The organism is Paenibacillus sp. P4_A9 (genome assembly GCF_056402415.1).
In genome coordinates this window covers 1-55,803 of record NZ_JBFUHL010000037.1, presented here as the reverse complement: position 1 = coordinate 55,803, position 55,803 = coordinate 1, and the positions used below count along the sequence as shown (strand labels likewise).

Below are 55,803 nucleotides of genomic sequence, written 5' to 3'. Positions count from 1 at the left end.
TCCGCCACCTTTACCAAAAATGTAATCAACGCTACCGTCCTTACCCTCATAATAGGACATGTTCTCAACGATACCCAAAATTTCATGATTCGTTTGAATCGCCATTGCACCTGCTCTAGCAGCTACAAAGGCAGCTGTTGCATGCGGAGTCGTGACAATGACCTCTTTACTTTGCGGGATGAGCTGATGCACATCTAGCGCGACATCCCCCGTTCCTGGAGGAAGGTCTAGCAGGATGTATTCAACATCTCCCCAATTTACTTCGTTGAAGAAGTTGCGCAGCATTTTACCCAACATCGGTCCACGCCATACAACAGGTGCATTGTCTTGAACAAAGAACCCCATCGAAATAACTTTTACTCCGAATTTCTCAACAGGAATAATCACATTTTCAACGAGCTGAGGTTGTTCTTCAATCCCCATCATATCCGGAATACTAAAACCATAAATATCCGCATCGATGATCCCAACCTTTTTCCCCTTACGAGCTAGAGCAACTGCTAGATTAACAGTGACGGTCGATTTACCAACGCCACCCTTACCACTCGCAACGGCGATAAACTCAACGGTAGAGGATTGTCCAAGAATCGGCTTCTGGATTGGTGGTTGAACAGGCTTTGGCGGATTTAGTGGATCCGACTGCTGTGAAGTCCCTTCTAATCGACTACGTTCATGGTCCGTTATCAATCTAAAACGAATATGAACTTGTGGTACTCCTATATTTGCTAAAGATTGTTGAATGCATGCTTTGGCTTGCTCCTTGAATCCTTCATCTTCTGTTAAAACAATTAAGCTTAAGGATACGGCTTCTTCCTTCACCATTACATCACGAATCAAATTTAATTCTACTACGCTTTTATTGAACTGAGGTTCTATTAACGTGTTCAACGCTTCTAGGATTTGATCTTTATGTACCATAGCCACATCACACCTTTATTGGGACATTGTATTCGCGGCTTTAATTATAACACATTATGAAGCGGAACCCACTTTTTCTCCTGCAAAATATCTCAAAATCCCTTGATATACGGATGCAGCCAACATCTTCTGATAATTCTCATCTGCGAGTAATTTCGCTTCTTCCGGATTTGAAAGAAAGCCTACCTCAACGAGTGCGCTCGGGATTTTCAAAGTTTTTAACAAATACACCGTCTTATCCGCTAATTTCGCTTCACGATCCGTGTTCTCTAAATTCCGCTTTAATTCGGCCTGAATGAGAGCCGCAAGGTTAGGATTAGCCGGATTGTTCAAATAATAGAATGTTTGTGCTCCTCTCCATTTCTCAGAAGGTATGCTGTTCAAATGGATACTCAAAAACATATCGGCATTATTGTCTTGTATCAAGTCCGCGCGGTTGTGGAGATCCTGCGTTTTCCTTCTGCTATAGCCTTTAGTACCCGACTCAGCCAAATCTGTATCCGTTTCTCTAGTCAGAACTACGACTGCACCAGCTTGTTGTAAATAATCGCGCAGCCGCAAGGTGATCGCCAAATTAATATCCTTCTCAATGACACCATCCTTGCTCTCTGCTCCACCATCCGGCCCTCCGTGACCCGCATCTAGCGCTATTGTCTTACCTGATAGAGGGAGCGTCCAATCTGACCACGTCTTCGTTGTAGGGAGCTCGTACGCATAAATAAAAACAACCAATGCAACCAATAAGGCAGAGAGCATTAGTTTTAGACTACTGTGAAAGGTCAGCCATACCACCAACCTCTTCTTCCTTTTACGCATAAAAAATCCACCTCTGTTCCCCTATAGACTCTGTAACATCTATATGGGACAGGGTGGACAAATATACCAGACTACATCTTATATTCAGGGTCTCTTAAACCGATGAGCTTTGTCATGTGGACATATTTTGCTTGAAACCAAGTTACCACACTTCGAACAGAAGAAGCTGTGTTCAAAGAATAACGGCGATATTCCCATTTCTTCAGAACTCTTGTGCTTCATACGTGCCGTATTAGTTCCCAACGCCTGCGTGATCGCGTCCTACTATGAAATGCGTGTAACCATAGTTTCTACATACAACCGCATGTAGAATCGCCTCACGAGGGCCTGCATTACGCATAGCAGTTGGATAAACACCTCGGAAAGTGCGATCCTTCGGATAATAATTTTCTAATAGCACATGATAACTTTTCATACGTACATCAGCGGAAATATCATCGCATTTCGTTTCACCAACAAGCGAAATTAAGAATAGAGCATCCACGATTTCCATTGCTGATTTATAAATATATTCATGTGTTCTACTGGCACTAGGCGGCTAATAAGCTCTCCACCATGTTGTATGATTGTTGTCATCACAATATTCTAAGACTGAACCGTCCCCAACTTATTTATGGAGACCACATTCTGTTTTCTCGATACTTGCCCAACGACCAGCACGAGGGTCTTCACCATCAGCTACTTGGCGTGTGCAATGCGTGCAGCCGATACTAGGGTAGTTACGGTCATGAAGTGGGTTGTAGATCACATCGTTGTCGCGAATATATTGCCATACATCTTCAGATGTCCAACCTGCTAGTGGATTGAATTTGATTAGGCCAAATTTCACATCATACTCCACTTTTTTAGCATTAGCGCGAGTAGGCGCTTGATCGCGGCGAATGCCGGTAATCCATGCATCATAGTTTCTAAGAATGTCAGTCAACGGATCAACTTTACGAATGTTACAGCATTGGTTCGCATCACTCTTCCAAAGCTCATCGCCAAATTTCTCAGCTTGCTCTTCAAGCGTAAGCTTAGGCAATACTTGAACAAATTTCGTACCGTAATGTTTCTCTAGTCGTTCTTTCGTTTCATACGTTTCATCAAAGTGCACATTCGTATCCAGGTAGAAAATATCAACATTCGGGTTAATCTTCTGAAGCATGTCGACAAGCACCACATCTTCAGCACCAAAACTACAAGCTAGGGTTAAACTTCCGAACGTATCTACGGCTAATTTCAATATGGCTTCAGGCGATTGATTTTCAAATTCTTCTGCAGCTTTCGTAACAAATGCTTCTTTTTCAAATAGATTCATCGTAAGATTCCTCCAATAGTCACTAATCCCGACTGATATTGTATGATTTATATTTTCATTATATCCGACTTCTAGAAGGTGTCAATGACTTTTTATCATTTTGGTATTAACTTATTTTCTAAGGTCACAATTGGTCTATTTTAAAATAAAAAAAGAAAAACCTTCCCAGCCATAAGCCGAAAAGGTTTTTCTTGAGTGCCCAGAGGCACAAGATCTTAACGTTTGGAGAATTGAGGAGCACGACGTGCTGCTTTCAATCCGTATTTTTTACGCTCTTTCATACGGGAATCACGTGTTAGGAATCCAGCTTTTTTCAAGGATCCACGGTATTCCGGATCAGCTTTCAACAATGCACGGGAGATACCGTGTCGAATTGCTCCAGCTTGTCCGCTGATGCCGCCGCCATTTGCAAGAACTAGAACATCGTATTGACCGATAGTTTCAGTTAGAGCAAGTGGTTGTTTAACAATTAGCTTCAATGTTTCTAGACCGAAATACTCATCTAGATCACGTTTATTGATGATGATGCGTCCTTCACCCGGTATTAAGCGAACACGCGCTACCGAATGTTTACGACGACCCGTTCCATAATATTGAACTTGTGCCACGAAACGTTCCTCCTTATATTAACCGCGAAGATTCCAGACTTCTGGTAGTTGTGCTTGGTGCGGATGCTCTGCTCCACCGTAGACTTTAAGCTTAGTTTTCAAGCTGTCGCCTAGACGGTTCTTAGGAAGCATACCATGAACTGCAAATTCGATCATACGATCAGGCTTAGTGTTAAGTAGGTCCYGAGCGGAAGTCACTTTCAAACCACCTTGGTACAAAGAGTGACGGTAGTACATTTTGTTTTGCATTTTCTTACCAGTAAGCTTAATTTGGGAAGCATTGATAACAACAACGAAATCACCAGTATCTACGTGTGGAGTGAACTCCGGTTTGTGCTTACCGCGGATAATGCTAGCAACTTCACTTGCAAGACGGCCAAGTGTTTGGCCTGCAGCGTCAACAATGTACCATTTACGCTCTACTTCATTTGGCTTAGCCATATATGTGGTGCGCATGCTTAATCCTCCTAAAAATATATCTGAAATACATAAGTTATAGTTGTTAATTTAACATAAGCGATGGATAGTTATGGTCATTTGTGATCAGGGGCTGTGGGTTAGCCGATCACCAAACGCCAAGTTATATTTTACACGATAATGTCTTAAGAATCAAGTAGTGATGACAACTTTTTAATAATCGACTTTCCACAAGGTTAATCCCATGGCTTCAGCTGTAGGACCCGCTTGGGATCGATCTCTGGCCTCGAGAACACGCAGCATGTCACTAGGTGGCCTCTTACCCTCGCCGATCTGTATCAACGTCCCTACGATGATCCTCACCATGTTATAAAGAAAACCATTCCCTGTTATGATCAAACGGATGCGTTCTACTTTATCTGTCGCCAACAACTTATCGGTTTCCGTCTCCATACGAACCTCATACAAGGTTCTCACTTTGATCTCCTTATCCGTTCTCACTGTGCAAAACGAAGTAAAATCATGCTCACCTAGCAAACAAGGGAGCGCCTCTCTCATGGCTTCCACATTTAAATGTGTGGGGTGATGATACTCGAAGTTGCGGTGAAAGACATCAGGGAAGCGCGCCGAACGAATCGTATAACAGTATGTCTTACGTTTCGCGGCTTTGCGAGAGTGAAAAGTAGGAATGACTTCTTCCGCCGTATGTGCGACGATGTCCCTGGGTAGTCTAGCATTTAGAGCTAAACACCAACGTTCCACTGGAATCTTTGAACTCGTTGTAAAATTAATAACCTGCGCTTTCGCATGAACACCGGCATCTGTACGCCCTGATGAAATGACTTTCACCGTCTCACCTGTCAACAGAAACACAGCCTGCTCTAACCGATATTGTACCGTGTCAGATCTAGGTTGTATCTGAAAACCAGAATAAGATGTGCCATCATAGCTTATGGTAAAACGTAGATTTCTCAAGGCTTGTTCCTCCATGAGTCATCCTTTCTACCTAGTCTGAGTTGCTCATGCAGCTCTCATCACTAGAATGCGATCCAAGACTGCAAAAAAAGGGCTTCACCAGAATCTAGTGATTCCGTCCACCCTTTCCCAACCGTCTTCTATGCGCGATCTACTAGTTCTAGGTAAACCATTGGTGCTGCGTCACCGCGGCGTGGTCCCAGTTTAAGGATACGAGTGTATCCGCCTGGACGCTCGGAATAACGTGGTGCCAATTCAGAGAATAGTTTTTGAATCGCATCTTGATTTTCGTTAGCAGCTTCTCTACGAACAAAAGCAGCAACCTGACGGCGTGCATGAAGATCTCCGCGTTTCGCAAGAGTAATTAACTTCTCAGCGATAGAACGAATTTCTTTAGCTTTTGCTTCTGTAGTTTGAATGCGCTCATGTATGAACAGATCCGTTACCAGATCACGAAATAATGCTTTACGATTACTGGAATCGCGGTTCAATTTTCTGTAGTTCATTGAGTTAACCTCCTTCTGACAAGATTATTCCTCGGTGCGTAGGCCCAGACCCAGCTCTTCGAGCTTCTCTTGAACTTCTTCAAGGGATTTGCGACCTAAGTTCCGAACTTTCATCATGTCTTCTTCTGTTTTGGTAATCAGCTCTTGTACGGTATTAATCCCTGCACGTTTGAGACAGTTGTAAGAGCGAACGGAAAGGTCTAGTTCTTCGATCGTCATCTCAAGAACTTTTTCTTTCTTATCTTCTTCTTTTTCAACCATAATCTCAGCGTCTTTTGCTTCATCCGTCAAACCGACGAACAAGAGCAAATGTTCAGTTAAGATTTTAGCGCCCAAGCTTACTGCTTCTTCTGGTCGAATACTTCCATCGGTCCACACTTCGAGAGTCAACTTATCATAGTTAGTCACTTGGCCGACGCGAGTATTCTCAATAGCGTAGTTTACCCGAGTAATAGGCGTGTAGATCGAATCAATTGGAATTACACCAATTGGTTGTTCTTCATGCTTATTTTTGTCTGATTGGACGTAACCGCGCCCTCTGCCCGCATGAATCCTCATGTGAAGACGTGCATCTGGAGACAAGGTAGCGATATGCAAATCCGGGTTAAGGATCTCAACATCGCTATCACCACGGATATCAGCCGCGGTAATATTACCTTCTCCTTCTGCATCAATTTCTAGCACTTTCTCCTCATCGGAGTGAATCTTCAACGATAGACCTTTCAGATTGAGGATAATTTCCGTTACATCCTCAAGCACGCCAGGAATCGTTGAAAATTCGTGCAAAACGCCATCGATTTGGACAGAGGTTACAGCTGCCCCCGGTAAAGAGGACAGTAAGATACGACGTAGTGAGTTTCCTAAGGTTGTTCCGTAGCCACGCTCCAACGGCTCAATGATAAATCTACCATAAGCGCCATCTTCACTTAATGCTACAGTTTCTATTTTTGGCTTTTCGATTTCGATCATGAAATGTACCCTCCATTCAATACGTCGGTTCCCTCTGGATACTTCGTTGAAAATTTCATAGTATGCCTATCCTTCAAACCATTATTCACGATTTTAGAATAATTATACTACAAAGTGATCCTGAATTATACGCGACGACGTTTTGGAGGACGGCAGCCATTATGAGGAACCGGCGTCACGTCTTTAATCAGGTTTACTTCAAGACCTGCTGCTTGCAAAGAGCGGATTGCTGCTTCGCGGCCAGCGCCTGGACCTTTAACCATAACTTCAACTGTTTTCAAGCCATGCTCCATTGCTGCTTTAGCTGCTTTTTCAGCTGCCATTTGTGCTGCGAAAGGAGTACTTTTACGGGAACCTTTGAATCCAAGGTTTCCTGAACTTGCCCAAGAAATTGCGTTACCATGCGGATCCGTGATCGTTACGATCGTGTTGTTAAATGTTGAACGGATGTGTGCTACACCGCTCTCAATATTTTTCCGGTCACGACGTTTCGTACGGACGACTTTTTTAGGTTTTGCCATTAGCTCTAACCCCCTTTATTATTTCTTCTTATTAGCTACTGTACGACGAGGACCTTTACGTGTACGAGCATTCGTTTTAGTACGTTGACCACGAACAGGAAGACCACGGCGGTGACGAAGACCACGGTAGGATCCGATTTCGATTAGACGTTTGATGTTAAGGGAAATTTCACGGCGAAGATCGCCTTCTACTTTAAGGGTTTTGTCAATTACATCACGGATTTTGCTCACTTCATCTTCAGTCAAGTCACGAACGCGAGTACTCGCATCGATCCCTGTGGAAGCAATGATTTTCTGAGCAGTTGTAGTGCCGATACCGAAAATGTAAGTCAACGCGATTACAACTCGTTTGTCACGAGGTAAGTCAACTCCAGCTAAACGTGCCATCTACAGAATGCACCTCCTTTTAACCTTGTTTTTGTTTGTGCTTTGGTGTTTCACAAATTACCATTACTTTGCCTTTACGGCGAATTACTTTACATTTCTCACAAATCGGTTTTACTGACGGTCTTACTTTCATTTTAAGCCCTCCTTTTAATCGTAAGCAACCATGTTGCGTTTTCGTTAGAAAACTTGCTTCGTAAGCATACGCCTTGAGAGAGTATTACTTCTAAGCCGAACATTTATTTAAAACGGTAGGTTATACGGCCTCTCGTCAAATCATAAGGCGATAATTCTACGGTAACCTTATCTCCAGGCAAAATGCGGATAAAATGCATTCTGATTTTCCCTGAAACATGGGCTAGGATTTTATGACCATTTTCCAATTCAACTTTAAACATTGCATTCGGAAGAGGTTCAATCACTGTACCTTCTACTTCAATTACATCTTCTTTGGCCACAGTCATTCTCCTTTCTCTTGTGCTTCAACTTGCATAAGTTCAACGAATTTGGCGATTGCAAAGCGCAATTTCCCATTAGTAACACGACCTGTTTCCCTAATGCTTGACGCTACTTCACTGCTAATCGTTTCTTGTAAATGAAGATGATTCAGGTTCTTCTTCTTCGGTTGATCGAATTTGCGATGATCGCCGTCGGCAAGCCAGACAAAGCGACTATCCACAATCCCAATCACGACCGCATATTCTCCGGGATCTCTACCGCGAAGCACCTTTACGATTTGACCCACTTGCGGAATCTTACTATCCACTCAGTTCACCTACGATCTAGGCAAAGTTAATATTTCATAACCAGCTGCCGTTATAGCAACCGTATGTTCGAAATGAGCACATAAGGTACGATCCGTAGTGACTACAGTCCAATCGTCTTCGAGTGTTTGGACAAATCTTTCGCCAACAACCACCATGGGTTCAATGGCTAGGACCATGCCTGGTTTGAGTCGAGGACCTTTGTCAGGTATACCATAGTTCGGAATTTGCGGTTCTTCATGAAGATCCGTTCCAATACCATGACCGACATACTCTATAACCACGGAGAAGCCTGCGTCTTCAATACAAGTTTGGATTGCATGCRACAACGTGTAGAGTCTAGCATCTGGTTTAGCTTCTGCAATGCCTCGATAGAGTGATTCTTCTGTTACTGTCAACAAACGCTGAGCAGTTTCAGAAATTTCACCGACAGGATATGTCCAAGCAGAATCTCCATGATAACCTTTATATTGAGCACCAATATCAATACTGATAATGTCACCCTCAACTAGCTTTCTTGGACCAGGAATACCATGAACTAATTCTTCGTTGACTGAAGCACAAATGCTCCCAGGAAAACCATTGTAACCTTTGAAAGATGGAATTGCTCCCTGACTGCGAATGAATTCCTCTGCGATCTGATCAAGTTCTTTCGTTGTAATGTTCGGACGAATCGCCCTTGCCAATAAGCGGTGCGTTTCGGCTACGATACGACCAGCTTCTCGCATTAGGTCTAGTTCAACCTCGGACTTACAAATGATCATTACGCTAGACCTCGTAGCAGTGAGCTAATTTGTTCGGTTACCGCATGAATGTCTTGTTCCCCGTTAACCTCACGCAATAATTCCCTCTTTTGGTAGTAATCCAGAAGCGGAGCCGTTTTATTGATGTATTCATCCAAACGTGTTCCGACTTTCTCTTCCRTATCATCAGATCGTTGGTACAACTCACCGGAACATTTATCGCATACGCCTTCTTGCTGAGGTGGGTTGAAGATGACATGATACGTAGAACCACAGGATTTACAGATTCTTCGGCCAGTTAGTCGTGCCAACAGATAACTACGATCAACAGCAAGATTGATTACGACTTCAATCTTCTTACCAAGTGAATCCACAATTTCAGATAATGCATCGGCTTGAGCTACCGTTCTAGGAAACCCATCGAGCAAAAATCCTTTATCGCAATCCGGCTGGGCAAGACGCTCTCTCACAATACCGTTCGTTATTTCGTCAGGAACAAGAAGTCCTTTATCTACATACCCTTTCGCTTCGATACCCATTGGAGTACCTTGGCTCATAGCTGCGCGAAATGCGTCGCCTGTTGAGATATGAGGAATCTGAAATTCAGAAACGATTTTCTCTGCTTGCGTACCTTTGCCTGCACCAGGAGGCCCCATAAATATTACGTTCACAATTAAAACCTCCCCATCGCACTCGGCATTACGAACAGCACAATAGGTGCCGATGTCGCAGAACTTGCCCCATCAGAACCTATTAGCTATTTATTGATAAATCCTTTGTAATGACGCTTAATCAATTGGCTCTCGATTTGCTTCATAGTCTCAAGACCAACGCCTACTACGATAAGTAAAGATGTACCACCTATCTTAACCGAACTAGGCAACCCGGCAAGTCCTCCAAACAACATTGGAAGAATAGAGATTGCTGAGAGAAACAAAGCTCCAGAAAGAGTAATTCTTGTCATTACGCGAGTCAGATAAGTCGATGTGGTCTTACCCGGTCTAATCCCAGGTATGTATCCACCATTTTTCTTCATCTGGTCAGCCATTTGAACTGGATTAATTTGTACGAACGTATAAAAGTAAGTGAACCCAATAATCAGCAGTACATAAAGTACAATCGCTAATGGTGCAGTTTGGTTAATACTCAAGTTATTGATAATCCATTCTGCAACTACATTCCCTCTCCAATAACTTGCAATGGTTGGAGGAAACATCAAAAGTGATAATGCAAAAATTACAGGGATAACACCAGCAGCATTCACTTTAAGAGGAATGTGCGTTGTTTGTCCACCATACATTTTACGGCCAACAACACGCTTGGCATATTGTACAGGTATCTTGCGAACACCTTGTTGTACAAATATAACCCCAGCAATAATCAGAACAACAACCACAGCAATAATGATCAACTTCACGATATTGAGGAATAAAGCTGCATCCGTCGTAAAGAGTGATTTGTATATTTGCTGAATACTTGTAGGAATCGCAGAAACGATCCCAGCAAAGATGATAATGGAAATACCGTTACCAATCCCATACTCCGTGATTTGCTCACCTAGCCACATCAAGAAAGCTGTACCAGCTGTCAACACGATAGCGATTAATGCGAAAGTTGTAAAGCCGGAATCAATGACTAGACCACTGTAAAGGCGGTTAAAACCAATTGATAATCCGAATGCTTGAATCAACCCTAGAACAATCGTACCGTAACGAGTCACCTGCGTCATTTTCTTTCTTCCGACATCTCCTTCTTTTGCCCATTGCGCGAAGCGCGGGATTACATCCATGGACAAAAGCTGAACAATGATCGAAGCCGTGATATAAGGCATAATTCCCATCGCGAAGATGGAGAATTGGAAGAGCGCACCGCCGGAGAACGTGTTAAGCAAACCAAAGACATCGCTCTGATTCGCTTGATCTTGAAGTTTCAGAACATCTGTATTAATGTTCGGGACCGGAATGAAGGCACCCAAACGGTAGACGATTAGCAAGATAAGCGTGAAGAGAATCCTTCTGCGTAAATCTTCTACTTTGAAGATGTTGGCTATGGTAGTGAACATTAAATCACCTCGGTTTGACCGCCGGCAGCTTGGATTTTCTCAATCGCTGATTGAGAGAACTTATTCGCTTTAACGGTTAATTTTACTGTGATTTCACCGTTTCCTAAAATCTTAATACCGTCTTTAGGAGCTTTTACAATACCAGTCTCCATCAATACTTCTGGAGTAACTTCGGTACCAGCTGCGAAATTGTTCAAATCTTCAAGATTAACGATCGCGTACTCCGTACGGAAACGGTTCGTGAATCCGCGTTTAGGTAAACGACGGTACAAAGGGTTTTGTCCACCCTCGAATCCAGGACGAACGCCTCCACCGGAACGTGCGTTTTGACCTTTATGTCCGCGAGTTGATGTTTTACCCATGCCGCTACTTGTACCACGGCCAACACGTTTACGAGTGTGACGAGAACCTGTAGCAGAACTTAGCTCATGTAACTTCATCGTTGCACACCTCCTCTAGATCTTAAATTCGTATTCTATGCTTCGATTTCTTTAACTTCTACCAAATGGCTTACTTGATTAACCATACCTCTGATTGCAGCATTATCTTGGTGAAGAACAGTTTGGTTAATTTTACGAAGACCAAGTGTTTTCACAGTAATGCGTTGCGTTTCAGGACGGCCGATCAAGCTGCGTTTTAGGGTAACCTGTAATTGTTTAGCCATGTTTACCCCTCCTAACCTAATAGCTCTTGAACAGATTTTCCGCGAAGCTTTGCAACTTCTTCCGCTTTTTTCAAGCGGCTTAAGCCTTCAAGCGTTGCGTTAACCATGTTCATGGAGTTCGATGAACCCAGGGATTTTGTCAAGATATCGCCTACACCAGCAAGTTCAAGTACTGCACGAACTGGTCCGCCTGCGATAACTCCTGTACCTTGGGATGCTGGTTTCAATAGAACGCGTCCTGCGCCAAATTTACCAGTAACAAGGTGAGGAATCGAAGTGCCTACGATAGGAACATGAATCAAGTTCTTTTTCGCATCTTCAATACCTTTACGGATTGCATCTGGAACTTCGGAAGCTTTACCGATTCCTGCACCAACCCAGCCGTTGCCATCGCCAACGACAACAAGTGCGCTGAAGCTGAAACGACGTCCGCCTTTTACTACTTTAGCTACGCGATTAATATTTACGACTTTTTCTGTTAGCTCTAAAGTATTAGGATCTACACGCAAGTCTTTTACCTCCTTATTAATGTATTCTAGAATTCAAGACCAGCTTCACGAGCTGCGTCAGCTAATGCTTGAACACGTCCATGATAAAGGTATCCACCGCGGTCAAAAACCACTTTGTCTAAACCTTTTTCTTTCGCACGTGCCGCGATTAATGCGCCAACTTTACGAGCAGCTTCAACGTTACCACCGTTACCAATTTCACTTTTCAGCTCTTTATCTTGAGTCGAAGCTGCAACGATTGTTACACCAGTTGTATCATCGATTAGTTGAGCATACATATGTTTGGATGAACGGAAAATGTTCAAACGTGGGCGAAGAGTTGTACCTTCAATTTTCTTACGAACACGAAGGTGTCTTTTCAGACGAGCTTTATTTTTATCGCTTTTAGTAATCATCTATACTTACACTCCTTTCATCATCTTATGATGCGAGGCTTATGCTTACGTAGCAAGTTTTCATTCGAAAACTCTTAGCTATTACCCGCGATCTTTCGATCTTATTTCTTCTTACCAGCTTTACCTTCTTTACGAAGAATGCGTTCGCCTTCATACTTGATACCTTTACCTTTATACGGTTCTGGTTCACGTACGGAACGAACTTTCGCTGCCATTGCGCCAACTAGTTCTTTATCAATACCTTTAACGATGATTTTCGTGTTCGTAGGAACATCGAACTCAATTCCGTTTTCAGGGTTGATTTCAACTGGATGGGAGTACCCAACGTTGAGAACCAATTTGTCACCGCTTTTGTTTGCACGGTAACCAACGCCTACTAGATCCAATGATTTCGTGAACCCTACCGTAACACCACTTACCATGTTGGCAACAACACTACGTGTTGTACCATGCAAGGAACGGTGGAGTTTATTATCGGAAGGACGCTCAACGGAAATCTCGTTTTCTAGAACGCTAACTTTCATATCTTTATGAAGTACACGGGACAAGGATCCTTTAGGACCATTAACCGTGATTTGAGTATTGTCTAGTGTTACATTTACACCACTTGGAATGGTGATTGGCTTACGACCAATACGAGACATGTTTGCACCTCCATTCAATTACAATTGTATTACCAAACGTAGCAGATAACCTCTCCGCCAGCTTTGGATTGACGAGCATCTTTATCCGTCATAACTCCTTGAGACGTGGAGATGATGGCAATCCCTAAACCGCCCAGAACACGAGGGACTTCTTGTGATTTTGTATAAACGCGTAGACCTGGTTTCGAAATTCTTTTCAAACCAGAGATAACACGCTCATTGTTTGAACCGTATTTCAGGAACAAACGAATGATACCTTGTTTGCTATCTTGAACGTACTCAGCATCACGGATAAATCCTTCTTTTTTAAGGATTTCAGCGATTTCCCTTTTCACTTTTGATGCAGGGATTTCAACTGTCTCATGACGTACGATGTTCGCATTACGAATGCGTGTTAGCATATCTGCAATTGGATCTGACATGACCATTTTGTGTAAACCTCCTTCCCGAAAATAGGGTGATTACCAGCTTGCTTTTTTCACGCCTGGAATCTGACCCAAGTGTGCTAATTCGCGGAAACAAATCCGACAAATTTTGAACTTGCGAAGCACTGAATGCGGACGTCCGCAGCGCTCACAACGTGTGTATGCTTGCACTTTAAACTTCGGGGTACGTTGCTGTTTGACTTTCATCGAAGTTTTTGCCACTTAATATAACACCTCCTGATAGGTACGACTGGTAACCTATTTTACGAAAGGCGCTCCGAGTTGTGTTAAAAGCTCGCGAGCTTCCTCGTCGGACTTAGCCGTCGTTACGATAACAATATCCATACCACGAACTTTATCGATTTTATCATACTCAATTTCAGGGAAAATGAGTTGTTCTTTCAAACCAAGCGTGTAGTTACCGCGACCATCAAATGCTTTGTTGGAAATACCGCGGAAGTCACGTACACGTGGAAGTGATACGTTAAATAGTTTATCCAAGAAGTGGTACATACGCTCACCACGAAGAGTTACTTTCGCGCCGATCGGCATGTTTTCACGAAGTTTGAAACCCGCGATTGCTTTTTTGGATTTTGTTACAACTGGTTTTTGACCAGAGATCTTTTGAAGATCTTCTACTGCAGTATCAAGTACTTTGGAGTTCGATACAGCCTCACCAACACCCATGTTGATAACGATTTTCTCGACTTTCGGCACTTGCATAACTGTTGAGTAGTTGAACTTTTGAATTAATGCAGGCGTAATTTCGTTCAAATAACGATCTTTCAATCTTACTGCCATGACTCAATTGCCTCCTTTCCATACATGTGTGTATTAGTCGATAACTTCGCCGGATTTTTTCGCAATGCGAACTTTCGTTCCGTTATCCAATACTTTGTATCCTACGCGAGTAGGTTTGCCGCTCTTAGGATCAATTAGCATCACGTTAGATACGTGGATTGCAGCTTCTTGATTCAAGATACCGCCTTGTGGGTTAAGTTGGGATGGTTTCGCATGTTTCTTAACCATGTTTACACCTTCAACAAGAACACGATTTTGACGAGGGTAAGCAGCGATAACGCGGCCTTTCTTACCTTTGTCTTTGCCCGTGATTACAAAAACAGTATCGTCTTTTTTCACGTGCAATTTATTGTTATGAGATTCTAGTCTCTTTTTAAGTCTTGGCATTAGCTTCTACACCTCCTGGGGTTCTCCGCTTTGGAAAACAACATCGTAACACGTCTTAGATAACTTCTGGAGCCAAGGATACGATCTTCATGAAGTCTCTATCGCGAAGTTCGCGAGCAACTGGTCCGAAGATACGAGTACCACGTGGGCTTTTATCTTCTTTCACGATAACAGCTGCATTCTCATCAAATGAGATATATGAACCGTCTTTACGGCGAGCTCCGCTCTTAGTACGAACGATAACTGCTTTAACAACGTCACCTTTTTTGACAACGCCACCTGGTGTTGCTTCTTTTACTGAACATACGATCAAATCACCAATGTGACCAACGCGACGACCAGTACCACCCAAAACGCGGATACACATTAATTGTTTCGCGCCAGAGTTGTCAGCGACAGCCAAACGAGTAAATGGTTGAATCATCGTATTCCCTCCTTTCGGGGTTCATATCTAGAATATTAGATAACAACTGCCACTTCAAGAATTTCAACCAGTCTCCAGCTTTTATCTTTGGACAACGGTCTAGTTTCACTGATTTTCACAGTGTCACCAATCTTAGCTTGGTTGTTTTCATCATGTGCTTTGAATTTCTTTGTAGATTTGATTCTTTTGTGGTAGAGTTCATGTTTTTTGTAAGTTTCAACAGCAACAACAATGGTTTTGTCCATTTTATCGCTGACAACTTTACCGATCAGAACTTTACGATCGTTACGTTCAGTCATCTAAGGAACACTCCCTTCTAGATTTGGTTACCCAATACCCAGTTCTCTTTCACGCAAAATAGTCTTGGCACGAGCGATCTCTTTACGCAAATCACGAATCTGAGTCGGGTTGTCCAATTGACCAGTAGCTAGTTGAAAACGGAGGTTAAAGAGTTCTTCTTTAAAACCATTAACTTTTTGCTCAATTTCAGCAGTGGTTAAGTTCCGGAATTCACTACCCTTCATTTGCTTCACCGCCTACTTCTTCTCTTTTCACGAACTTCGTTTTGATTGGAAGCTTGTGAGCTGCAAGACGCATTGCTTCACGAGCAACCTCTTCGCTTACACCTGCTAGTTCAAACAAAATTTTGCCCGGTTTTACTACAGCAACCCATTTTTCCACGCTACCTTTACCACTACCCATACGAACTTCAAGCGGCTTTTGTGTAACTGGTTTAGCTGGGAAAATTTTAATCCATACTTTACCGCCACGTTTGATGTAACGTGTCATGGCAATACGTGCTGCTTCGATTTGACGGTTGGAAACCCAAGCCGGTTCTACCGCTTGCAGACCATATTCGCCAAAAGCAACTTCCGTTCCGCCTTTAGCGCGACCTTTCATGTTACCGCGGTGTTCTTTACGGTGTTTTACACGTTTAGGTACTAACATGATTTAATTTCCTCCTTCCGGCTGAGCCTTTTTCTTAGCTGTCGGAAGCACTTCTCCACGATAAATCCATACTTTTACACCAATACGTCCATAAGTAGTGGCTGCTTCAGCCGTACCGTAGTCGATATCCGCACGAAGTGTATGAAGTGGAACAGTTCCTTCGCTATATCCTTCCGTACGAGCGATCTCAGCACCGCCAAGACGTCCGCTAGTTGCAACTTTGATACCTTTTGCTCCGGATCTCATTGTTCTTTGCATAGCTTGCTTCATAGCACGACGGAATGAAACACGACGTTCCAATTGAAGTGCAACAGCTTCAGCTACTAGGATAGCATCAAGATCTGGATGTTTGATTTCAGAAATGTTGATATGAACTTTTTTGTTCGACATAGCTGCGATGTAGTTACGAATAACTTCAACTTCAGCTCCGCCTTTACCAATAACCATTCCTGGTTTAGCAGTATGAATCGTTACGTTAACACGGTTAGCCGCGCGCTCGATATCGATATGGGAAACTGCAGAATCTTTAAGTTTATTCTTTAAGTATTCGCGGATTTTGACGTCTTCAAGCAGCAGAGTTCCGAAATCTTTTTCTGCGAACCATTTGGACTCCCAATCACGAATGACACCAATTCTAAAACCTATCGGGTGTACTTTCTGACCCACACGTTACCCCTCCTTATTTTTCAGATACCACGATTGTGATGTGGCTGGTACGTTTTTTGATCGCGCTAGCGCGGCCCATTGCACGTTGTTGGAATCTTTTCATTGTTGGTCCTTGATTTACGAAAGTCTCGGAAACAACAAGTTTGTTTGGATCTAATGAATAGTTATGCTCTGCATTGGCAATTGCGGAATTCAATAGTTTCTCCAGAATTGGAGAAGCTGCCTTCGGTGTATGACGCAAAATTGCGATCGCTTCACCTACCGCTTTTCCCCGAATCAAGTCAACAACTAGCTTTGCTTTACGAGGAGCAATCCGAGCGTGGTTCAATATTGCTTTAGCTTGCATGGTAGTACCTCCTCTCGGTTAAAAATGAATTAACGTTTTCCGGTTTTCTTATCGTCATCGTGACCTTTATACGTACGTGTTGGAGCAAATTCACCAAGCTTATGCCCAACCATATCTTCCGTTACATATACTGGCACGTGTTTTCTTCCGTCATATACTCCGAAAGTGTGACCAACGAATTGCGGGTAAATTGTAGAACGACGGGACCACGTTTTGACAACTAGTTTCTTGCCAGATGTGTTCAAGTCTTCTACTTTTTTCAGTAAGTGACCATCGATAAATGGACCCTTCTTTAAGCTGCGACCCATGGGTGTTCCTCCCTTCCTTGAACCTCAAGAGAATTCATATATCCTAGATTACTTCGTACGACGACGTACAATGTATTTATCGGATGCTTTACCTTTTTTGCGAGTTTTGAAACCAAGCGTCGGTTTACCCCATGGAGACATAGGTGATTTACGTCCGATTGGTGCGCGTCCTTCACCACCACCGTGTGGGTGATCATTCGGGTTCATAACAACCCCACGAACTTGAGGACGATTGCCCTTCCAACGATTACGTCCTGCTTTACCGATTTTCACAAGTTCGTGATCTTCGTTACCAACAGAACCGATTGTTGCGCGGCAAACTTTTAGAACTTTACGAACTTCACCGGATGAAAGGCGAATTGTTACGTATGATTCTTCTTTACCAAGCAATTGAGCTTCTGTACCAGCTGCGCGCACTAATTGTGCACCTTTACCAGGCTTCAACTCAATGTTGTGGATAACTGTACCAACTGGAATGTTTTCCAATGGAAGAGCGTTACCTACTTTGATATCTGCTTGTGGTCCAGAAACGATACGATCGTCCACTTTAAGACCTTTAGGAGCGATGATGTATTTTTTCTCGCCATCAGCATAATGGATCAATGCGATGTTCGCGGAACGGTTAGGATCGTACTCAACTGTAGCAACGCGTCCTGGTATTCCATCTTTAGTACGTTTGAAATCAATAATACGGTATTTACGCTTGTGTCCACCACCATGGTGACGAACCGTAATTTTACCTTGGTTGTTACGACCAGCATGCTTGAACAAAGGAGCAAGCAATGATTTCTCGGGTGTTGATGTTGTGATTTCTTCAAAAGTAGAAACCGACATCGCACGACGAGCTGGTGAGGTTGGTTTGTATTTTTTAATTGGCACTCTGTTTCCTCCTTACTTCAAGAAATGGGTTATACCGTTTCGAAGAATTCCAATTCTTTGCTTTCTGCGCTTAGGGACACGATAGCTTTCTTCCAGATGGAAGTGTAACCAGAGTGTTTGCCATAACGTTTAGGCTTAGCTGGCATTCTGAGTGTGTTTACATTTGTAACTTTCACTTTGAAGATTGCTTCGATAGCTTGTTTAATTTCTGTTTTGTTAGCGCGAAGATCCACTTCGAAAACATACTTTTTGTTAGCCATTAGGTCGCTTGTACGCTCAGTGATGATCGGGCGCTTGATAATGTCGCGTGGATTTTTCATTGTGCAAGCACCTCCTCAACTTTCTGTACAGCCTCTTGTGTTAAGATCAATTTGTCATAAAGCATGACATCAAGAACATTAACTCCATCAGCAGCAACAAATTTCACACCTGGGATATTTCGAGCTGACAAAGCAACATTGGAGTCGTTAGGAACGCCTACAACTAGTACTTTTGTGTCTACTTTCAGGTTGTTCAGAATCGCTACGAAATCTTTCGTTTTCGGCGCATTCATTTGTAGTTGATCCAGAACGATCAAGTTGTTATCGATAAGTTTCGAGGACAAAGCGGATTTGATCGCTAAGCGACGAACTTTTCTTGGTAATTTGAAACCATAGCTACGAGGAGTTGGTCCGAATACGGTACCGCCGCCTTTCCACTGTGGAGCACGAATACTACCTTGACGAGCACGACCTGTACCTTTTTGTTTCCATGGTTTGCGACCACCGCCGCGAACTTCCGAACGACCTTTTGTTTTGTGAGTTCCTTGACGCACAGCTGCTTGTTGCAAAAGAACAGCTTCGTGAATCGCATGAACGTGAGGTTCAATTCCGAAAACAACGTCAGACAGTTCAACTTCTCCTACCTGAGCACCTGTTACATTATATAAAGCTACTTTTGGCATCTGTCTTCCTCCTTTCTTACTTTTTCACAGCAGACTTCACGCTAACGTAGCTGTTTTTAGGACCCGGAATGGAACCTTTAACTAGCAATACATTACGCTCAGCATCTACTTTAATAATTTGAAGATTTTGAAGTGTTACTGTTTCGTTACCCATATGTCCTGGCAATTTCTTACCTTTAGGAACGCGGTTTGCTTGAATGGAACCCATCGAACCAGGTCCGCGGTGATAACGTGATCCGTGTGCCATTGGCCCAGTGGATTGGTTATGTCTTTTGATGTTACCTTGGAACCCTTTACCTTTGGAAGTACCCGTTACATCAACGAATTCGCCCTCTGTAAACAGATCTGCTTTCAGCTCTTGACCAACTTCATAGTCACCCAACTGAATGCCACGAATTTCTTTAACGTAGCGCTTAGGAGTTGCCCCTGCTTTTTTCGCATGGCCAAGCTCTGGTTTAATGATACGGCTAGCTTTTACATCATCATAACCGATTTGGATCGACTCATAACCATCGTTATCCACATCTTTCTTTTGCAGTACCACACATGGTCCTGCTTGAATGACAGTTACCGGAACAACATTACCCTCCGGAGTAAACAACTGTGTCATCCCAAGTTTTTTCCCTAAGATACCTTTCATCGTTGACACCTCATTTCCTTCCATTGTTAACTCTATAGTTTTTTACAGTTTGATCTCGATGTCAACGCCAGACGGTAAGTCCAGACGCATCAAAGCATCAACTGTTTGTGGTGTTGGATTCACAATATCGATTAGACGCTTATGCGTACGCATCTCGAATTGCTCACGCGAATCCTTGTACTTGTGCACCGCACGAAGAATCGTGATGATTTGCTTCTCTGTCGGAAGCGGAATCGGACCGGATACACCTGCACCGGAACGCTTGGCAGTTTCCACGATTTTCTCAGCTGATTGATCAATAATTCTGTGATCATACGCCTTCAAACGGATACGAATTTTTTGCTTTGCCATTTAAAAGTCCCTCCTTCTATCGCCCAATTTATTATCGGACATACTCCGCGAAAATTCTCCAACAGCCATCCCCATGGCAAAGGGGCCTGGTGTGTCGGCAACCTTTCGCATCATCGCAACGTCACAGACCAACGCTTTATATTATATAAAATTCTAAAACGAAAAGCAAGTGAAATATTAGGCATTTGCACATAATTATTTGTACGTGATTTTCTCTTCTATATAACTAACGCTCGACTGTCGTTTCCTCAATCCGTTTCTACATTATAATAAAAGATTATTATTAAAACCACTGCATTCTGTTTCCAGTCATCCAACTGATTAACATACGTAATAGCCGCGTATAACAATTAAATCAAAAAAACATCCATCGTTTAACCGATGGATGTTTCTATCTCTCAAAGAGAAATTATTTTTGAATTGTAGCAACCGCGCCCGCACCAACTGTACGTCCGCCTTCACGAATCGCGAAGCGTGTTCCTTCTTCGATTGCGATTGGGTTGATAAGTTCAACTGTAACTGTGATGTTATCACCTGGCATAACCATCTCAGTACCTTCTGGAAGAGAGATGATACCCGTTACGTCAGTTGTACGGAAGTAGAACTGTGGACGGTAACCAGTGAAGAAAGGCTTATGACGGCCACCCTCTTCTTTAGTTAGAACGTAGATTTGTGCAGTGAAGTTCGTGTGTGGCTTAACTGAACCCGGTTTCGCAAGAACTTGTCCACGCTCGATATCTTTACGATCAACACCACGAAGCAATGCTCCGATGTTGTCGCCAGCTTGAGCGGAATCAAGCAATTTACGGAACATCTCTACACCAGTTACGATGCATTTACGAGTTTCTTCAGCGATACCAACGATTTCAACTTCTTCTTGTACTTTAACAGTACCACGCTCAACACGACCAGTTGCAACTGTTCCACGACCAGTGATTGAGAATACATCCTCAACTGGCATAAGGAAAGGTTTGTCTGTTTGACGCTCAGGAGTTGGGATGTAAGTATCAACTTGCTCGAACAACTCGATGATTTTGTCAGCCCAAGGACCTTCTGGGTTAGCAAGAGCTTCACGAGCTGCACCGCGGATGATTGGAGTATCATCGCCTGGGAACTCATATTCGTTAAGAAGGTCGCGAACTTCCATCTCAACCAATTCAAGCAATTCTTCGTCTTCAACCATGTCACATTTGTTAAGGAATACCACGATGTATGGTACGCCTACTTGACGGGAAAGAAGAATGTGCTCACGCGTTTGTGGCATAGGGCCATCAGCTGCGGATACTACTAGGATAGCGCCGTCCATTTGAGCAGCACCTGTGATCATGTTTTTAACATAGTCAGCATGTCCTGGGCAATCTACGTGTGCGTAGTGACGGTTAGGAGTTTCGTACTCAACGTGAGCTGTGGAGATTGTGATACCGCGCTCGCGCTCTTCTGGTGCTTTATCGATTTGGTCGAATGCTACTGCAGCTCCACCGTATCTTTTGGACAGTACAGTTGTGATTGCAGCTGTCAAAGTTGTTTTACCATGATCGACGTGACCAATAGTTCCGATGTTAACATGCGGTTTGTTACGTTCAAATTTAGCCTTTGCCATTTTAAACGATTCCTCCTTAGAGTGACTAGTATTTTTATATTAAGCGCCTTTGCCTTTTGCAATAATTTCTTCTGCAATTGACTTAGGAACTTCTTCATAATGTGAAAGTTCCATGGAGTAAACACCACGGCCTTGTGTTCTTGAACGAAGTGTTGTGGAATATCCAAACATTTCGGACAAAGGCACCTTAGCACGGATGACTTGCGCTCCATGACGGCTATCCATACCTTCAATGCGTCCACGACGTGAGTTAAGGTCACCCATAACATCGCCCATGTACTCTTCTGGTACAGTAACTTCTACCTTCATGATTGGCTCAAGAAGAACCGGTTTACATTTTTCTTTCGCTGCTTTAAGTGCCATGGAACCCGCGATTTTGAACGCCATTTCATTGGAGTCAACATCGTGGTAAGATCCATCAACAACTGTAGCTTTGATATCCACAAGTGGGAATCCTGCGATTACACCATTCTTCATGGACTCTTCGATACCAGCTTGAATAGGTGCGATGTATTCTCTTGGAATTGATCCGCCCACAACTTTGTTTTCGAAGATAAAGCCTACGCCAGCTTCTTGCGGTTCGAACTCAACCCAACAATGTCCGTATTGACCACGACCACCGGATTGACGAACGAATTTACCTTCAACTTTCGCAGAAGCGCGGAAAGTTTCACGGTAAGCAACTTGCGGTTTACCAACATTGGTTTCTACTTTGAACTCACGAAGCATACGGTCAACGAGGATCTCAAGGTGAAGCTCACCCATACCTGCAATGATCGTTTGTCCAGTTTCTTCGTCTGTGGAAGCACGGAAAGTTGGATCCTCTTCAGCAAGTTTTTGCAATGCGATACCCATTTTATCTTGATCGGCTTTCGTTTTCGGTTCAACAGCAAGCTGGATAACCGGTTCAGGGAAGACCATTCTTTCAAGGATAACAGGGTTTTTCTCATCACAAAGTGTATCACCAGTTGTTGTATCTTTCAATCCAACAGCCGCGGCAATATCACCTGCATATACAATGCTGATCTCTTGACGTGCGTTCGCATGCATTTGAAGAATACGACCAACACGTTCACGTTTTCCTTTTGTCGCGTTAGAGACATAAGAACCGGAGTTCAAGGTACCAGAGTAAACGCGGAAGAAAGTAAGACGACCAACGAAAGGATCTGTCATGATTTTGAATGCAAGCGCTGAGAAAGGTTGATCATCAGCAGACTTACGAACCACTTCAGTACCATCGTCAAGTACACCTTTAATATCAGGTACATCAAGTGGTGATGGCAAGTAATTAATTACTGCATCCAACATCAATTGAACACCTTTGTTTCTGTAAGAAGACCCTACGATAACTGGGAAGATTTTCACTTCGCAGACACCTTTACGTAGAGCTGCTTTAATCTCGTCAACAGTGATTTCTTCGCCTTCGAGATATTTCATTGTAAGCTCTTCATCAAGCTCAGCAACTTTCTCGATTAGTTCCAAACGAAGTTCTGCAACTTGATCAGTGAACTCAGCAGGAATTTCGATTTTCTCGATATCCTTACCAAGATCATCTTTGTACATATAAGCAACTTGATCAACCAAATCGATGATACCTTTAAATTCATTCTCAGCACCGATTGGAAGTTGAATAGCTACTGCATTTGCACCCAGTTTTTGACGCATGGACTCAACAACTTGCAGGAAGTCTGCACCGATGATATCCATTTTGTTTACGTAAGCAATACGTGGAACGTTGTATTTATCAGCTTGTCTCCAAACTGTTTCCGATTGAGGTTCAACGCCCTCTTTCGCACTAAATACACCAACTGCTCCATCTAACACACGAAGGGAACGCTCTACCTCAACGGTAAAGTCAACGTGCCCTGGGGTATCAATAATATTGATGCGGTGACCTTCCCATTGCGCAGTTGTAGCGGCGGAAGTAATCGTGATTCCGCGCTCTTGCTCCTGCTCCATCCAGTCCATCGTAGCTGCACCTTCGTGCACTTCTCCGATTTTGTGAACTTTACCAGTGTAGTACAAAATACGCTCTGTTGTAGTCGTTTTACCAGCATCGATATGAGCCATGATCCCGATATTACGTGTGTTTTTTAAGGAGAACTCTCTAGCCATAAGTCGTTATGTCTCCTTTCTGTTAATTATATTAGAATTCTACCAACGGTAGTGAGCGAAAGCTTTGTTAGCTTCAGCCATTTTGTGTGTATCTTCACGTTTCTTAACGGAAGAACCAGTGCTATTGCTAGCATCGATAATTTCATAAGCCAATCTTTCTTCCATCGTCTTCTCACCGCGAAGACGGGAATAGTTAACCAACCAACGCAAACCTAATGTCGAACGACGGTCAGGTCTAACTTCGATAGGCACTTGATAGTTTGCTCCACCAACACGGCGAGCTTTAACTTCTAGTACTGGCATAATGTTTTTGATAGCAGCTTCAAACACTTCCATCGGCTCTTTACCTGTACGATCTTTCACGAGGTTAAAAGCGTTGTATAGAATCGTTTGTGCTACCCCTCTTTTTCCATCAACCATAATACGATTGATAAGACGAGTAACTAGTTTGCTATTATAAATTGGATCTGGCAATACGTCTCTGCGAGTAACTGGACCTTTACGAGGCATAGTTATCCCCCTTTCTTATAAGAATCATTCCTGATTATTATCTCTTATTTTTTAACTTTCGGACGTTTCGTACCGTATTTGGAACGGGATTGCTTACGGTTGTTAACACCGGAAGTATCTAATGCTCCACGCACGATGTGATAACGTACCCCTGGAAGATCTTTAATTCTACCACCACGGATCAATACAACGCTATGTTCTTGCAGGTTGTGACCGATACCTGGGATGTAAGCTGTCACCTCTACGCGGTTCGTCAAACGAACACGTGCATATTTACGAAGTGCGGAGTTAGGCTTCTTAGGAGTCATAGTACCTACACGCGTGCAGACACCACGTTTTTGAGGAGCACTCAAATCCGTTGCTTCTCTTTTCAAAGCGTTAAAACCTTTTTGTAAAGCTGGTGATTTGGACTTATCCACCTTCGCTTGACGACCTTTACGTACTAGTTGGTTAATTGTTGGCATATCGCCACCTCCTCCCTACATTCATAACATGATGTGCTTCTTGCAAGCCCACAGATCCAGGCGAGTCATAAATGAGCAAAGAGAAAGTCCTTGTTCTGGATAGCTATCAAAGTCACTAGTACTTAAGCTAGCTTGTTCCACCAACAAAAACGTCTTTAGCACTTATTCATTTACAACAGCTGCTACCGCAGCTCCAACTTCAATTCCACATGCTTTACCTAGCATCTTCATAGAATCTACGTAGGTTACAGGCACACCCTTCTGCGTACAGAGAGCTACCAGATTTATCGTCAATCGCGGATCTGCATCTTTAGAAACAAAAACTTCTATCGCCTTACCTTGCTCGACTGTTTTTGTAACCTTCTTCGTGCCAATACATCTATTCTTCGCCTGTTTGACTATTTCATAAGACATAAGGCACCCCCTTCAAAGAAAGGAAAGAATATCGACTTAGGCACACTTCGATATATTATCATTTTGCCAAGCTAGTGTCAAGGGTTAGTTTAAGTATTTCTAGTAGTACAATGAGCATTTTAAAATAAAAAAGAGATAACCACCCCAAATTAAGTGGCTATCTCTCATCTTTATTTATAGTTACTCAACAGCAACTGTTTCTTTTTCCAAATCTTCATCATGAACGACAACTTCGTTAGGGTTTGTAATTCGAATGTTACGATATCTTGGCATACCAGTTCCCGCAGGGATTAGTTTTCCGATGATAACATTCTCTTTCAGACCCAACAATTGGTCGACTTTCCCTTTAATCGCTGCATCTGTCAAGACACGAGTTGTCTCTTGGAAAGATGCTGCGGACAAGAAGGAATCCGTTTCAAGTGAAGCTTTTGTGATACCCAACAAGATTGGGCGAGCAACTGCAGGCTCGTTACCAGCGAACAAAGCAACTTTATTTGCTGCTTCGTACTCATGAATATCAACAAATGAACCAGGAAGAAGCGTTGTATCGCCCGCGTCTACGATGCGGATTTTACGTAGCATTTGACGAACCATAACTTCAATATGTTTATCGTTAATTTCTACCCCTTGGTTACGATAAACGCGTTGCACCTCTTGAAGAATATAGTTCTGAACGCCACGGATACCTTTGATGCGAAGCATTTCTTTCGGATCGATAGATCCGTCCGTCAACTCGTCACCAGCTTCAACTTGTTGATTCAACGATACACGTACACGAGATCCGTAAGGAACTGCGTATACCTTGGATTCCGCTTCACCTTGAACTTCGATTTCACGACGATCCTTAGCTTCACGAATTTCCTTAACGACACCGTCGATTTCGGAAATAATCGCTTGACCTTTCGGATTACGTGCTTCAAAGAGCTCTTGAATACGCGGCAAACCTTGTGTAATATCGTCTCCGGCAACACCACCGGTATGGAATGTACGCATCGTCAACTGTGTTCCTGGCTCACCAATGGATTGCGCGGCAATAATACCAACTGCCTCACCAACCTCAACGAATTGACCAGTAGCCAAGTTACGACCGTAACATTTCTTACAAACACCATGATTGGTACGACAGCTAAGTACAGAACGAATTTGAAGCTTCTCAATCCCTGCTTCAATAATTTTATCTGCAATACCTGATTCGATAAGCTCGTTACGCTGAACAATAACTTCGCCTGTTTGTGGATTACGAAGAGTTTCATAAGCATAGCGTCCTTCAATACGATCGTAAAGATCCTCAATAACCTCTTTACCATCTTGAATTTTGCTAACCATAAAGCCTTTATCTGTTCCACAATCGTCTTCACGAACGATAACATCCTGTGCTACGTCTACAAGACGACGAGTCAAGTAACCGGAATCCGCTGTACGAAGTGCTGTATCGGCAAGACCTTTACGCGCTCCGTGCGTGGAAATAAAGTATTCCAAGATTGTCAGACCTTCACGGAAGTTCGATTTAATCGGCAACTCCATAATTTTACCGGATGGATTCGCCATCAAACCACGCATACCGCCAAGCTGTGTAATCTGTGACTTGTTACCCCGTGCTTTGGATTCAACCATCATGGAGATGGAGTTGTACTTATCTAGGGATTTCATCAAGATTTCTGTGATTTCATCCTTCGCTTTACTCCAAATCGCAATAACGCGGTCATAACGCTCTTCATCCGTAATCAAACCGCGACGGTATTGGTTCGTAACTACGCGTACTTTCTCTTCACATTCCTTCAGGATTGCTACTTTTTCAGTTGGAACAACAACGTCAGAGACAGCTACGGTAATACCCGCTTTGGTGGAATACGTAAATCCAAGCTCTTTAATTCTATCAAGAATCATGGACGTTTGCGTCGTGTGGTACTTACGGAAACACTCAGCAATAATCGATCCAAGATACTCTTTACCTACCGCTTTGTTCTCATCACGTTCCAACATGATAGCTCTTAGATCTGCACCTTTTTCAAATACAAAGTGCGCATCCGGAATACCATTCAATAGGTTCGTTTTGGTCGGTTCATTAATGAATGGGAAATCAGCAGGATAGATTTCGTTCATGATAATTTTACCGATTGTTGTGATCAGCATCGCGTTTTGTTGTTTTTCAGTGAAGCTTGTTTTGTTCAACGCTTTAGCAGGAATCGCTACGCGCGCATGCAGTGCCATTTTACCCGATTGGTAGGAAGAAACTGCTTCGTGTACAGTTCTAATAATGGAACCTGCACCTTTAGCAAATTTATTATCCGTTGTTAAGTAGAAACTTCCCAGAACCATATCCTGTGAAGGTGTAACAACCGGCTTACCGTCTTTCGGATTCAAAATGTTACCTGATGCCAGCATGAGCAAACGAGCTTCTGCTTGTGCTTCTGAGGATAATGGTACGTGAACGGCCATTTGGTCACCGTCGAAGTCAGCATTGTAAGCTGTACATACGAGTGGATGAAGTTTAATAGCGCGGCCTTCTACCAGAATCGGTTCAAAAGCTTGAATACCCAATCTATGCAACGTCGGTGCACGGTTCAGAAGAACCGGGTGCTCCTTGATTACTTCTTCTAGTACATCCCAAACATCTGGACTTACGCGCTCAACTTTACGTTTCGCACTCTTGATGTTATGAGCCAAACCTTTATTCACAAGCTCTTTCATAACGAAAGGCTTGAACAATTCAAGCGCCATTTCCTTCGGGAGACCACATTGGTACATCTTCAGGTTAGGTCCTACTACGATAACGGAACGACCAGAGTAGTCAACACGTTTACCGAGCAAGTTCTGACGGAAACGTCCTTGTTTACCTTTCAGCATATGGCTGAGGGATTTCAATGGACGGTTACCAGGACCTGTTACTGGACGGCCGCGACGACCGTTATCGATCAATGCATCAACCGCTTCTTGAAGCATCCGTTTTTCATTTTGAACAATGATATCCGGCGCGCCTAGGTCGAGCAATCTCTTAAGACGGTTGTTACGGTTGATAACACGGCGGTAGAGGTCATTCAAATCGGATGTCGCAAAACGACCACCATCAAGCTGTACCATTGGGCGAAGCTCAGGAGGGATAACCGGAAGTACATCCAGTACCATCCAACCAGGCAAGTTCTTCGAGTTACGGAATGCTTCCATAACTTCTAGACGCTTAATTGCACGGTTACGACGTTGACCTTGCGCTGTTTTGAGTTCTTCTTTGAGTGTTTCTACTTCGCGTTCGATATCAATATCGATTAGAAGCTTTTTGACAGCTTCCGCACCCATTCCTGCTTGGAAAGCATAGCCGTATTTCTCGCGATAGCTACGGTATTCTTTCTCAGATAATAGTTGCTTCTTCTCAAGTGGAGTATCACCTGGATCCGTTACTACGTAGGATGCAAAATAGATAATTTCCTCCAAAGATCTTGGAGACATATCTAACGCAAGACCCATACGGCTAGGAATCCCTTTGAAGTACCAAATGTGTGAAACAGGAGCAGCAAGTTCAATGTGCCCCATGCGTTCACGACGTACTTTTTGACGGGTTACTTCAACGCCACAACGGTCACAAACAACGCCTTTATAGCGAACACGTTTGTATTTACCGCAATGACATTCCCAATCTTTCGTAGGTCCGAAGATCTTTTCACAGAAAAGACCTTCTTTCTCAGGTTTTAAGGTTCTGTAGTTAATCGTTTCCGGCTTCTTTACTTCCCCACGGGACCAAGAGCGAATTTTATCGGGTGATGCCAAGCCGATTTTCATAAACTCGAAGTTGTTAACGTCCATCAAGGAGCAACCCTCCTTTAAGAAATTTAAACCCACTTATAAAGTGAATCGTTCTCGTTCTATTGTGGTGTTACTATTCGTTGACTCCAAGCTCGGAGCCCTCAATGTTTAGGTTTAATTTATCGCTCGTCACTTCGTCGTCGTCATCAGCTTCGCGCATTTCGATCTCTTCTTCGTCGCCAGACAGGATTTTAACATCCATACCTAAGCTTTGAAGCTCTTTGATCAAAACTTTGAAGGATTCCGGAACACCTGGTTCTGGAACATTCTCGCCTTTGACAATGGATTCGTACGTTTTCACACGGCCCACAACGTCATCTGACTTAACGGTAAGAATTTCTTGCAATGTATAAGCAGCTCCATAAGCCTCGAGTGCCCATACCTCCATCTCCCCGAAACGTTGTCCACCGAACTGCGCTTTACCACCCAGCGGCTGCTGAGTAACAAGTGAGTAAGGTCCAGTTGAACGGGCATGGATTTTATCGTCAACCATGTGTGCCAGTTTGATCATGTACATGACGCCAACGGTTACTTCGCGTTCGAAGGACTCCCCTGTACGACCATCGTACAGAATCGTTTTACCGCTACGTTGCATACCTGCTTCTTCCATGGCATCAAATACGTCATACTCACGAGCTCCATCGAATACCGGTGTTGCAGCGTGGATACCCAGATACTTGGAAGCCATACCTAAGTGAACTTCAAGTACTTGACCGATGTTCATACGGGAAGGAACCCCTAGTGGATTCAGAACGACTTCTACCGGTGTACCATCTGGAAGGAAAGGCATATCTTCTTCAGGGAGAATACGTGCTACTACCCCTTTGTTACCATGACGTCCCGCCATTTTATCGCCTTCGGAAATTTTCCGTTTTTGAGCAATGTAGACACGAACGAGTTGGTTCACACCAGGAGGCAGTTCATCGCCGTTCTCACGCGTAAATACTTTCACATCGACAACGATACCGTCTGTACCATGCGGTACGCGTAGGGACGTATCACGAACCTCACGAGCCTTCTCACCGAAGATCGCGTGTAGCAATCTTTCTTCAGCTGTCAATTCAGTTACACCCTTCGGTGTTACTTTACCAACGAGGATATCGCCAGCGCCGATCTCAGCACCAACACGGATGATTCCGCGCTCATCAAGATTCTTAAGTGCGTCTTCCCCTACGTTCGGGATGTCGCGTGTAATTTCTTCAGGTCCTAGCTTCGTATCACGAGCTTCAGACTCGTATTCCTCGATATGAATGGATGTGTACACATCTTCTTTAACAAGCTTTTGGCTTAGCAAGATCGCATCCTCATAGTTGTAACCTTCCCAAGTCATGAAAGCTACGACTACGTTACGCCCAAGTGCCAATTCCCCTTGTTCAGTTGATGGTCCATCAGCAAGAATATCGCCAGCTTTAATCAATTGACCTTTTTTAACAATAGGACGTTGATTAATGCATGTACCTTGGTTAGAACGCATAAATTTGTGAAGCTTATATTTGACGATGTTACCGCTGACTAGCTTGCCATCAACCATTTCCTGTCGACGCAACCAAATTTCATTCGCAGCAGCCTTCTCAATAATTCCATCAAATTTGGAGACAATACATACTCCTGAGTCCTTAGCAACTTTGTGCTCCATACCTGTACCTACAAGCGGTGCTTTAGGAATAAGAAGTGGAACAGCTTGACGTTGCATGTTGGAACCCATTAACGCACGGTTGGAGTCATCGTTTTCAAGGAACGGGATTAGCGCTGTTGCAACTGATACAACTTGTTTCGGAGAAACGTCCATGTAATCGACACGTTCAACCGGAAGTGTTAAGTTATCATCTTTGTAACGAACGATAATGGCGTCCTCAACGAATTTGTTGTCTTCCGTCAATTTCGCATTCGCTTGCGCGATAACGTAGTTATCTTCTTCATCCGCAGTCAGGTATGCAATTTGTGACGTTACCAAACCTGTCTTCGGATCTACCCAACGGTACGGAGCTTCAATGAAGCCATACTCGTTAATACGGGCAAACGTAGACAAGGAGTTGATCAGACCAATATTTGGTCCCTCAGGCGTCTCAATTGGACACATACGGCCATAGTGAGAGTGATGCACGTCACGAACTTCCATCCCTGCTCGCTCTCTCGTCAAACCACCGGGTCCTAGTGCAGACAGACGTCTCTTGTGCGTCAATTCAGCAAGTGGATTCGTTTGGTCCATAAACTGAGAAAGTTGGGAGCTACCGAAGAACTCTTTGATCGACGCGATAACAGGACGAATGTTGATTAACGCTTGTGGCGTGATCACATTAGCATCTTGAATCGACATACGCTCACGAACAACACGCTCCATACGGGACAGACCGATACGGAATTGATTTTGAAGCAATTCACCTACAGAACGAAGTCTACGGTTACCAAGATGGTCAATATCATCCGTATTTCCAATACCATGCAGTAAGTTAATAAAGTAGTTAATGGATGAAATGATATCGGCAGGCGTGATGTTTTTGACAGCTTTATCAATAACACCGTTAGAAATAACCTTAACTACCTTGCCTTCTTCTGTTGGTGAATACACGTTAATGCACTGAACAGGGATTGTATCCGCACCAGTTACACCTTTAGGAATCGTAAATTCTTTATATCCCGCACCTTTTTCGATAAAAGGAAGGATTTCATCAAGCACACGACGATCCAATAATTGTCCTGCTTCAGCAATAATTTCTCCCGTTTCGGAATCCACCAATGTTTCAGCCAAACGCTGATTGAACAATCTATTTTTGATGTGCAATTTTTTGTTGATTTTGTAGCGACCTACGTTCGCCAAATCGTAACGCTTCGGATCAAAGAAACGAGCAACGATCAAGCTTCTTGCATTATCAAGTGTAGGCGGCTCACCTGGACGAAGACGCTCATAGATTTCGATTAACGCTTTTTCCGTAGAATCCGTGTTATCTTTATCGAGCGTGTTACGAATATATTCGTTATCGCCAAGCAAATCTAGAATCTCAGCATCTGTACCAAAACCTAATGAACGAAGCAATACAGTAACTGGAATTTTACGCGTGCGATCGATACGAACATAGATGATATCTTTCGCATCTGTCTCAAGCTCCAGCCAAGCTCCACGGTTCGGAATCACTGTTGCTGTGTAAGTTTTTTTGCCGTTTTTATCCACTTTCGTGCTATAATAAACACTGGGAGAACGAACGAGCTGGGAGACGATTACACGCTCCGCACCGTTAATAATGAACGTTCCCGTATCAGTCATAATAGGGAAATCCCCCATGAACACTTCTTGTTCCTTGACCTCACCGGTTTCCTTATTAATCAAACGGACTTTGACTCTTAACGGCGCCGCATAGGTTACGTCGCGTTCTTTGGATTCATCAACTGAATACTTAGGATCGCCTAAGCTATAGTCAATGAACTCCAGTACTAGGTTCCCTGTAAAATCCTGAATCGGGGAGATATCCTGAAACATCTCACGAAGTCCCTCTTCCAAAAACCACTCATACGATTTTTGCTGGATTTCAATCAGGTTTGGAATGCCCAGAACCTCATTAATTCGTGCATAAGTCCTGCGTTTACGTCGTCCAAATTGAACAAGATGTCCCGCCAACTTTCATTCACCCCTCAACTCTACTCAATAAATAAAAAGAAAGAAGAAAAACTTCGACCTACGTACACTCAGGACGCCTCCGTTAGTGGAGCCCGTCCGAATTAAGCGACTGTATGGATGAAGGTTTTTTTCTGTATTCAACAAGGCTTTTTCAAGATTCTCTTCTCATCCTGCTAGAATTTCCCAAAATTCAAACATTATACGTTACCGGTTCAAATTTTATTCATATCGGCCGAAAAAAAGACTTGACACTTTTACTAACTAAAGACATGTGTCCCATCTTAATACTGACATTTTTTAATAATACCATATTTGAAATGTCAAGTCAAACAAATTCCCACGTATATTCGTAAGAGCCTTACTTTATTGCCTTGAGTATGCGATAGCCTTTATCCTTCGAAACCTCAACCACTTCACTATACATGGTTTCTAATTTCTTCACCGCTGATGGTGCTCCTTGTTTCTTCTGGATCACAACCCATAGTGAGCCTCCATCATTCAAACAATCATAGGCCTCTTCGAAAATCCGATGAACCGTTTCCTTCCCCGCACGAATAGGCGGATTGGTCAAAACAGCGTCGAACTTTTTATCTTTCACTTGTTCCAACAAATCACTTTGTAGAATCGTGACATTCGCAATTGCATTTCGCCGCGCATTTTCCACTGAAAGTTCGACCGCTCTCTCATTGATGTCGACCATCGTCACATGCCCTTTCGGGCACATTACCGCAGCACTTAGCCCCATCGGCCCGTAGCCACAGCCCACATCGAGTACACTAGCATCTTCAGATAATTCCATCGTTTCTATTAAATGCCTACTTCCATAATCGACACCTTTTTTCGAAAACACACCAGCGTCAGTAAGAAAAGTAAATGTCTTACCACGTAATATCTCTTGCGCAGTATGAACATCACTCTTCACCGTTGGCCGTTGTGTGTAGTAATGCTCTGACACGTTTGAATTCCCTCCTTTTCTACCTTTAGGAAAATCCAATAACCACGTGCGTTCCTAAGGCTTTCCTAAGGGTAAAAACTTAGGCACAATAAACGACTACCCCATTCATAAAGGACGTAGTGTTTATCTAGACATTAGTTAAAAAAAACCTCTTGAAGTCAAGCTTCAAGAGGTTTCCTAAGAAAAAGAATTACTTAACTTCTACGGAAGCGCCAGCTTCAGTAAGCTTAGCTTTAACAGCGTCTGCTTCTTCTTGGCTAACTTTTTCTTTAACTGCTTTTGGAGCTCCGTCAACAAGGTCTTTCGCTTCTTTCAGGCCAAGACCTGTGATTTCGCGAACTACTTTGATTACGTTGATTTTGGATGCGCCAGCGCTTGTCAAGATAACGTCAAACTCAGTTTGAGCTTCTTCAACTGCTACTGCTGCCACGCCTGCTGCTACTGGAGCTGCTGCTGTAACGCCAAACTCTTCTTCGATTGCTTTAACCAGGTCGTTCAATTCCAAGATTGTCATGCCTTTGATTGCTTCTAGGATCGTTGCATTTGTGCTCATGGTTAAACCTCCATTATCATTAATAAATTAGTTTTTTTGTTTGTAAAACATTTGGTACGTTGAAATTAAGCTTGACCTTCAGCTTCTTTTTTCTCTGCAACTGCTTTAACAGCAAGTGCAAAGTTACGAACTGGAGCTTGAAGAACGCTAAGCAACATGGAGAGAAGACCATCTCTGGATGGAAGTTCTGCAAGTGCTTTGATTTGGTCGTATCCAACTACGCGGCCTTCGACCACGCCACCTTTTACGCTCAATTTATCATTCTTTTTCGCAAAATCAGTCAATATTTTCGCTGGAGCAACTAGATCGTCTTTGCTGAAAGCAATAGCAGTTGGACCTGTTAGGTACTCATCCAATGCGCTTAGTTCAGCATTCGCCGATGCGCGTCTAGCCAACGAGTTCTTGAGAACTACGAATTCAATACCAGCTTCGCGCAAGCTTTTGCGCAGCTGTGTTACTTGAGCTACGTTCAAACCGCGGTAGTCCGCTATGATTGTAGAAGCACTAGCTTTAAACTTCTCAGTCACTTCAGCTACTGCTAGTTCTTTCTCTGCAAGAATTTTCGCGTTTGCCATAGTACACCTCACTTCTTATGCATTTATCTTTCAAGATCGCAAACAGTAGGAGCATTAGCATTTCTTATCTATGAATAAGAAATGCCTTCGTAGACGCTACGAAGGCATGATGTGTTCACTTTTTCCTTGCGTACAAAGAAATCGTTATATATATCATAACACCTCGGTAGGAAATTAAGCTCATCGGCACCTACTGTCTACGGTTTGCATATTCATTTTTAGGACCTTTGATAGAGTATCATGCCCAGTAACCGAAGTCAACTGGAAGCTTTTACTTATCTGAAGGATGACAGGTTCACACGTACGCTTGGACCCATTGTGGACGATACAGCAATGTTCTTAAGGTATACACCTTTAGCCGCTGCTGGTTTCGCACGAACAAGTGCATCAACCAATGCTTTGAAGTTTTCGTTCAACTTGTCTGCATCGAAAGATACTTTACCAAGTGGAGCATGGATTTGACCTGCTTTGTCAAGACGGTATTCGATTTTACCAGCTTTGATCTCTTGAACAGCTTTAGTAACGTCGAAAGTAACTGTTCCTGCTTTAGGGTTCGGCATAAGACCTTTACCCCCGAGGATACGACCCAGTTTACCAACTTCGCTCATCATGTCAGGAGTAGCTACGCAAACATCGAACTCGAACCAACCTTGTTGAATTTTGTTGATCATGTCTGCATCACCAACAAAATCTGCACCAGCTGCTTCAGCCTCTTTTGCTTTCTCGCCTTTTGCAAATACGAGAACGCGTTTTGTTTTACCAGTACCGTGTGGAAGTACAACGACACCACGAACAGCCTGATCTTGTTTTCTTGGGTCTACACCCAGACGAACTGCAACATCTACAGTTTCATCAAATTTAGCAGGAGCTGTTTTCTTAACAAGCTCGATTGCTTCTGACGGATCGTACAAAGTTTCAGCATCTACAAGCTGAGCTACTTCGCGGTATTTTTTACCGTGTTTAGGCATAATATTTATCCTCCTTAGTGGTATTAGCGGATAATCCTCCCACCGAGCGACTTCCATGTTTTCGTAGAAAACATTTCTGTAAGCTTCGAGCTTACACAGTCGCATTCCTTGCGGAATTAATCTTCGATGACGATTCCCATGCTGCGAGCAGTACCTTCAACCATACGCATTGCAGCCTCTACGGATGCAGCATTTAGGTCAGGCATTTTTTGTTCAGCGATTTCGCGAACTTTATCGCGTTTCACAGTTGCAACTTTCTTTTTGTTTGGTTCACCGGATCCTTTTGCGATACCAGCAACGACGCGAAGAAGAACTGCAGCCGGAGGCGTTTTAGTGATGAATGTAAAGGAACGGTCTTCGAAAACTGTGATTTCAACTGGAATGATTAGACCAACTTGATCAGCAGTACGAGCGTTAAACTCTTTACAGAAAGCCATAATGTTCACACCTGCTTGACCCAATGCTGGACCGATCGGTGGTGCTGGATTTGCTTTCGCAGCTTGAACTTGAAGCTTCACGATTTTAATAACCTTTTTTGCCATGATAGACACCTCCTTGCAGTAATATAGGAGTCTTCGACGAATCAAAGTCTCTCTACTCAGGAATCTAATGCGATCCCACTAACGTAGGTCTATCCCAAGGAATAGACCTGGTAGAACCTTTTGGTTGTCATGTTTAGAGTTTTTCCACTTGGTCGAAATCGAGCTCAAGCGGTGTTTCTCTACCAAACATGTTGACATGCACCTTCAGTTTACCCTTATCGGCAATAATCTCTTCGACAGAGCCAACAAAGTTTGCAAATGGACCCACCTTGACGCGTACGGTTTCTTTCAGTTCGAAGTCAATTACTTCCTTCGGTTCTTCCATTCCCATATGCTTCAGAATCGATTCAACTTCCTCAGGTAACAATGCAGTTGGTTTAGAGCCAGATCCAGTAGAACCCACGAATCCAGTTACTCCTGGCGTATTACGTACTACGTACCATGAGTCGTCGGTTTGAATCATTTCCACGAGGACATAACCTGGATAAACTTTACGCATGACGACTTTTTTCTTGCCGTCTTTGTTTACCAGTTCTTCTTCCATAGGCACAAGCACACGGAAGATCTTGTCCGTCATTTCCATAGACTCAACGCGCTTCTCTAAGTTGGCTTTCACTTTGTTCTCATACCCTGAATAGGTATGTACGACGTACCATCTTTTTTCCATGAATAAATTCACCTATAGTCCTGTTTATTTAAAAACAAGGCGCAGCAACTCAGAAATTCCTAGATCCAGCACAAAAAAATAAATAGCAACAAAAGTTACTGTACCTATAACGACAAGCGTATAGGTAGTCATCTCTTTGCGACTTGGCCACTTGACCTTTTTGAGTTCTGACCAACTGTCGGTGAAGAAGGAAAAAGTGGATCCGAAGCTTTGTCTCATTCTAGCCAAGAACGCCACAAACTACACCTCCAAAGAACTACCTAGTCTCGCGATGAGCAGTATGTTCATTGCAAAATTTGCAATATTTCTTCAACTCAATACGGTCGGGATTGTTGCGCTTATTTTTAGTGGATGCATAGTTTCTTTGTTTGCAATTTGTGCACGCTAATGTGATGATGACCCGCATGATGTACACCTCCTACAGACACTTTCTAATTAAAGCCCTTCTAAGCGCATCAAAAAGAAAGCGACTTTTAGGGCTACCTGAAACACTTTATCACAACTGCCCCTCGAGTGTCAAGGTAGAAGTCTCACAAATGCAAGAGTATCACCAGTATAGACTCTCCCGAGAGTTACTAAACATGCGAACAAAGAAAAACACCCGTACAGCTCAAGCGGCACGGGCATTTCTACAAATCTCTGACTTCTAAATACCGCTCAAGCTTGCGCTTGACACGTTGGAGAGCATTGTCAATTGACTTCACATGGCGATCCAGATCCACGGCAATTTCTTGATAGGATCTGCCATCGAGATAGAGCATAAGTACTCTACGCTCTAAATCACTCAAAATCTCTCCCATTTTATCTTCAAGTCCCGTAAACTCTTCTTGATTAATTACAAGCTCTTCAGGGTCCGTGACCCTGGAACCGCTAATGACATCAAGCAGTGTACGATCAGAATCTTCATCATAGATGGGCTTATCCAGTGACACGTAGGAATTAAGAGGAATATGCTTTTGACGAGTTGCTGTCTTAATCGCCGTGATGATCTGCCGCGTGATACACAGTTCAGCAAAGGCTTTGAATGAAGCAAGCTTGTCTCCTCGGAAGTCGCGGATAGATTTGTATAAACCTATCATGCCTTCCTGCACAATATCTTCTCGGTCTGCACCTATCAAAAAATAAGAACGTGCTTTGGCACGTACAAAATTCTTATACTTGTTGATAAGATATTCCAAAGCTTCGCTACTGCCTTCACGGACGGCTTCGACAATGTCTTCATCTGGCTTGAGGTCATAATCATACATTCTCAGTTCTTTGAGGTCGACACTCACCAACAATCCCTCCGGCCTGCAAGACTACCCAGATTTCACTATAAAAGTTAGGTTAAGTATACATGATGAAATCTCTCACCGTCAACGGGGAACCCCACCATTTCTAGCATTTGGAGGATTTACTCCCCTCTTCGCCATCGCTCAAACTTGGCTTTCATCTCATCGCTCAGCTTGCCTTCGAATGGATTCCGTTTCGTTGTCTTCTCTGGCACGATGCGTTCACGAACCTCTTTACGATTTTGCTTAATTTTCACTAGCAATTCTTTCGCGGGCATGCGCAGCGCTCCTTTGCCAAATATGACATGTTGCTCGATCATATCCGACGTCGCCACGAATATTTCCTTACGCCGTCCCATCAGATTCGTAACTAGCCGTTCGATTCGCTCATCTGCCGTCTCCTTCTCTTTGGTATAGAGTACGGCCAGTTTGTTCTGCACATATTTCTTACCGAGTCCTGGTACCATATAGGCATCAAAAACAAGATAAACTTTCATACCCGAAAAAGATTGAAATTCCGCAAGCATGTGGATCAGCCCGTCACGTGCACCTTCGAGGTCGGTATCCTTTAATTTACTTAATTCAGGCCAGGCGCCGATAATGTTGTAGCCATCTACAATTAGGATTTGTTCCATCCTATTTAACTTTTATTGCGCTGTCTTACCACTTCATACATCAATACACCCGCGGCAACGGAGGCATTCAACGAATTAACATGTCCGGCCATAGGCAGCTTAACTAAGAAGTCGCATCTTTCTTTAATGAGTCTGCCAACACCTTTACCCTCGTTCCCAATAACTAGGGCAATCGGAATCGTAAAGTTGGCTTTATACACATCTTGAGCTGCTGAAACATCCGTACCGGCAACCCATACGCCTTGCTCCTTCAATTGCTCAATCGTTTGGGCAATGTTGGTTACGCGTGCAACGGGAACATACTCTACTGCACCAGCAGATGTCTTGGAAACTGTTGCGGTTAATCCAACGGAACGACGTTTCGGTATAATCACACCATGAACCCCCGTACAATCTGCTGTACGCAGTATGGATCCTAGGTTATGCGGATCTTCAATTTCATCGAGAATCAGAATGAAAGGTTCTTGTCCGAGCTCTTTTGCTTTGGCTAAAATGTCCTCTACTTCCACATATTCATAGGCAGCCACTTGCGCAACGACTCCTTGGTGCTGAAGCCCTTCTGCCATTTGATCAAGCTTACGCTTGTCCGTAAACTGGACGATAATGCCTAGATTTTTGGCTTCTGCCACAATCGGGCCTGCGAATTGCTTTTGAGCACTCTCCGCAATCCATATTTTATTAATTGTCCGTCCTGCGCGAAGCGCCTCCAATACGGAGTGCTTCCCGCCGATAATGTCTTCATCCATCCTAATTCCTCCTAATGGTTCTTGCGAACTCCTGTCTTACTTCTGATTGTGACCATGCGAGATGGCGAAGTCTAATATCTCTTTCAATCGCTCAAAGGATTGTTTGTAATATAAATAACCGATTAAGCACTCAAACGCGGTGCTATGCCGGTATTCTAGCACATCCGCGTTTTTGGCTGTTGTTCCTGACTTGGCATTCCGTCCCCGCTTCACGATATCTACTTCTTCTTCCGTTAGCATTGGCATCAACGCCGTCAACAATTTGGACTGCGCTTTGGCGGAGACATACCCCGTCGATGCTTTATGCAAATGGTTGGGGCGATGATTAGCGCCTGAGATGACATATTGTCTGATGTAAACCTCATAGACTGCATCTCCGATATATGCCAATACTAGCGGGTTTAATAAATTCGGACTTTTCGATGGTGGGAACGCAAATAGGTTGGCGGCATTATTGTTCAATTCAATCATTTGCGGCGCCAGCGTATGCCTTGTGGTGTATCCTCAAGGAATATCCCTTTCTCCGTCAGCAAATCACGGATTTCATCCGCGCGTGCCCAATTCTTCGATTTCCGCGACTCCGTACGTTCGATAATCAACTGCTCGATCTCTTCATCCAGCAATTCATCTGCTTGCTGCGAAAGAATGCCGAGCGTTACATCGAACGCTTCTAGCTGCTCCATGTAAAGCTTCACTGCATCCGCGTTCACCCGCTCCTGTTGTAAGTACAAGTTCGCTTCCGCAACTAGATCGAACACCGCGGTAATCGCATCCGGCGTATTGAAATCATCATTCATTTTATCCGTAAATTGTTTCGATATCGCCTGCAGTTTGTCTGCAATTCCCGCTTCAACTTCACCTGTTGCCGATGCTGTAGCTAGACGGTGCTTCATATTGTCGTAAGCATTCTGAATCCGATCCAGCGCGTTCGCTGCTTGCTTCAAGCTCTCATCACTGAAATTAAGCGGATTCCGATAGTGAGCAGATAGCATGAAGAAACGGAATACTTGCGGTTTAATTTGTTTAATGAGATCGCGGATCAGAATACCATTTCCGAGTGATTTCGACATCTTCTCGTTGTCGATATTAAGAAATGCATTGTGCAGCCAATAATTGGCCATTGGATGACCAGTTACTGCCTCGGTTTGAGCAATCTCACATTCGTGGTGAGGGAATGTTAAATCTTGCCCGCCACCGTGAATATCAATCGTTTCGCCCAAATATTTGCGAACCATGGCAGAGCACTCAATATGCCAGCCTGGCCGGCCTTGGCCCCAAGGACTATCCCAATAAATCTCACCTGGCTTCGCGGCTTTCCATAGGACAAAGTCCTGCGGATTTTCTTTGCGGTCGTCGACTTCAACACGAATCCCGTACTGAAGTTCATCCAAGTTTTGACTAGAAAGCTTGCCGTATTCTGCGAATTTGGAAGTCCGATAGTACACATCCCCACGAGCTTCGTAAGCGAAATCCTTCCCCACTAACACAGCAATGAAATCAATAATTTCTTGCATGTTCTCAGTTACACGCGGGTTCAGAGTAGCTTCATGAACACCTAAGGATTGGATATCTTCTAAAAAAGCCGCAATAAACATTTCGGCAAGCTCTGGCACGGAAACCGCCATCTCTTCGGCTTTTCGAATCATTTTATCATCCACATCGGTAAAGTTTGTGATATAGTTCACTTCATACTGCTGCGTTTCCAAATAACGACGAACGACGTCGAAAAATATAACAGGTCGGCCATTGCCGATATGAATGTAGTTATATACGGTTGGGCCACATACGTACATCTTCACTTTACCGGGCTCAATCGGAACAAAGTCTTCCTTCTTGCGAGTCATTGTATTATATACCTTGAGTGTCATGTTCTCCTCAGTTCTCCATTCTTCTTCCGTTCTTCTTCCAGTTGGTATTTCAATTCATTAATTTGACCCTGTAATTCTTGGAATATATCAACAATCGGATCTGGCAAATTGCCATGATCCAACCGATTCACACGAACGCCATCTCGTTTCACAAGTCTTGCAGGAATCGTGACGACTGTGCTATTGGAAGGAACCTCCTGAATGACAACGGCATTGGAGCCAATGCGTGAGTTTTCGCCAACAAGGAAGGATCCGAGAATTTTGGCTCCCGAACCAATAACTACATTATTACCAATTGTTGGGTGTCTCTTACCTTTCTCTTTCCCCGTTCCACCTAGAGTTACCCCTTGATAAAGGATAACATCATCCCCAATCTCACAGGTTTCCCCGATGACCACGCCCATTCCATGATCAATAAACAATCTTTGACCGATCGTTGCACCCGGATGGATTTCGATCCCTGTCATGAATCGACTTATTTGAGAAACGATACGTGCCAGGGTATACATCCTTCGTGTATAAAACCAATGTCCCACTCGATGCGACCAAATCGCATGAAGCCCCGAATACGTAAAAACAACCTCAAACCAACTGCGCGCTGCAGGGTCGTTATCGAATACGGCGGATATATCAGATTTGATCGTTGACCACATATGCTCACCTTCTTGCCTAGTATGATGTTGGTATGAAATAAAAAAAAGCCCCTGCAGCCCTAAGGCTGCAGAGGCGTGGTTATCGCGGTTCCACTCTGCTTGGTGACTCGGAAGTCTCCCAACTCAAACCCGTAACGTGGGTGTTCCGGCTGCGCCTACCAGACTCAGGTGAGTATTCGGCGCGGCTGCTCCCAGGTGCATTTCTGATTACAAGGATTGGATAACTCACAGCCAAGACCTCACGGCCTCGATTATCCTCTCTGACAAATCCTCACTTAACCATACTCTCCTGATCATGGCATTTCGTATTTCATTGAATTAAGTATAACGAAAAGAAACTCGCTTTACAATAAGCTCTGTAGACGTGAAACGACTTTTTCTTTCCCTAATAGGTAAAGCGACACATTCAGATCCGGTCCATGGACTTGACCTGTCAACGCGGAGCGAACAGACATGAACAGTTGCTTCCCTTTGAAACCAGTTTCCTTCTGAACAGCTTTAAGCAAAGCTGGCATGGCTTCAACGGTGAAAGCTTCCGCTTGCTCGACTTGAGCTAAGAAGCTCGTCAACACGACAGGCACATGCTCTTCCTTCAATACGACAGATGCTTCTTCATCGATGACCAGCTCTTCTTTGAAGAAGAGCGCGGACAATTCTACGATCTCAGCCGCGAAGCGCATTCTTTCTTGATTGAGGCTGACAAGCGCCTCTACCCATTCTTGTGTCGCTCCATCCAAGTCACCTTGGATATACCCAGCCTTACGCAAATGCGGCACGCAAAGGTCTACTATGCGGGAGAGCGGAGCCTTTTTCAAATAAGCATTGTTCATCCAATTCAATTTATCCATATCAAACACAGCTGGACTCTTGGATACACGATCCAAATCAAACTGTGCAATCAGTTCTTCCTTCGTGAACATCTCTTCTTCTCCACCAGGTGACCAACCTAACAGCGCAATAAAGTTCAGTACCGCCTCTGGCAAGTAACCAAGCTCTTTGTACTGCTCGATAAACTGGATGATGGACTCATCCCGTTTACTCATTTTTTTGCGGTCCTGGTTCAAAATCAACGCCAAATGCGCAAATTCCGGGATCGGCATATCCAATGCTTCATACATCAAGATTTGTCTCGGTGTATTGGACAGATGCTCTTCTCCGCGAATAACCAAGTTGATTTTCATCAAATGATCATCAACAATCACCGCGAAGTTATACGTCGGGATGCCATCGGCACGCGCAATAATGAAATCGCCAATTCCGTTGGAGTCGAACTCCACGTGCTCGCGAACTTTATCCTCGAAGCCGATGATCCGGTCTGTAGGAACACGGAAACGTGTGGAAGGCACACGACCTTCCGCTTGATACGCAGCTACTTGCTCAGGCGTCAAGTTACGGCATTTGCCGGAGTAGCCGCCCATTTCCCCGCTAGCTTCTTGCTCTGCGCGCTCTTGCTCAAGATCCGCTTCCGAGCAATAGCATCCATAGGCGTGACCACTTTGCAATAATTTATCTAGATAAGTGCGGTAAATGTCGAGTCTCTCCATTTGACGGTAAGGACCGTAAGGGCCTCCGATATCCACGCTCTCATCCCATTCTAGGCCAAGCCATCTCAAACCATTCAACTGGTCTTCGACACCAGACTCTTTATGACGGGTTTGATCCGTATCTTCAAAGCGCACAACAAACGCTCCGCCATCCTTGCGAGCTAATAAATAATCAAACAATGCCGTACGGGCACCGCCAATATGTAAATGTCCAGTCGGACTAGGTGCGTAACGCACGCGTAAAGGCTGATTCATCGATGTATCCCCTTTTCATTCCATTCATGAATACCTGCTATTTTAACACATCTCGAATTAAACAAACAACCGATTGCGCGGCGATCCCCTCACCACGACCCGTAAATCCAAGCTGTTCCGTCGTTGTTGCTTTTACGTTGACTTGTTCGGGCTCTGCTTCCAGCGCAGCTGCGATGATTTCAACCATTTGTGAGATGTATGGCAGCATCTTCGGCTTCTGAGCGATAATCGTGGAATCTGCATTCCCCAATTTGTACCCTCTATCTTTCGCTAATTGCCATACCCGCTTCAATAAGACTAAGCTATCGGCATCTTTGTACTCAGCAGCCGTATCCGGGAAATGCTTCCCGATATCACCAAGACCTAGCGCGCCTAAGATGGCGTCACTAATAGCGTGCAGCAGCACATCTGCATCCGAGTGCCCGAGCAACCCTTTTTCATAAGGAATCGTTACGCCTCCAATAATGCACTTACGCCCTTCTACCAACTGATGAACATCAAATCCATTTCCTACACGAATCATGTGCGTCCCTCTCCCCTTACGTTATGTAATATCCACTCTGCCCAAGGTAAATCTTCCGGGGTCGTTATTTTGATATTATAATAGTCCCCTTCTACCACATGCACCGCAGCGCCTAAACGCTCTACTAAACTCGCATCATCGGTCCCCATGAACTTATCCTCCAGGGCCTTCTCATGCGCTTCTTGCAGGAGAGAAAGACGAAAAGCCTGCGGCGTTTGGATGGCCCACAAGCTTCGTCTATCCGGTGTTGATTGAATGCGTTTATCTGTTGCATCCACAACCTTAATTGTATCCTTAACGGGAACGGCTAGAACAGCTGCCCCTACTTCTTGTGCTTTCACAAGACACTCGAACATATGTTCCTTTTTTACGAAAGGGCGAACACCATCATGCACAAGCACCCACTCCATACCCTCTTGCAAGGCATCGAGACCTCTTCTGACGGAATCTTGACGCTCCGCGCCTCCTGATAGCACACACGTTACCTTCGTAAGTGCATAGCTCGTGACATAGCCGTTACAGCGATTCACATCATCTGCACCAACAACGAGAATAATTTCATCCACTTCATGTATGTTTTGAAATAATTGCAAGGTATGTACCAGAATTGGCTTCTGTCCCAGTTGCAGGTATTGTTTGCTTTCTGCTGTACCCATTCGCGAACCCTTGCCCGCTGCCACGACGATAACCCCTAGCTTCCCCATAAGTCCTCCAACTTGGCGCTTTCCAAACGAAAGCTTCTTCGTAAGCATAGACCCAAGTCAACTTGAAAGAGCTATGTTACATCTCCTTATCATACTGGTTTTACTGTGCTTTTTCCAATAGTTTTGGTTTCGCGAAAATCATGCGGCCAGCAGATGTCTGAAGCACACTCGTTACCATCACTTCCAGCGTCATGCCAATGAAATCACGTCCACCTTCCACCACGATCATGGTACCATCATCTAGATAAGCTACACCTTGTCCATGTTCCTTGCCGTCTTTAATGACTTGAACAATAATTTCTTCTCCCGGTAGGACAACTGGCTTCACCGCATTCGCAAGATCGTTGATATTGAGCACCGATACACCTTGCAGTTCACACACTTTATTGAGATTAAAATCATTCGTAATTACTTTCCCTTGAAGCACTTTGGCTAAGCGAACCAACTTACTGTCAACTTCGGCAATTTCTTCGAAATCCCCTTCATAAATGAGGACTTTGACTTCAAGCTCTTTTTGGATTTTGTTCAAAATGTCCAGTCCACGACGCCCACGGTTTCGCTTCAGTAAATCTGAGGAGTCTGCAATATGCTGCAGCTCTTCCAATACGAACTCCGGAATAACTAAGGTTCCTTCGATAAAGCCTGTCTTGCAAATGTCTGCAATTCGGCCATCGATGATGACACTCGTATCCAAAATCTTATGCTCTTCGTACGGACGATGCGTCTGCTTCTCAGCGCCTCCAGATCGGCTCTTGGCAATAACCTGCACGAGCTCTTCCCGCTTGCTGTAGCCGATACGGAAGCCCATAACCCCTAATACTGCTGAAACGATGAAAGGTAGGAATGGACCCGCCCATTTGGCTTGCTCAAGCACTGGGAATAACATCACAGAAACCAATAGTCCAATCACGAGACCTAACGTACCAGAAAGTAAGTCAGACACCGGAATATCCGTGACATTGCGTTCCCCTCTCATCAGCAGATTCATGCCAATGCTAGCCACCCACGCTGAAATCAAAAACATACCTACTGCACATAAACTATTAATCCAAAATACTTGTCCTGCTTGACTGATGACATCCGTCGTTCGAAGGAACGAATCGCTCCACCTATAACCTAAACTGCCACCCATGATGGCTAAAATGATTTGTACCCATTTCTTCATCACAGATTCACCTCCTGCATCAACTTTTTTTGAGCCTTATTACAATTATGTTCCAATTTATGCAACGTTAATCACTTCTTTAGTCGGAAAATTGAAATATTAGAGGGCATCCATTATAATGAAATGGAAGTTACCAACCTACCCGAGGTGGATGGAATGAGCTCCTTGACTTTAAAGCAGTTTCAAGATCAAGTGTCTGAATTGTTACTCCGTCACCGCAGTTTGCTTGACGTGTTATCCAAATTTCAGCAGTCAGGCGCAGCAACCAATCGTTCCGTCGTGAAATCCATTACTGAATGTGGATGTATTCAAGTTCATGCAGCCAAGCAAGAGTATCATCCAGAGATGACCTTGGATGAGGCTAAGGATGTTCTTCGCACCCATGTATCCGGTCACTTATGTGAACAATGCATTGAGGTCGTTAGTAGCGAACTAGGCAGGAATCTTTTCTACATGTCTGCGCTAAGTAACATTCTTGATATTAACTTGGAGCAAGTCGTTGAGAATGAATCAAAAAAATGTACAACACTAGGTCTTTTCAACATGTCATGACGATGAAAACAAAAAAAAGCATTTATTTTCTTCCTGAGGGTTCAGGAGAAAATAAATGCTTTTTATTTTCGAACAACGTGCTAGACGTCAGATTTCACTGAATTGCTGTCGTCTACACCACGTCTTTTGTTCTTTCTGCGAAGATTACGGAGACGGATGAAGTATCCATCAACGTTTTTTTTTAGGCCGTAGAGCGCGTACCCTAGAAGCGGTACGAAAATCATTTTGGAAATGGATTCAGGCCATTTGATTGCAATCAAAATTGCTGCTGCAACAATAATTGGTGTGATCCAAATCGCCGCTTTAGGAATACCTGCTTTTTTGAAGTTCGGATATTTCACTGTGCTGACCATTAAGTATGACAATAGAATTGTACTTACAAGAAGTACATACACGTTGATATCGTTCACGAATAGAGCTAACGTACAAAGAACACCGCCTGCTGCTGGAATCGGTAAACCGATGAAATAGCCAGGCGTACCGGCAACAACATTGAATCGAGCTAACCGTAGCGCTCCACATATCGGGAAGATCGCCGTAACAATCCAAGCAAAAGCTGGACTAATGACTGTAGGGTCGTTGAATGCAACTACATACATGATGAAAGCAGGAGCGACACCGAAAGAAATAACATCGGATAAGGAGTCTAATTCTTTACCGAACTCACTTTGAGCGTTCAACGCTCTCGCTACACGCCCATCGAGTCCATCCAATAGCATAGCGACAATGACAAGAACGGCAGCAATACCATGTTCGCCACTGAAGGCTAGGATGATCGATAAAACGCCTAGGAATAAGTTCCCTACTGTAAAGAGACTGGGAATTGATTTTGTTAACATATGTTTTTGTCCACCTCTGGATTTACTATACCCTAAACTTGACTTCATGAAACCTCAACAATGATACTTTATGATTGTATCCACTTTAAATATGTCTGTCAATGAACACTTGTTCCTGAATTCTTTTGAGACCTTCCTTAATGGCGCGGGCTCTCACTTCTCCGATTCCGTCAACTTCATCCAATTCCTCGATCGTCGCCATCATCATGTGTGGCAAGTAGCCAAACTTCTCCACAAGATTACCAATAATGATCGATGGTAACCGCGGGATTTTGCCTAAAATGCGGAAGCCACGGGGGGAAACCGGCTCTTCAGCAATCGAATTGGTATGAGAATACCCTAGCAGGCGAATAATCTGCTGGGGCTCTAACAGTTCATCAGATGACAGACGCTTCAAACCTGCCTGCATCTCCTTGACTCTATCTTCGGATAATTCCCTTACATAATCTTTTACGAGCAAACGCGCCTCAAGTTCCGCATTCCCAACAAGTTCTTCTAATTGCATGCTAATTAAGCGTCCCTCATTGCCAAGTTCGTTAATATAACGATTAATCTCGGCTTTGATGCGTAAGACCATCTCAAACCTTGCGATAACATTAGTAATATCATGCAAGGTAACTAACTCCTCAAACTCTGATGCGCTCAGGTTCGTTAAGGACTGATCCAAAACCACCTTATATCGCTCCAATGTCTGGATTGCTTGATTGGCTTTGGTAAGGATAACGCCGATATCTTTCAACGCATACCTTAAATTACCTTGATAGAGCGTAATGACATTCCGCCGCTGTGAAATGGAAACAACTAATTTATTCGTCTGCTTCGCCACACGCTCAGCTGTTCGATGTCTAATCCCCGTTTCAGACGAGGAAATCGATGAATCCGGAATTAGCTGTGTGTTCGCATAAAGGATACGCTTAATGTCCTCACTGAGGATAATTGCGCCATCCATTTTGGCAAGTTCATACAAATAATTGGGCGAAAAGTCGCAGTTTATTGAGAACCCACCATCCACGATCTCAGTTACCTCGGAACTGAAACCTACAACGATCAGGCCACCTGTTTTGGCACGTAAGACATTCTCCAATCCATCACGAAATGGCGTACCAGGCGCTACCAACTGAAGCAATTGGCTCATCACATCTCGTTTCGTCTCTTCTTTACTCATCATTTTCCTCCTGAAGGCTTGTAGCTTGCAGAACCCACGTTAACCAAGCGCTGCTTTCAATGCCTCTGCCACCGTGTTTACGCCAATAATCTCCATCCCTTTCGGATGTGTCCACCCCTTTAAACTTTTCTCAGGCATAATAACTCTGCGAAAACCAAGCTTCTCTGCTTCCTTCACACGCTGATCAATCCGAGAAACGCCGCGGACTTCCCCCGTCAAGCCAATCTCACCGAACACAACATCAAAAGGTTGCGTCGGTTGATCCCGGAAACTGGATGCGATACTAATCGCAATCGCCAGATCCACGGCTGGCTCATCGAGCTTGATTCCACCTGCCACGTTGAGGTAGGCATCTTGATTTTGTAAAAACATGCCCATCCGTTTCTCTAGTACCGCGATAATTAAAGAGAGACGATTGTGATCGACGCCCGTAGCCATCCTTCTCGGAGAGGGAAAGTTCGTCGAAGACACTAAAGCTTGAATCTCCACCAAGACGGGACGTGTCCCCTCCATACTAGCTACGACAGCTGAACCTGCCACGCCAAGCGGCCTTTCCGATAGGAACAGCTCAGACGGATTATTAACTTCGACGAGACCAACCTCTTGCATTTCAAATATACCGATTTCATTCGTTGAGCCAAATCGATTCTTCACCGCTCTTAAAACACGATAGGAATGATGTCGTTCGCCCTCAAAGTAGAGTACACAATCGACCATATGCTCCAGCATTCTAGGCCCCGCTATGGCCCCTTCCTTCGTCACATGCCCGACAAGGACCGTTGCAATTCCCTTACCCTTAGCTATTCTCATAAAATGCCCTGTGCATTCTCGAACCTGCGATACGGTTCCAGGCGCCGAAGTAATCGCTGGATGAAATACCGTTTGGATCGAGTCAATGACGAGAAAGTCAGGATTCGTTTCTTGTATAGCCTCCTCGATAAGTTCGAGGTTCGTCTCACATAATACGTATAGCAGTGGAGATGAAGCATTTAAGCGGTCAGCACGAAGTTTCGTCTGCTTGATGGATTCTTCTCCTGATATATAAAGGACTTTCTGCTGGGCTTGTGTGAGTTCGAAGGACGTTTGCAGAAGCAAGGTTGATTTCCCAATGCCAGGATCTCCACCTACGAGGATTAGTGATCCAGGAACAATACCTCCGCCTAGGACCCGATTTAATTCTTTGTTGCTTGTGACAACCCTTGGCTCAGAGCTGCTTTCTATATGTATGATGGGGATCGCTTTTTCTTTCGTTTTGGGAATCGAAGAAGTCATACCCTGTGTGCGAACAACCGTTTCTATTTCTTCCACCATCGTATTCCAAGACTGACAACCTGGGCATTTGCCCATCCATTTCGGTGAATCATAGCCGCATTCTTGGCAGCTAAATTTCGTTTTTTGTTTACTCATAGAAGAAGCTACTCCTTAATATAGGGATATCCTTTTTGGTTATCCTTACCAATAATTTTACCATTATTATGTTTTTCATGAAAGTGCCGAAAGAAATAAAAAGCATTTCACTCCATCCTCATCGGATGAAGCAAAATGCTTCTTTGCTTTCCCTTACTTCGACAATGAGACGCCTTCGCCTTTCAGGACGACTAGTTCGCCTTCATTCTCATCGATCGTCAGTGAATCACCTTTGGAAATATTGCCTCTCAGCAATTCTTCCGATAAGCGATCTTCAATATGCTTCTGAATCGCTCTGCGCAATGGACGTGCACCATAGGTTGGATCAAAGCCTTCCTTGGCAAGGAACATTTTCGCCTTGTCGGTTAACAAGAAATCAACCTCTTGCTCTTTCAGACGCTTACGAAGATCATCGGCCATCAAGCTAACAATTTGTGCAATGTGCGACTCATCCAAAGAGTGGAACACGATAATTTCATCGATCCGGTTAAGGAACTCTGGACGGAAGCTTTTCTTCAATTCGCCCATAACCTTGTCTTTCATATTCGTATAGTCTCTTCCAGCATCAAGTGCAGCTGTGAAGCCAAGCGAGGAGTTCTTCTTAATCAAATCCGCGCCGACGTTGGAAGTCATAATGATTAGTGTGTTACGGAAATCCACGGTACGACCTTTGGAATCCGTTAAGCGACCATCCTCTAACACTTGTAAAAGGATATTGAACACTTCCGGATGCGCCTTCTCGATTTCATCGAGGAGGACGACGGAGTATGGCTTACGGCGAACTTTCTCAGTGAGCTGACCGCCCTCTTCATAACCCACATACCCTGGAGGCGCCCCTACTAAACGGGATGTCGAATGCTTCTCCATGTATTCGGACATATCGATACGAACAACGGCATTATCATCTCCGAACAGAGATTCCGCTAGAGCGCGTGCAAGTTCGGTTTTACCAACACCCGTTGGTCCAAGGAAAATAAATGAACCCATCGGACGCTTCGGATCTTTCAAACCTGCTCTTGCGCGGCGGATCGCACGACTTACAGCTTTAACCGCTTCTTCTTGTCCAATGACTCGCTCATGAAGGATATCTTCCATCTTGAGCAAACGATCTGTTTCTTCCTCAGCAAGCTTGCTCACAGGAATTCCCGTCCAGCTCGCAACGATTTGCGCGATATCATCCGGCGTAACTTCCGTATCCAGACGACCTTGTTTCTCTTTCCACTCGTTCTTCGTCGAGTCAAGCTCTTCGCGAAGCTTTTGCTCCGTATCACGAAGTCCTGCTGCTTTTTCGAACTCTTGGCTTTGAACCGCAGCGTCTTTCTCTTTACGGATGTTCTCTAATTTAAGTTCAAGCTGCTTCAAGGATGGTGGCGTTGTGTATGAGCGCAATCTAACCTTGGAACTCGCTTCATCGATCAAGTCGATCGCTTTATCAGGCAAGAAACGATCCGTGATATAACGATCCGACAGCTTAACAGCTTCTTGGATTGCAGCATCTGTAATTTTCACACGGTGATGCGCTTCATAACGGTCACGCAAACCATACAGGATTTGAACCGCTTCTTCTGGTGATGGTTGATCTACCGTAATCGGTTGGAAACGACGCTCAAGTGCTGCATCTTTCTCAATGTATTTGCGGTACTCATCTAATGTTGTAGCACCAATACATTGCAGCTCGCCTCTAGCAAGTGCCGGCTTCAGGATGTTAGAAGCGTCAATAGCGCCTTCAGCTCCCCCAGCACCAATTAAGGTGTGAAGCTCATCAATGAACAAGACGATATTGCCCGCTTGCCGAATTTCATCCATAATCTTTTTGAGACGATCCTCGAATTCACCGCGATATTTCGTTCCTGCAACAACAGAACCCATATCAAGGGTCATTACGCGTTTATCTTTCAATGTTTCTGGAATTTCATTATTAATGATTTTCTGTGCAAGGCCTTCAGCGATCGCTGTTTTACCTACCCCTGGCTCACCAATCAGTACAGGATTGTTTTTGGTTCTACGGCTCAATACTTGAATCACACGTTCAATCTCTTTGCTACGGCCGATGACAGGGTCCAAATGCCCTTCTTTGGCGTAAGCGGTCAAATCTCTTGCCAGACCATCCAATGTAGGCGTGTTCACATTAGGATTCGTACCATGGCTAGGTGACACCGTTTCGCTGCTGCCCAGAAGCTGCAGAACCTGCTGACGCGCCTTGTTCAAGGAAACCCCAAGATTGTTAAGAACTCTAGCTGCCACGCCCTCACCCTCACGAATAAGTCCGAGCAAAATATGTTCAGTCCCCACATACGTGTGACCTAATTTTCTCGCTTCATCCATCGAAAGCTCAATGACTTTCTTAGCTCTAGGTGTATACGCGATGTTGGTCGGCTGCTCTTGTCCTCTGCCAATTAGAGATTCGACTTCATCTTGAATTTTCTCAAGACCTAGGCCGAGCGCAACGAGTGCTTTAGCAGCAATGCCTTCACCTTCACGAATAAGTCCAAGTAAAATGTGCTCTGTTCCAATATTGTTATGTCCTAATCGAACAGCCTCCTCTTGAGCAAGAGAAAGCACCTTCTGCGCACGTTCCGTAAATCTGCCAAACATCATAGCGAACACCTCCAAAAGTAGTATATCTATGGAATTCCTAAAGGATGAATCATATCTTTCTTTCCACATTAGAAAGTTTAAGTTTTCGGTTCCCGAAACCTTCTTTCTAATTGGCGATAAAACTTACCTTTAACCGCGGTCACTCATCCTTGAATTGCCTCGATAGATGTTTTCTCACACAAGACCAAATTTCTCACGGATCAGTTCTGCACGTCGCATGTCTCGCTCTTCTGCATTCAGCTTCTCACCCGCATATTGCTGAAGAAAACCTGGTTGTGTCATGACCAACAGTTCATTGAGAACATGAGAGGATACGTTGTTGATGATGCCCACGTCAATACCCAGTCTTACATCTGACAGTCGCTGAGCAGCTTCCTTAGAGTCGATAATCCCTGCATAGGATAGAATACCAAGCGAGCGATTCACACGATCAATGATCCGCATTCTAGACTCCTGTAATAGCTTATGTCTCGCGGCACGTTCATGCTCTATAATTTGCCTGGCCACACTGTATAAATTATCAATAATCTCTTCTTCTGATTGACCTAAGGTGATTTGATTAGAGATTTGGAATAGATTACCTAAAGCTTCGCTGCCTTCCCCATATAATCCTCTAACCGTCAACCCAACTTGTGTAACTGCGGATAATATGCGATTAATTTGCTGACTAAGAACTAACGCGGGCAGGTGCATCATGACTGAAGCGCGTATTCCCGTGCCGACATTTGTCGGGCAACTCGTTAGGTAGCCTCTTTTTTCATCGTAGCCATAATCCATTTGCGTTTCAAAAATATCATCAATTTGATTGGCCAGGTCCCAAACCTCTTTAATCTGGAAACCTGGACATAAACACTGTATGCGAAGATGATCCTCTTCATTGATCATGATACTAATCGATTCATTATCGCTTAAAATAACGGCACCATTCCTGGATTCGTTAGCTAAATTAGGACTAATTAAATGTTTCTCCACTAGCACCATTCGTTCGAGCTCATTAAGCTCTGCCAATGGAATGAGCGAGAAGTTGCTTATCGTCTCCAACTCTTCATTCTCAAGAACACCCGATAGCTGTTCCAGCACTTCTTGAGATTGTTGATTCGTTGCGAGCATGGGATATGGATAATCTCTCAGATTACGAGCAATACGGATACGACTGCTTATGACAATATCCGACTCTGGCCCTTCACCCTTCATCCATTCACTCAAAGCATCTCCTGTAAACCGCTGTAATGTCACTGGATTCACACTCCCTTACAAACTTACATACCCGCAATTTTCTTCTCAATCTCACGAATTTGGTCACGTATCTGGGCAGCCTGCTCGAATTCTTCGCTCTCGATACAGGTCATCATATCTTTCTTCAAAAGATCGATTTCACGCTTGCTTTGAATGATACCACCACTGCGTTTGGGAACTTTCCCTACATGAACAACATTCCCATGCACTCTCTTGAAAAGAGGGTCTAGTTTGACCGAAAAGCTTTGATAACAGGAGCCACAACCAAACCGACCTAATTTACTGAATTGCGAATACGTAAGACCGCAGTTATCACAGCGGATTGCCTGAGACTTTGCCGCGGACAATGGTTCAAAATCAAGTAAGCCTGAAAGTAAATTGTGAATCGAAAATCCGTTCGATGTTCCTGGGATCATCTCACCCTTTTCGCGAGCACAATTCTCACAAATGTGGAACTCGTTCTTGTCTCCATTCACAATTTTTGTGAAGTGAAGAGTCGCCGGTCGTTTCCCGCATTCCTGACAAACCATTCCATCTGCCTCCTTATCTGCTAAGCAAGGATATCAGCATTGCTTTAAGAATCTTGGCCCGAATTTCATCGCGCAGCGGCAGTTTAAAGGTCAATACATCTCTGGATATTGCTGCCCGAATCAGGTTAGCTTCTCTGGTGGAAATATAGTGCCCCTCTTGCAATTGATAAATAAGCCCCTCTGAGGTGACTTGATCAATGTGGGTATGAATCGTACGGAATATGTGATCTAGGATAGATCCATGACTCTTTAGCTCGATCTTCTGGATCCGAATATAGCCGCCGCCGCCGCGTTTACTCTCCACCACATAGCCTTTTTCCAAGGTAAACCTTGTACTAATGACATAATTGATTTGAGAAGGTACGCATTGAAATTGGTCTGCTAAATCGTTTCGTTGAATCTCGATAGCCCCTTCCGTACTTTGTTGCAGGACATGTTTTAAATACTGTTCAATAATTTCTGATACATTGCGCATCAATTCGGCCTCCCAGATTTCTAGAAGTAAATTGACTTTGACTTTCTTTGACCTTAACTAAATTATAATCATTTCCTTTCTTTTTGACAAGTACTGCTCCTAAAATGCTCCTCCCACGGATCCGATCCCCTTATGTGAACCTTACTATTGTTGACCTTACCTACAGATTTATTCGAAATTAATTTAATAATCGCTGTTGATACGGCTCTTCTGAGCTAATCTAGGATATCCTTAAAGGATAAATGAAAAAAGAGCCTTACCTGGATTACTCCAAGTAAGGCTCTTTCAGTTGCTTGGCAATGTTCTACTCTCCCAGAACCCTGCGGTTCAAGTACCATCGACGCTGGAGGGCTTAACGGTCGTGTTCGAGATGGGAACGCGTGGGTCCCCTCCGCCATCATCACCAAACAGTCAAAGCGTTTGTTTGCGCCTTGAAAACTAGATACGAAACTTCACGTAAAGTAATATTCTTAGGAATTTTGGTTAAGCCCTCGACCGATTAGTATTCGTCAGCTGCATACGTTGCCGCACTTCCACCTCGAACCTATCA

The 55,803-nt window shown here is 43.9% G+C and carries 70 protein-coding genes, 1 rRNA gene, 1 pseudogene and 1 other annotated feature (1 of these 73 only partly in view); of the genes and pseudogenes, 1 reads left to right on the top strand and 71 read right to left on the bottom strand.

Features of this window, described 5'->3' with window-relative positions:
• The 63 genes and pseudogenes from AC1DVJ_RS21100 to AC1DVJ_RS20790 form a co-directional block, all read right to left on the bottom strand.
• Window positions 1-918, bottom strand: partial view of an Mrp/NBP35 family ATP-binding protein gene (locus AC1DVJ_RS21100; RefSeq protein ID WP_477593146.1) — the 5' portion only. It extends 174 nt beyond the left edge of the window; 918 of the gene's 1,092 nt are visible here — the first part of the coding sequence; the start codon lies at window positions 916-918; the stop codon falls past the left edge of the window.
• Window positions 919-972: 54 nt separating this feature from the next.
• Complete coding sequence (gene cwlD, locus AC1DVJ_RS21095) at window positions 973-1,734, bottom strand: N-acetylmuramoyl-L-alanine amidase CwlD (protein ID WP_477593145.1); 762 nt, start codon at window positions 1,732-1,734, stop codon at window positions 973-975.
• A gap of 105 nt (window positions 1,735-1,839) precedes the next feature.
• Window positions 1,840-2,257: pseudogene (sat, locus tag AC1DVJ_RS21090) on the bottom strand (sulfate adenylyltransferase); the annotation flags it as partial.
• Window positions 2,258-2,341: 84 nt separating this feature from the next.
• Entirely contained in the window at window positions 2,342-3,034 is a 693-nt protein-coding gene (locus tag AC1DVJ_RS21085; protein ID WP_477593144.1) for a phosphoadenylyl-sulfate reductase, read from the bottom strand.
• Between the two features lie 215 nt (window positions 3,035-3,249).
• Window positions 3,250-3,642, bottom strand: a complete 393-nt coding sequence (gene rpsI / locus AC1DVJ_RS21080) for a 30S ribosomal protein S9 (protein ID WP_028557465.1) — start codon at window positions 3,640-3,642, stop codon at window positions 3,250-3,252.
• A gap of 18 nt (window positions 3,643-3,660) precedes the next feature.
• Window positions 3,661-4,098: a 50S ribosomal protein L13 gene (rplM, locus tag AC1DVJ_RS21075; RefSeq protein ID WP_477593143.1), complete on the bottom strand. Its 438-nt coding sequence runs from the start codon at window positions 4,096-4,098 to the stop codon at window positions 3,661-3,663.
• 174 nt (window positions 4,099-4,272) lie between these two features.
• The gene (gene truA / locus AC1DVJ_RS21070; protein WP_477593142.1) at window positions 4,273-5,034 is read right to left on the bottom strand and encodes a tRNA pseudouridine(38-40) synthase TruA; all 762 of its coding nucleotides are present in this window, start codon (window positions 5,032-5,034) and stop codon (window positions 4,273-4,275) included.
• A gap of 140 nt (window positions 5,035-5,174) precedes the next feature.
• The gene (rplQ, locus tag AC1DVJ_RS21065; protein WP_056618253.1) at window positions 5,175-5,540 is read right to left on the bottom strand and encodes a 50S ribosomal protein L17; all 366 of its coding nucleotides are present in this window, start codon (window positions 5,538-5,540) and stop codon (window positions 5,175-5,177) included.
• 24 nt (window positions 5,541-5,564) lie between these two features.
• Entirely contained in the window at window positions 5,565-6,509 is a 945-nt protein-coding gene (locus AC1DVJ_RS21060; RefSeq protein WP_056618255.1) for a DNA-directed RNA polymerase subunit alpha, read from the bottom strand.
• 125 nt (window positions 6,510-6,634) lie between these two features.
• The gene (gene rpsK, locus AC1DVJ_RS21055) at window positions 6,635-7,030 is read right to left on the bottom strand and encodes a 30S ribosomal protein S11 (RefSeq protein WP_028557470.1); all 396 of its coding nucleotides are present in this window, start codon (window positions 7,028-7,030) and stop codon (window positions 6,635-6,637) included.
• 18 nt (window positions 7,031-7,048) lie between these two features.
• Window positions 7,049-7,417, bottom strand: a complete 369-nt coding sequence (gene rpsM, locus AC1DVJ_RS21050; protein ID WP_028557471.1) for a 30S ribosomal protein S13 — start codon at window positions 7,415-7,417, stop codon at window positions 7,049-7,051.
• A 19-nt stretch (window positions 7,418-7,436) separates the two neighbouring features.
• On the bottom strand, window positions 7,437-7,550 hold the full coding sequence (gene rpmJ / locus AC1DVJ_RS21045; protein ID WP_171632730.1) for a 50S ribosomal protein L36: 114 nt from the start codon (window positions 7,548-7,550) through the stop codon (window positions 7,437-7,439).
• Window positions 7,551-7,653: 103 nt separating this feature from the next.
• Complete coding sequence (gene infA / locus AC1DVJ_RS21040; RefSeq protein WP_009676800.1) at window positions 7,654-7,872, bottom strand: translation initiation factor IF-1; 219 nt, start codon at window positions 7,870-7,872, stop codon at window positions 7,654-7,656.
• A 2-nt stretch (window positions 7,873-7,874) separates the two neighbouring features.
• Entirely contained in the window at window positions 7,875-8,180 is a 306-nt protein-coding gene (locus tag AC1DVJ_RS21035) for a hypothetical protein (RefSeq protein WP_477593141.1), read from the bottom strand.
• A 9-nt stretch (window positions 8,181-8,189) separates the two neighbouring features.
• Window positions 8,190-8,942: a type I methionyl aminopeptidase gene (map, locus tag AC1DVJ_RS21030; RefSeq protein ID WP_477593140.1), complete on the bottom strand. Its 753-nt coding sequence runs from the start codon at window positions 8,940-8,942 to the stop codon at window positions 8,190-8,192.
• Window positions 8,942-9,592: an adenylate kinase gene (locus AC1DVJ_RS21025; protein WP_477593139.1), complete on the bottom strand. Its 651-nt coding sequence runs from the start codon at window positions 9,590-9,592 to the stop codon at window positions 8,942-8,944. The genes map and AC1DVJ_RS21025 overlap by 1 nt, the downstream gene beginning before the upstream one ends.
• A gap of 86 nt (window positions 9,593-9,678) precedes the next feature.
• Window positions 9,679-10,983, bottom strand: a complete 1,305-nt coding sequence (secY, locus tag AC1DVJ_RS21020; protein ID WP_477593138.1) for a preprotein translocase subunit SecY — start codon at window positions 10,981-10,983, stop codon at window positions 9,679-9,681.
• Window positions 10,983-11,423, bottom strand: coding sequence for a 50S ribosomal protein L15 (rplO, locus tag AC1DVJ_RS21015; protein ID WP_047683177.1), 441 nt, complete (start codon window positions 11,421-11,423; stop codon window positions 10,983-10,985). The genes secY and rplO overlap by 1 nt, the downstream gene beginning before the upstream one ends.
• Before the next feature lie 35 nt (window positions 11,424-11,458).
• Entirely contained in the window at window positions 11,459-11,647 is a 189-nt protein-coding gene (gene rpmD, locus AC1DVJ_RS21010) for a 50S ribosomal protein L30 (RefSeq protein ID WP_056618272.1), read from the bottom strand.
• 11 nt (window positions 11,648-11,658) lie between these two features.
• Window positions 11,659-12,156, bottom strand: coding sequence for a 30S ribosomal protein S5 (gene rpsE, locus AC1DVJ_RS21005; protein ID WP_028557478.1), 498 nt, complete (start codon window positions 12,154-12,156; stop codon window positions 11,659-11,661).
• Between the two features lie 26 nt (window positions 12,157-12,182).
• Window positions 12,183-12,551, bottom strand: coding sequence for a 50S ribosomal protein L18 (rplR, locus tag AC1DVJ_RS21000; RefSeq protein WP_056618280.1), 369 nt, complete (start codon window positions 12,549-12,551; stop codon window positions 12,183-12,185).
• A 101-nt stretch (window positions 12,552-12,652) separates the two neighbouring features.
• Window positions 12,653-13,195: a 50S ribosomal protein L6 gene (gene rplF / locus AC1DVJ_RS20995; RefSeq protein ID WP_477593137.1), complete on the bottom strand. Its 543-nt coding sequence runs from the start codon at window positions 13,193-13,195 to the stop codon at window positions 12,653-12,655.
• A 29-nt stretch (window positions 13,196-13,224) separates the two neighbouring features.
• The gene (gene rpsH / locus AC1DVJ_RS20990) at window positions 13,225-13,623 is read right to left on the bottom strand and encodes a 30S ribosomal protein S8 (protein WP_028557481.1); all 399 of its coding nucleotides are present in this window, start codon (window positions 13,621-13,623) and stop codon (window positions 13,225-13,227) included.
• A gap of 33 nt (window positions 13,624-13,656) precedes the next feature.
• Window positions 13,657-13,842: a type Z 30S ribosomal protein S14 gene (locus tag AC1DVJ_RS20985; protein WP_028557482.1), complete on the bottom strand. Its 186-nt coding sequence runs from the start codon at window positions 13,840-13,842 to the stop codon at window positions 13,657-13,659.
• A gap of 36 nt (window positions 13,843-13,878) precedes the next feature.
• Entirely contained in the window at window positions 13,879-14,421 is a 543-nt protein-coding gene (gene rplE, locus AC1DVJ_RS20980) for a 50S ribosomal protein L5 (RefSeq protein ID WP_477593136.1), read from the bottom strand.
• Window positions 14,422-14,454: 33 nt separating this feature from the next.
• Window positions 14,455-14,808 carry a 50S ribosomal protein L24 gene (gene rplX / locus AC1DVJ_RS20975; RefSeq protein ID WP_081787661.1) on the bottom strand — a complete coding sequence of 118 codons (354 nt, stop codon included), beginning with the start codon at window positions 14,806-14,808 and terminating at the stop codon, window positions 14,455-14,457.
• 55 nt (window positions 14,809-14,863) lie between these two features.
• On the bottom strand, window positions 14,864-15,232 hold the full coding sequence (rplN, locus tag AC1DVJ_RS20970; protein WP_028557485.1) for a 50S ribosomal protein L14: 369 nt from the start codon (window positions 15,230-15,232) through the stop codon (window positions 14,864-14,866).
• A 35-nt stretch (window positions 15,233-15,267) separates the two neighbouring features.
• Complete coding sequence (gene rpsQ, locus AC1DVJ_RS20965; RefSeq protein ID WP_028557486.1) at window positions 15,268-15,531, bottom strand: 30S ribosomal protein S17; 264 nt, start codon at window positions 15,529-15,531, stop codon at window positions 15,268-15,270.
• A gap of 27 nt (window positions 15,532-15,558) precedes the next feature.
• Entirely contained in the window at window positions 15,559-15,756 is a 198-nt protein-coding gene (gene rpmC, locus AC1DVJ_RS20960; protein ID WP_028557487.1) for a 50S ribosomal protein L29, read from the bottom strand.
• Window positions 15,746-16,180, bottom strand: a complete 435-nt coding sequence (gene rplP / locus AC1DVJ_RS20955) for a 50S ribosomal protein L16 (protein ID WP_028557488.1) — start codon at window positions 16,178-16,180, stop codon at window positions 15,746-15,748. Before rplP ends, rpmC begins: the two co-directional genes overlap by 11 nt.
• Before the next feature lie 3 nt (window positions 16,181-16,183).
• Window positions 16,184-16,846, bottom strand: coding sequence for a 30S ribosomal protein S3 (rpsC, locus tag AC1DVJ_RS20950; RefSeq protein WP_028557489.1), 663 nt, complete (start codon window positions 16,844-16,846; stop codon window positions 16,184-16,186).
• A gap of 13 nt (window positions 16,847-16,859) precedes the next feature.
• Entirely contained in the window at window positions 16,860-17,192 is a 333-nt protein-coding gene (gene rplV / locus AC1DVJ_RS20945; RefSeq protein ID WP_028557490.1) for a 50S ribosomal protein L22, read from the bottom strand.
• A 29-nt stretch (window positions 17,193-17,221) separates the two neighbouring features.
• Window positions 17,222-17,500 (bottom strand): 30S ribosomal protein S19, encoded by a 279-nt coding sequence (rpsS, locus tag AC1DVJ_RS20940; RefSeq protein WP_028557491.1) that lies wholly within the window; start codon window positions 17,498-17,500, stop codon window positions 17,222-17,224.
• Window positions 17,501-17,548: 48 nt separating this feature from the next.
• The gene (rplB, locus tag AC1DVJ_RS20935; RefSeq protein ID WP_056618285.1) at window positions 17,549-18,379 is read right to left on the bottom strand and encodes a 50S ribosomal protein L2; all 831 of its coding nucleotides are present in this window, start codon (window positions 18,377-18,379) and stop codon (window positions 17,549-17,551) included.
• Between the two features lie 29 nt (window positions 18,380-18,408).
• Window positions 18,409-18,699 carry a 50S ribosomal protein L23 gene (gene rplW / locus AC1DVJ_RS20930; RefSeq protein WP_056618288.1) on the bottom strand — a complete coding sequence of 97 codons (291 nt, stop codon included), beginning with the start codon at window positions 18,697-18,699 and terminating at the stop codon, window positions 18,409-18,411.
• Window positions 18,696-19,322 carry a 50S ribosomal protein L4 gene (gene rplD / locus AC1DVJ_RS20925; RefSeq protein ID WP_477593135.1) on the bottom strand — a complete coding sequence of 209 codons (627 nt, stop codon included), beginning with the start codon at window positions 19,320-19,322 and terminating at the stop codon, window positions 18,696-18,698. The genes rplW and rplD overlap by 4 nt, the downstream gene beginning before the upstream one ends.
• Before the next feature lie 16 nt (window positions 19,323-19,338).
• On the bottom strand, window positions 19,339-19,962 hold the full coding sequence (rplC, locus tag AC1DVJ_RS20920) for a 50S ribosomal protein L3 (RefSeq protein ID WP_477593134.1): 624 nt from the start codon (window positions 19,960-19,962) through the stop codon (window positions 19,339-19,341).
• Window positions 19,963-20,004: 42 nt separating this feature from the next.
• Entirely contained in the window at window positions 20,005-20,313 is a 309-nt protein-coding gene (rpsJ, locus tag AC1DVJ_RS20915; RefSeq protein ID WP_028557496.1) for a 30S ribosomal protein S10, read from the bottom strand.
• Between the two features lie 409 nt (window positions 20,314-20,722).
• A complete protein-coding gene (gene tuf, locus AC1DVJ_RS20910; protein WP_047683193.1) occupies window positions 20,723-21,913 on the bottom strand; it encodes an elongation factor Tu in 1,191 nt (396 codons plus the stop codon).
• A 39-nt stretch (window positions 21,914-21,952) separates the two neighbouring features.
• Entirely contained in the window at window positions 21,953-24,028 is a 2,076-nt protein-coding gene (gene fusA / locus AC1DVJ_RS20905; protein WP_477593133.1) for an elongation factor G, read from the bottom strand.
• A 39-nt stretch (window positions 24,029-24,067) separates the two neighbouring features.
• A complete protein-coding gene (rpsG, locus tag AC1DVJ_RS20900) occupies window positions 24,068-24,538 on the bottom strand; it encodes a 30S ribosomal protein S7 (RefSeq protein WP_028557499.1) in 471 nt (156 codons plus the stop codon).
• 44 nt (window positions 24,539-24,582) lie between these two features.
• Entirely contained in the window at window positions 24,583-25,002 is a 420-nt protein-coding gene (rpsL, locus tag AC1DVJ_RS20895; protein ID WP_028557500.1) for a 30S ribosomal protein S12, read from the bottom strand.
• Window positions 25,003-25,164: 162 nt separating this feature from the next.
• Window positions 25,165-25,416 carry a ribosomal L7Ae/L30e/S12e/Gadd45 family protein gene (locus AC1DVJ_RS20890; protein WP_477593132.1) on the bottom strand — a complete coding sequence of 84 codons (252 nt, stop codon included), beginning with the start codon at window positions 25,414-25,416 and terminating at the stop codon, window positions 25,165-25,167.
• Window positions 25,417-25,596: 180 nt separating this feature from the next.
• Window positions 25,597-29,217, bottom strand: a complete 3,621-nt coding sequence (gene rpoC, locus AC1DVJ_RS20885) for a DNA-directed RNA polymerase subunit beta' (RefSeq protein ID WP_477593131.1) — start codon at window positions 29,215-29,217, stop codon at window positions 25,597-25,599.
• A gap of 70 nt (window positions 29,218-29,287) precedes the next feature.
• Entirely contained in the window at window positions 29,288-32,827 is a 3,540-nt protein-coding gene (gene rpoB, locus AC1DVJ_RS20880) for a DNA-directed RNA polymerase subunit beta (RefSeq protein ID WP_477593130.1), read from the bottom strand.
• A gap of 358 nt (window positions 32,828-33,185) precedes the next feature.
• Window positions 33,186-33,782: a class I SAM-dependent methyltransferase gene (locus AC1DVJ_RS20875; protein WP_477593129.1), complete on the bottom strand. Its 597-nt coding sequence runs from the start codon at window positions 33,780-33,782 to the stop codon at window positions 33,186-33,188.
• Between the two features lie 190 nt (window positions 33,783-33,972).
• Complete coding sequence (gene rplL, locus AC1DVJ_RS20870; protein WP_056618322.1) at window positions 33,973-34,335, bottom strand: 50S ribosomal protein L7/L12; 363 nt, start codon at window positions 34,333-34,335, stop codon at window positions 33,973-33,975.
• 65 nt (window positions 34,336-34,400) lie between these two features.
• The gene (gene rplJ, locus AC1DVJ_RS20865) at window positions 34,401-34,910 is read right to left on the bottom strand and encodes a 50S ribosomal protein L10 (protein WP_477593128.1); all 510 of its coding nucleotides are present in this window, start codon (window positions 34,908-34,910) and stop codon (window positions 34,401-34,403) included.
• Between the two features lie 68 nt (window positions 34,911-34,978).
• Window positions 34,979-35,131: a sequence feature (ribosomal protein L10 leader region), on the bottom strand.
• 54 nt (window positions 35,132-35,185) lie between these two features.
• Entirely contained in the window at window positions 35,186-35,878 is a 693-nt protein-coding gene (gene rplA / locus AC1DVJ_RS20860) for a 50S ribosomal protein L1 (protein ID WP_057313460.1), read from the bottom strand.
• A gap of 116 nt (window positions 35,879-35,994) precedes the next feature.
• Window positions 35,995-36,420 carry a 50S ribosomal protein L11 gene (gene rplK, locus AC1DVJ_RS20855; protein WP_477593127.1) on the bottom strand — a complete coding sequence of 142 codons (426 nt, stop codon included), beginning with the start codon at window positions 36,418-36,420 and terminating at the stop codon, window positions 35,995-35,997.
• A gap of 133 nt (window positions 36,421-36,553) precedes the next feature.
• Window positions 36,554-37,087: a transcription termination/antitermination protein NusG gene (nusG, locus tag AC1DVJ_RS20850; RefSeq protein WP_028557509.1), complete on the bottom strand. Its 534-nt coding sequence runs from the start codon at window positions 37,085-37,087 to the stop codon at window positions 36,554-36,556.
• 24 nt (window positions 37,088-37,111) lie between these two features.
• Window positions 37,112-37,324, bottom strand: a complete 213-nt coding sequence (gene secE, locus AC1DVJ_RS20845; protein WP_047683213.1) for a preprotein translocase subunit SecE — start codon at window positions 37,322-37,324, stop codon at window positions 37,112-37,114.
• A 19-nt stretch (window positions 37,325-37,343) separates the two neighbouring features.
• The gene (gene rpmG, locus AC1DVJ_RS20840; RefSeq protein ID WP_079418041.1) at window positions 37,344-37,493 is read right to left on the bottom strand and encodes a 50S ribosomal protein L33; all 150 of its coding nucleotides are present in this window, start codon (window positions 37,491-37,493) and stop codon (window positions 37,344-37,346) included.
• A gap of 223 nt (window positions 37,494-37,716) precedes the next feature.
• Window positions 37,717-38,361, bottom strand: a complete 645-nt coding sequence (gene sigH / locus AC1DVJ_RS20835) for an RNA polymerase sporulation sigma factor SigH (RefSeq protein ID WP_028557511.1) — start codon at window positions 38,359-38,361, stop codon at window positions 37,717-37,719.
• 119 nt (window positions 38,362-38,480) lie between these two features.
• Complete coding sequence (locus AC1DVJ_RS20830; RefSeq protein WP_477593126.1) at window positions 38,481-38,993, bottom strand: NYN domain-containing protein; 513 nt, start codon at window positions 38,991-38,993, stop codon at window positions 38,481-38,483.
• A gap of 5 nt (window positions 38,994-38,998) precedes the next feature.
• Complete coding sequence (rlmB, locus tag AC1DVJ_RS20825; protein ID WP_065858835.1) at window positions 38,999-39,739, bottom strand: 23S rRNA (guanosine(2251)-2'-O)-methyltransferase RlmB; 741 nt, start codon at window positions 39,737-39,739, stop codon at window positions 38,999-39,001.
• 36 nt (window positions 39,740-39,775) lie between these two features.
• A complete protein-coding gene (locus tag AC1DVJ_RS20820) occupies window positions 39,776-40,210 on the bottom strand; it encodes a Mini-ribonuclease 3 (RefSeq protein WP_477593125.1) in 435 nt (144 codons plus the stop codon).
• Entirely contained in the window at window positions 40,207-41,607 is a 1,401-nt protein-coding gene (gene cysS, locus AC1DVJ_RS20815) for a cysteine--tRNA ligase (protein ID WP_477593124.1), read from the bottom strand. Before cysS ends, AC1DVJ_RS20820 begins: the two co-directional genes overlap by 4 nt.
• A complete protein-coding gene (gene cysE / locus AC1DVJ_RS20810) occupies window positions 41,604-42,260 on the bottom strand; it encodes a serine O-acetyltransferase (RefSeq protein ID WP_477593123.1) in 657 nt (218 codons plus the stop codon). The genes cysS and cysE overlap by 4 nt, the downstream gene beginning before the upstream one ends.
• Before the next feature lie 344 nt (window positions 42,261-42,604).
• Entirely contained in the window at window positions 42,605-44,059 is a 1,455-nt protein-coding gene (gene gltX, locus AC1DVJ_RS20805) for a glutamate--tRNA ligase (RefSeq protein WP_477593122.1), read from the bottom strand.
• Window positions 44,060-44,096: 37 nt separating this feature from the next.
• Window positions 44,097-44,582, bottom strand: coding sequence for a 2-C-methyl-D-erythritol 2,4-cyclodiphosphate synthase (gene ispF, locus AC1DVJ_RS20800; protein WP_477593121.1), 486 nt, complete (start codon window positions 44,580-44,582; stop codon window positions 44,097-44,099).
• Window positions 44,579-45,334, bottom strand: coding sequence for a 2-C-methyl-D-erythritol 4-phosphate cytidylyltransferase (gene ispD / locus AC1DVJ_RS20795; protein WP_477593120.1), 756 nt, complete (start codon window positions 45,332-45,334; stop codon window positions 44,579-44,581). The genes ispF and ispD overlap by 4 nt, the downstream gene beginning before the upstream one ends.
• A gap of 52 nt (window positions 45,335-45,386) precedes the next feature.
• Complete coding sequence (locus AC1DVJ_RS20790) at window positions 45,387-46,454, bottom strand: PIN/TRAM domain-containing protein (RefSeq protein WP_477593119.1); 1,068 nt, start codon at window positions 46,452-46,454, stop codon at window positions 45,387-45,389.
• A 153-nt stretch (window positions 46,455-46,607) separates the two neighbouring features.
• On the opposite strand from AC1DVJ_RS20790, the gene AC1DVJ_RS20785 reads away from it, so the two are divergent.
• The gene (locus AC1DVJ_RS20785; RefSeq protein WP_477593118.1) at window positions 46,608-47,003 is read left to right on the top strand and encodes a nucleoside triphosphate pyrophosphohydrolase family protein; all 396 of its coding nucleotides are present in this window, start codon (window positions 46,608-46,610) and stop codon (window positions 47,001-47,003) included.
• A gap of 80 nt (window positions 47,004-47,083) precedes the next feature.
• Here the strand turns inward: AC1DVJ_RS20785 and pssA are convergent, their stop codons facing one another.
• The 8 genes from pssA to rrf form a co-directional block, all read right to left on the bottom strand.
• Entirely contained in the window at window positions 47,084-47,842 is a 759-nt protein-coding gene (gene pssA / locus AC1DVJ_RS20780) for a CDP-diacylglycerol--serine O-phosphatidyltransferase (protein WP_477593117.1), read from the bottom strand.
• An 85-nt stretch (window positions 47,843-47,927) separates the two neighbouring features.
• On the bottom strand, window positions 47,928-49,007 hold the full coding sequence (gene disA, locus AC1DVJ_RS20775; protein ID WP_477593116.1) for a DNA integrity scanning diadenylate cyclase DisA: 1,080 nt from the start codon (window positions 49,005-49,007) through the stop codon (window positions 47,928-47,930).
• Window positions 49,008-49,046: 39 nt separating this feature from the next.
• Window positions 49,047-50,414 (bottom strand): DNA repair protein RadA, encoded by a 1,368-nt coding sequence (gene radA, locus AC1DVJ_RS20770; RefSeq protein ID WP_056618365.1) that lies wholly within the window; start codon window positions 50,412-50,414, stop codon window positions 49,047-49,049.
• 153 nt (window positions 50,415-50,567) lie between these two features.
• The gene (gene clpC / locus AC1DVJ_RS20765) at window positions 50,568-53,012 is read right to left on the bottom strand and encodes an ATP-dependent protease ATP-binding subunit ClpC (RefSeq protein WP_477593115.1); all 2,445 of its coding nucleotides are present in this window, start codon (window positions 53,010-53,012) and stop codon (window positions 50,568-50,570) included.
• A 174-nt stretch (window positions 53,013-53,186) separates the two neighbouring features.
• Window positions 53,187-54,248, bottom strand: coding sequence for a protein arginine kinase (locus AC1DVJ_RS20760; RefSeq protein WP_477593114.1), 1,062 nt, complete (start codon window positions 54,246-54,248; stop codon window positions 53,187-53,189).
• Between the two features lie 23 nt (window positions 54,249-54,271).
• Window positions 54,272-54,778, bottom strand: coding sequence for a UvrB/UvrC motif-containing protein (locus tag AC1DVJ_RS20755; RefSeq protein ID WP_477593113.1), 507 nt, complete (start codon window positions 54,776-54,778; stop codon window positions 54,272-54,274).
• Between the two features lie 13 nt (window positions 54,779-54,791).
• On the bottom strand, window positions 54,792-55,253 hold the full coding sequence (locus tag AC1DVJ_RS20750; protein WP_056618373.1) for a CtsR family transcriptional regulator: 462 nt from the start codon (window positions 55,251-55,253) through the stop codon (window positions 54,792-54,794).
• Between the two features lie 291 nt (window positions 55,254-55,544).
• A 5S ribosomal RNA gene (gene rrf / locus AC1DVJ_RS20745) occupies window positions 55,545-55,661 on the bottom strand.
• Between the last annotated feature and the right edge of the window lie 142 nt (window positions 55,662-55,803).

What these genes read in the sequence shown, in the direction of transcription:
- rplR (WP_056618280.1), bottom strand. Translation starts at nt 12,551, where the DNA reads ATGATTACTAAAAGCGATAAAAATAAAGCTCGTCTGAAAAGACACCTT.
- rpsM (WP_028557471.1), bottom strand. Translation starts at nt 7,417, where the DNA reads ATGGCACGTTTAGCTGGAGTTGACTTACCTCGTGACAAACGAGTTGTA.
- rplX (WP_081787661.1), bottom strand. Translation starts at nt 14,808, where the DNA reads ATGCCAAGACTTAAAAAGAGACTAGAATCTCATAACAATAAATTGCAC.
- AC1DVJ_RS20750 (WP_056618373.1), bottom strand. Translation starts at nt 55,253, where the DNA reads ATGCGCAATGTATCAGAAATTATTGAACAGTATTTAAAACATGTCCTG.
- rplJ (WP_477593128.1), bottom strand. Translation starts at nt 34,910, where the DNA reads ATGGCAAACGCGAAAATTCTTGCAGAGAAAGAACTAGCAGTAGCTGAA.
- clpC (WP_477593115.1), bottom strand. Translation starts at nt 53,012, where the DNA reads ATGATGTTTGGCAGATTTACGGAACGTGCGCAGAAGGTGCTTTCTCTT.
- fusA (WP_477593133.1), bottom strand. Translation starts at nt 24,028, where the DNA reads ATGGCTAGAGAGTTCTCCTTAAAAAACACACGTAATATCGGGATCATG.
- AC1DVJ_RS21085 (WP_477593144.1), bottom strand. Translation starts at nt 3,034, where the DNA reads ATGAATCTATTTGAAAAAGAAGCATTTGTTACGAAAGCTGCAGAAGAA.
- rplA (WP_057313460.1), bottom strand. Translation starts at nt 35,878, where the DNA reads ATGCCTAAACACGGTAAAAAATACCGCGAAGTAGCTCAGCTTGTAGAT.
- gltX (WP_477593122.1), bottom strand. Translation starts at nt 44,059, where the DNA reads ATGAATCAGCCTTTACGCGTGCGTTACGCACCTAGTCCGACTGGACAT.
- rpsH (WP_028557481.1), bottom strand. Translation starts at nt 13,623, where the DNA reads ATGGTCATGTCAGATCCAATTGCAGATATGCTAACACGCATTCGTAAT.
- rpsG (WP_028557499.1), bottom strand. Translation starts at nt 24,538, where the DNA reads ATGCCTCGTAAAGGTCCAGTTACTCGCAGAGACGTATTGCCAGATCCA.
- rpmG (WP_079418041.1), bottom strand. Translation starts at nt 37,493, where the DNA reads ATGCGGGTCATCATCACATTAGCGTGCACAAATTGCAAACAAAGAAAC.
- AC1DVJ_RS20830 (WP_477593126.1), bottom strand. Translation starts at nt 38,993, where the DNA reads ATGGAACAAATCCTAATTGTAGATGGCTACAACATTATCGGCGCCTGG.
- rplE (WP_477593136.1), bottom strand. Translation starts at nt 14,421, where the DNA reads ATGGCAGTAAGATTGAAAGATCGTTATTTGAACGAAATTACGCCTGCA.
- cwlD (WP_477593145.1), bottom strand. Translation starts at nt 1,734, where the DNA reads ATGCGTAAAAGGAAGAAGAGGTTGGTGGTATGGCTGACCTTTCACAGT.
- disA (WP_477593116.1), bottom strand. Translation starts at nt 49,007, where the DNA reads ATGAGTAAAGAAGAGACGAAACGAGATGTGATGAGCCAATTGCTTCAG.
- rplO (WP_047683177.1), bottom strand. Translation starts at nt 11,423, where the DNA reads ATGAAGTTACATGAGCTAAGTTCTGCTACAGGTTCTCGTCACACTCGT.
- rplD (WP_477593135.1), bottom strand. Translation starts at nt 19,322, where the DNA reads ATGCCAAAAGTAGCTTTATATAATGTAACAGGTGCTCAGGTAGGAGAA.
- pssA (WP_477593117.1), bottom strand. Translation starts at nt 47,842, where the DNA reads ATGTTAACAAAATCAATTCCCAGTCTCTTTACAGTAGGGAACTTATTC.
- AC1DVJ_RS21060 (WP_056618255.1), bottom strand. Translation starts at nt 6,509, where the DNA reads ATGATCGAAATCGAAAAGCCAAAAATAGAAACTGTAGCATTAAGTGAA.
- rplL (WP_056618322.1), bottom strand. Translation starts at nt 34,335, where the DNA reads ATGAGCACAAATGCAACGATCCTAGAAGCAATCAAAGGCATGACAATC.
- rpsQ (WP_028557486.1), bottom strand. Translation starts at nt 15,531, where the DNA reads ATGACTGAACGTAACGATCGTAAAGTTCTGATCGGTAAAGTTGTCAGC.
- rplK (WP_477593127.1), bottom strand. Translation starts at nt 36,420, where the DNA reads ATGGCAAAAAAGGTTATTAAAATCGTGAAGCTTCAAGTTCAAGCTGCG.
- ispD (WP_477593120.1), bottom strand. Translation starts at nt 45,334, where the DNA reads ATGCTTACGAAGAAGCTTTCGTTTGGAAAGCGCCAAGTTGGAGGACTT.
- rpsS (WP_028557491.1), bottom strand. Translation starts at nt 17,500, where the DNA reads ATGGGTCGCAGCTTAAAGAAGGGTCCATTTATCGATGGTCACTTACTG.
- ispF (WP_477593121.1), bottom strand. Translation starts at nt 44,582, where the DNA reads ATGATTCGTGTAGGAAATGGATTTGATGTTCATCAGTTGGTAGAAGGG.
- rpsK (WP_028557470.1), bottom strand. Translation starts at nt 7,030, where the DNA reads ATGGCAAAACCTAAAAAAGTCGTCCGTACGAAACGTCGTGACCGGAAA.
- rpmC (WP_028557487.1), bottom strand. Translation starts at nt 15,756, where the DNA reads ATGAAGGGTAGTGAATTCCGGAACTTAACCACTGCTGAAATTGAGCAA.
- rpmD (WP_056618272.1), bottom strand. Translation starts at nt 11,647, where the DNA reads ATGGCTAAACAATTACAGGTTACCCTAAAACGCAGCTTGATCGGCCGT.
- cysS (WP_477593124.1), bottom strand. Translation starts at nt 41,607, where the DNA reads ATGACACTCAAGGTATATAATACAATGACTCGCAAGAAGGAAGACTTT.
- AC1DVJ_RS20890 (WP_477593132.1), bottom strand. Translation starts at nt 25,416, where the DNA reads ATGTCTTATGAAATAGTCAAACAGGCGAAGAATAGATGTATTGGCACG.
- nusG (WP_028557509.1), bottom strand. Translation starts at nt 37,087, where the DNA reads ATGGAAAAAAGATGGTACGTCGTACATACCTATTCAGGGTATGAGAAC.
- AC1DVJ_RS20820 (WP_477593125.1), bottom strand. Translation starts at nt 40,210, where the DNA reads ATGATTGAATTGAACAATAATGCCGCCAACCTATTTGCGTTCCCACCA.
- radA (WP_056618365.1), bottom strand. Translation starts at nt 50,414, where the DNA reads ATGAGTAAACAAAAAACGAAATTTAGCTGCCAAGAATGCGGCTATGAT.
- AC1DVJ_RS20785 (WP_477593118.1), top strand. Translation starts at nt 46,608, where the DNA reads ATGAGCTCCTTGACTTTAAAGCAGTTTCAAGATCAAGTGTCTGAATTG.
- secY (WP_477593138.1), bottom strand. Translation starts at nt 10,983, where the DNA reads ATGTTCACTACCATAGCCAACATCTTCAAAGTAGAAGATTTACGCAGA.
- rpsJ (WP_028557496.1), bottom strand. Translation starts at nt 20,313, where the DNA reads ATGGCAAAGCAAAAAATTCGTATCCGTTTGAAGGCGTATGATCACAGA.
- rplC (WP_477593134.1), bottom strand. Translation starts at nt 19,962, where the DNA reads ATGAAAGGTATCTTAGGGAAAAAACTTGGGATGACACAGTTGTTTACT.
- tuf (WP_047683193.1), bottom strand. Translation starts at nt 21,913, where the DNA reads ATGGCAAAGGCTAAATTTGAACGTAACAAACCGCATGTTAACATCGGA.
- rplF (WP_477593137.1), bottom strand. Translation starts at nt 13,195, where the DNA reads ATGTCTCGTATTGGTCGTAAGCCAATCACCATTCCAAGTGGTGTAAAT.
- rpsL (WP_028557500.1), bottom strand. Translation starts at nt 25,002, where the DNA reads ATGCCAACAATTAACCAACTAGTACGTAAAGGTCGTCAAGCGAAGGTG.
- rplP (WP_028557488.1), bottom strand. Translation starts at nt 16,180, where the DNA reads ATGTTAGTACCTAAACGTGTAAAACACCGTAAAGAACACCGCGGTAAC.
- AC1DVJ_RS20755 (WP_477593113.1), bottom strand. Translation starts at nt 54,778, where the DNA reads ATGGTTTGTCAGGAATGCGGGAAACGACCGGCGACTCTTCACTTCACA.
- rplQ (WP_056618253.1), bottom strand. Translation starts at nt 5,540, where the DNA reads ATGAACTACAGAAAATTGAACCGCGATTCCAGTAATCGTAAAGCATTA.
- cysE (WP_477593123.1), bottom strand. Translation starts at nt 42,260, where the DNA reads ATGTGGTCAACGATCAAATCTGATATATCCGCCGTATTCGATAACGAC.
- rplW (WP_056618288.1), bottom strand. Translation starts at nt 18,699, where the DNA reads ATGAAAAATCCACGCGACATTATCAAGCGCCCGATCATCACTGAGCGT.
- rpmJ (WP_171632730.1), bottom strand. Translation starts at nt 7,550, where the DNA reads ATGAAAGTAAGACCGTCAGTAAAACCGATTTGTGAGAAATGTAAAGTA.
- rlmB (WP_065858835.1), bottom strand. Translation starts at nt 39,739, where the DNA reads ATGGATGAAGACATTATCGGCGGGAAGCACTCCGTATTGGAGGCGCTT.
- rplV (WP_028557490.1), bottom strand. Translation starts at nt 17,192, where the DNA reads ATGCAAGCTAAAGCAATATTGAACCACGCTCGGATTGCTCCTCGTAAA.
- rplN (WP_028557485.1), bottom strand. Translation starts at nt 15,232, where the DNA reads ATGATTCAACCATTTACTCGTTTGGCTGTCGCTGACAACTCTGGCGCG.